General features: G+C 44.0%; 35 protein-coding genes, 2 tRNA genes, 1 other RNA gene, 1 pseudogene and 1 other annotated feature (1 of these 40 running past the window's edge). Of the genes and pseudogenes, 32 read left to right on the top strand and 7 right to left on the bottom strand.

Annotated features, from left to right (window positions below; all coding sequences use genetic code 11):
- The 7 genes from JOD02_RS02505 to JOD02_RS02475 all read left to right on the top strand — a co-directional run.
- The coding region (locus JOD02_RS02505) for a hypothetical protein (protein ID WP_204486576.1) at nt 1–182 on the top strand (182 nt) is incomplete at its 5' end.
- A 237-nt stretch (nt 183–419) separates the two neighbouring features.
- Nucleotides 420–875: a transposase gene (locus JOD02_RS02500; protein ID WP_204486573.1), complete on the top strand. Its 456-nt coding sequence runs from the start codon at nt 420–422 to the stop codon at nt 873–875.
- A gap of 106 nt (nt 876–981) precedes the next feature.
- Nucleotides 982–2,298 (top strand): xylose isomerase, encoded by a 1,317-nt coding sequence (xylA, locus tag JOD02_RS02495; protein ID WP_204486572.1) that lies wholly within the window; start codon nt 982–984, stop codon nt 2,296–2,298.
- Nucleotides 2,299–2,388: 90 nt separating this feature from the next.
- The gene (locus JOD02_RS02490; protein ID WP_204486570.1) at nt 2,389–4,743 is read left to right on the top strand and encodes a glycoside hydrolase family 3 N-terminal domain-containing protein; all 2,355 of its coding nucleotides are present in this window, start codon (nt 2,389–2,391) and stop codon (nt 4,741–4,743) included.
- A 113-nt stretch (nt 4,744–4,856) separates the two neighbouring features.
- Entirely contained in the window at nt 4,857–5,927 is a 1,071-nt protein-coding gene (locus JOD02_RS02485) for an NAD(P)-dependent alcohol dehydrogenase (protein ID WP_207754191.1), read from the top strand.
- A 220-nt stretch (nt 5,928–6,147) separates the two neighbouring features.
- A complete protein-coding gene (xylB, locus tag JOD02_RS02480) occupies nt 6,148–7,695 on the top strand; it encodes a xylulokinase (protein WP_204486569.1) in 1,548 nt (515 codons plus the stop codon).
- Between the two features lie 28 nt (nt 7,696–7,723).
- Nucleotides 7,724–8,212, top strand: a complete 489-nt coding sequence (locus JOD02_RS02475) for a hypothetical protein (RefSeq protein ID WP_204486567.1) — start codon at nt 7,724–7,726, stop codon at nt 8,210–8,212.
- A 22-nt stretch (nt 8,213–8,234) separates the two neighbouring features.
- Here the strand turns inward: JOD02_RS02475 and JOD02_RS02470 are convergent, their stop codons facing one another.
- Nucleotides 8,235–10,337, bottom strand: a complete 2,103-nt coding sequence (locus JOD02_RS02470; protein WP_204486565.1) for a methyl-accepting chemotaxis protein — start codon at nt 10,335–10,337, stop codon at nt 8,235–8,237.
- A 244-nt stretch (nt 10,338–10,581) separates the two neighbouring features.
- On the opposite strand from JOD02_RS02470, the gene JOD02_RS02465 reads away from it, so the two are divergent.
- The 3 genes from JOD02_RS02465 to JOD02_RS02455 all read left to right on the top strand — a co-directional run bounded on the left by JOD02_RS02465 (nt 10,582) and on the right by JOD02_RS02455 (nt 14,042).
- Nucleotides 10,582–11,268, top strand: coding sequence for a response regulator transcription factor (locus JOD02_RS02465; RefSeq protein ID WP_204486564.1), 687 nt, complete (start codon nt 10,582–10,584; stop codon nt 11,266–11,268).
- A complete protein-coding gene (locus tag JOD02_RS02460) occupies nt 11,269–12,711 on the top strand; it encodes a sensor histidine kinase (protein ID WP_204486562.1) in 1,443 nt (480 codons plus the stop codon).
- Between the two features lie 101 nt (nt 12,712–12,812).
- Nucleotides 12,813–14,042 carry a S1C family serine protease gene (locus JOD02_RS02455; RefSeq protein ID WP_204486560.1) on the top strand — a complete coding sequence of 410 codons (1,230 nt, stop codon included), beginning with the start codon at nt 12,813–12,815 and terminating at the stop codon, nt 14,040–14,042.
- 58 nt (nt 14,043–14,100) lie between these two features.
- On the opposite strand, the gene JOD02_RS02450 is transcribed toward JOD02_RS02455, so the two are convergent.
- Nucleotides 14,101–15,618, bottom strand: coding sequence for a zinc ribbon domain-containing protein (locus JOD02_RS02450; protein WP_204486559.1), 1,518 nt, complete (start codon nt 15,616–15,618; stop codon nt 14,101–14,103).
- Between the two features lie 165 nt (nt 15,619–15,783).
- Between JOD02_RS02450 and JOD02_RS02445 the strand changes: the two genes are divergently transcribed.
- From JOD02_RS02445 to clpB, 6 genes are all read left to right on the top strand, one after another.
- A complete protein-coding gene (locus tag JOD02_RS02445) occupies nt 15,784–16,323 on the top strand; it encodes a DUF6106 family protein (RefSeq protein ID WP_204486557.1) in 540 nt (179 codons plus the stop codon).
- Between the two features lie 117 nt (nt 16,324–16,440).
- Nucleotides 16,441–17,613 (top strand): cysteine desulfurase family protein, encoded by a 1,173-nt coding sequence (locus JOD02_RS02440; protein WP_204486642.1) that lies wholly within the window; start codon nt 16,441–16,443, stop codon nt 17,611–17,613.
- A gap of 5 nt (nt 17,614–17,618) precedes the next feature.
- Complete coding sequence (thiI, locus tag JOD02_RS02435; protein ID WP_204486556.1) at nt 17,619–18,800, top strand: tRNA uracil 4-sulfurtransferase ThiI; 1,182 nt, start codon at nt 17,619–17,621, stop codon at nt 18,798–18,800.
- Between the two features lie 7 nt (nt 18,801–18,807).
- Nucleotides 18,808–20,529: an ABC-ATPase domain-containing protein gene (locus JOD02_RS02430; RefSeq protein ID WP_204486554.1), complete on the top strand. Its 1,722-nt coding sequence runs from the start codon at nt 18,808–18,810 to the stop codon at nt 20,527–20,529.
- A 119-nt stretch (nt 20,530–20,648) separates the two neighbouring features.
- On the top strand, nt 20,649–21,602 hold the full coding sequence (locus JOD02_RS02425) for a J domain-containing protein (protein WP_204486552.1): 954 nt from the start codon (nt 20,649–20,651) through the stop codon (nt 21,600–21,602).
- Nucleotides 21,602–24,220: an ATP-dependent chaperone ClpB gene (gene clpB, locus JOD02_RS02420; protein WP_204486640.1), complete on the top strand. Its 2,619-nt coding sequence runs from the start codon at nt 21,602–21,604 to the stop codon at nt 24,218–24,220. The genes JOD02_RS02425 and clpB overlap by 1 nt, the downstream gene beginning before the upstream one ends.
- 66 nt (nt 24,221–24,286) lie before the next feature.
- Here clpB and JOD02_RS02415 read toward each other — a convergent pair whose 3' ends face one another.
- Together JOD02_RS02415 and JOD02_RS02410 are read right to left on the bottom strand one after the other, a co-directional pair.
- Nucleotides 24,287–24,811: a DUF4364 family protein gene (locus tag JOD02_RS02415; RefSeq protein ID WP_204486550.1), complete on the bottom strand. Its 525-nt coding sequence runs from the start codon at nt 24,809–24,811 to the stop codon at nt 24,287–24,289.
- A gap of 9 nt (nt 24,812–24,820) precedes the next feature.
- Nucleotides 24,821–25,048: an HPr family phosphocarrier protein gene (locus JOD02_RS02410; protein ID WP_204486549.1), complete on the bottom strand. Its 228-nt coding sequence runs from the start codon at nt 25,046–25,048 to the stop codon at nt 24,821–24,823.
- 271 nt (nt 25,049–25,319) lie between these two features.
- Between JOD02_RS02410 and JOD02_RS02405 the strand changes: the two genes are divergently transcribed.
- The 12 genes and pseudogenes from JOD02_RS02405 (at nt 25,320) to JOD02_RS02350 (ending at nt 34,539) form a co-directional block, all read left to right on the top strand.
- Nucleotides 25,320–26,318, top strand: a complete 999-nt coding sequence (locus JOD02_RS02405) for an acyl-CoA dehydratase activase-related protein (protein WP_204486547.1) — start codon at nt 25,320–25,322, stop codon at nt 26,316–26,318.
- The gene (locus tag JOD02_RS02400; protein WP_204486545.1) at nt 26,272–27,387 is read left to right on the top strand and encodes a CoA protein activase; all 1,116 of its coding nucleotides are present in this window, start codon (nt 26,272–26,274) and stop codon (nt 27,385–27,387) included. The genes JOD02_RS02405 and JOD02_RS02400 overlap by 47 nt, the downstream gene beginning before the upstream one ends.
- A complete protein-coding gene (locus JOD02_RS02395; RefSeq protein WP_204486544.1) occupies nt 27,356–28,366 on the top strand; it encodes an acyl-CoA dehydratase activase in 1,011 nt (336 codons plus the stop codon). The genes JOD02_RS02400 and JOD02_RS02395 overlap by 32 nt, the downstream gene beginning before the upstream one ends.
- Before the next feature lie 65 nt (nt 28,367–28,431).
- Nucleotides 28,432–28,632, top strand: coding sequence for a hypothetical protein (locus tag JOD02_RS02390; RefSeq protein WP_204486542.1), 201 nt, complete (start codon nt 28,432–28,434; stop codon nt 28,630–28,632).
- Nucleotides 28,619–28,897, top strand: coding sequence for a hypothetical protein (locus JOD02_RS02385; protein ID WP_204486540.1), 279 nt, complete (start codon nt 28,619–28,621; stop codon nt 28,895–28,897). Before JOD02_RS02390 ends, JOD02_RS02385 begins: the two co-directional genes overlap by 14 nt.
- 168 nt (nt 28,898–29,065) lie before the next feature.
- Nucleotides 29,066–29,246, top strand: a non-coding RNA gene (gene ssrS / locus JOD02_RS02380) — 6S RNA.
- 106 nt (nt 29,247–29,352) lie between these two features.
- Nucleotides 29,353–29,426: transfer RNA gene (locus JOD02_RS02375), tRNA-Gln, on the top strand.
- An 8-nt stretch (nt 29,427–29,434) separates the two neighbouring features.
- Nucleotides 29,435–29,510 (top strand) — tRNA-Glu (locus JOD02_RS02370).
- 70 nt (nt 29,511–29,580) lie between these two features.
- Nucleotides 29,581–29,829, top strand: a binding site (T-box leader).
- A gap of 74 nt (nt 29,830–29,903) precedes the next feature.
- Nucleotides 29,904–31,571, top strand: coding sequence for an AMP-binding protein (locus JOD02_RS02365; RefSeq protein ID WP_204486539.1), 1,668 nt, complete (start codon nt 29,904–29,906; stop codon nt 31,569–31,571).
- Between the two features lie 240 nt (nt 31,572–31,811).
- Nucleotides 31,812–32,375 carry a glycerol-3-phosphate responsive antiterminator gene (locus tag JOD02_RS02360; RefSeq protein ID WP_204486537.1) on the top strand — a complete coding sequence of 188 codons (564 nt, stop codon included), beginning with the start codon at nt 31,812–31,814 and terminating at the stop codon, nt 32,373–32,375.
- 27 nt (nt 32,376–32,402) lie between these two features.
- A pseudogene (gene glpK, locus JOD02_RS02355) lies at nt 32,403–33,903 on the top strand (glycerol kinase GlpK).
- Nucleotides 33,904–34,065: 162 nt separating this feature from the next.
- Nucleotides 34,066–34,539, top strand: coding sequence for a nitroreductase family protein (locus tag JOD02_RS02350; protein WP_204486535.1), 474 nt, complete (start codon nt 34,066–34,068; stop codon nt 34,537–34,539).
- A gap of 56 nt (nt 34,540–34,595) precedes the next feature.
- Here the strand turns inward: JOD02_RS02350 and JOD02_RS02345 are convergent, their stop codons facing one another.
- From JOD02_RS02345 to JOD02_RS02335, 3 genes are all read right to left on the bottom strand, one after another.
- The gene (locus JOD02_RS02345; RefSeq protein ID WP_341534511.1) at nt 34,596–35,678 is read right to left on the bottom strand and encodes a glycoside hydrolase family 172 protein; all 1,083 of its coding nucleotides are present in this window, start codon (nt 35,676–35,678) and stop codon (nt 34,596–34,598) included.
- A gap of 123 nt (nt 35,679–35,801) precedes the next feature.
- The gene (locus JOD02_RS02340; protein ID WP_204486533.1) at nt 35,802–36,506 is read right to left on the bottom strand and encodes a hypothetical protein; all 705 of its coding nucleotides are present in this window, start codon (nt 36,504–36,506) and stop codon (nt 35,802–35,804) included.
- Between the two features lie 538 nt (nt 36,507–37,044).
- Entirely contained in the window at nt 37,045–37,671 is a 627-nt protein-coding gene (locus JOD02_RS02335) for a hypothetical protein (protein ID WP_204486531.1), read from the bottom strand.
- 240 nt (nt 37,672–37,911) lie between these two features.
- On the opposite strand from JOD02_RS02335, the gene JOD02_RS02330 reads away from it, so the two are divergent.
- The 4 genes from JOD02_RS02330 to JOD02_RS02315 all read left to right on the top strand — a co-directional run.
- Nucleotides 37,912–40,329 carry a Lon protease family protein gene (locus JOD02_RS02330; RefSeq protein ID WP_204486530.1) on the top strand — a complete coding sequence of 806 codons (2,418 nt, stop codon included), beginning with the start codon at nt 37,912–37,914 and terminating at the stop codon, nt 40,327–40,329.
- A 179-nt stretch (nt 40,330–40,508) separates the two neighbouring features.
- Nucleotides 40,509–41,984 carry a VanW family protein gene (locus tag JOD02_RS02325; protein ID WP_204486528.1) on the top strand — a complete coding sequence of 492 codons (1,476 nt, stop codon included), beginning with the start codon at nt 40,509–40,511 and terminating at the stop codon, nt 41,982–41,984.
- 40 nt (nt 41,985–42,024) lie between these two features.
- Entirely contained in the window at nt 42,025–43,686 is a 1,662-nt protein-coding gene (locus tag JOD02_RS02320; RefSeq protein ID WP_204486527.1) for a nucleoside kinase, read from the top strand.
- A 43-nt stretch (nt 43,687–43,729) separates the two neighbouring features.
- A protein-coding gene (locus tag JOD02_RS02315) for a CapA family protein (RefSeq protein WP_204486525.1) crosses the window boundary here: on the top strand, nt 43,730–43,848 show its start. It continues 1,171 nt past the right edge of the window; 119 of the gene's 1,290 nt are visible here — the first part of the coding sequence; the start codon lies at nt 43,730–43,732; its stop codon lies off the right edge, out of view.

Raw genomic sequence — 43,848 nt, 5'->3', positions numbered from 1 at the left:
ACAACATAAGGTTTTACATTTTAAACAGTAAAAATTTGGATATCTATATCATACTTTCCTTTAAAAAAGTGTTGCATTTAATATTGCAATTTTCAATTTTATCAAATCTTGACATGGGCTTTGCTAAAACGGTACTTTACCAACAATATCAAAAATGCTATAATGATACTGGAAACGAATAGAATTCTTTTTAAGGCGGATATAGTGCCTGTAGTTTTTAATTTCTGAAAACAAGGGGCATAATATTGAAAGGAATTTTACAAGAAAAAGGGGAGGATATAGTCAACAAATCTACTTACGAAAATTTTGTGCAAACAAGGGCACTAAAAATGTATAAAAATTCCAATAGTTGATCTACCAATAATTACATAAAGGGTAATAGCCACCTTTGTCGAAATAGTTATTTATTATACAAGAGGATGAGAGTTATACTGGTACGGTTTAGGAACAAAGATGGTAATTTAACATATACAATGCTTTATACCAACATAAGTAGGGAGAAGTTATCATGTGAGGAGGCTTTTCATTTTTACAATGGGAGACAAACGATAGAAGCATTTTTCAAGATGGCAAAGAACATATATGGCATAAAGAACTTAAGGACCAGTAAATTTTATGGCATTTATACTTTTTTGTTGATAATGGCAATGACACATAATCTTATTACATGGTTTAAGGAGATAAAGCTAGGAGGTAGCGAGCTTAGGGAGATGGGGGTAAAGACTTTAGTGAAGAAATGCTCTCGAGTTAAAGGTTTTGTGGAGAGGACAGCGGAAGGGATACATGTGACAATACCGCCGCTTACCAAGCTGGCTAGACTCTTAATAGAAGCGTTAACAAGGCCAAGGTATGTCCAGTTGAGTTTCCTTATTTAACCATTTGTTAAGTGATGTTTGCACAAAACTTAGGTATTTAGAAATTTTAAAAAAACGTTTGGCTGAATAATATTTTTAAAATTTTTTAGAAAGGAGAGTATACTATATGGCTTATTTTGACAACATCAAACCAATTGCATACGAAGGTCCAGAATCCAAAAATCCTCTAGCGTTTAAGCATTACAACCCCTCAGAGGTTATAATGGGCAAAACTATGGAACAGCATCTAAGATTTGCGGTAGCTTACTGGCACACATTTACAGGCGGTGGCTCTGATCCTTTTGGCGAAAAAACCATGATACGCCCATGGGATAAGTATACGGGCATGGACCTAGCAAAGGCCAGAGTAGAAGCAGCTTTTGAGTTTTTTGAAAAGCTCAATGTTCCCTTCTTCTGTTTCCATGATCGAGATATCGCACCAGAGGGAGAGACTTTAGCAGAAACTAATAAGAATCTTGATGTCATAGTGTCCATGATAAAGGAGTACATGAAGACCAGCAAGGCGAAGCTTTTATGGAATACTGCCAACTTGTTTAGCCATCCCAGGTATGTGCATGGGGCCGCTACATCCTGCAATGCCGACGTGTTTGCCTATGCTGCAGCACAGGTAAAGAAAAGCCTCGAGATAGCAGTGGAGCTTGGTGCAGAAAACTTCGTGTTCTGGGGTGGCAGGGAAGGTTACGAGACCCTGCTTAACACCGACATGAAGTTGGAGCTTGACAATCTAGCTAGATTTTTACATATGGCGGTGGAATATGCCAAGGAGATCGGCTTTAAGGGACAGTTTTTGATAGAGCCCAAGCCTAAGGAACCCACAAAGCATCAATATGATTTTGATGCTGCGACTACTATCGCATTTTTACAGCATTATGGGCTGAAAGACTACTTTAAGCTAAACATAGAGGCCAATCACGCTACCTTAGCAGGACACACATTTGAGCATGAGCTTAGGGTGGCCAGCCTGTACGGCATGCTGGGGTCCATTGATGCCAACCAGGGGGATTTGCTTTTGGGTTGGGATACAGATGAATTCCCAACTGACCTTTATGTCACCACTTTGGCAATGTATGAGATACTCAAGGCGGGTGGCTTTACCACTGGTGGTGTCAATTTTGATGCTAAGGTAAGGCGAGGCTCTTTTGAACCGGAGGACCTGTTCTATGCTCACATTGCAGGTATGGATACTTACGCCATAGGCCTCAAGGTGGCTGCAAAGCTGATTGAGGACAAGGTGATAGATAAGTTCATAGAGGAGCGGTACAGCAGTTACAGAAGTGGCATAGGGCTGGATATAGTAACCGGCAAAGCCAATTTCCATACCCTTGAGCAGTATGCGATGCAAAATCCGGTGATCAAAAACCGCTCTGGTAGGCAGGAAGTAATAAAGGCGTTGATAAATGAGTATCTGCTAAATGTTAAATGAGCGTTATCAATTAAAATACACTTACTCAAAAAGATAAGTTTATTGTGTACCAGGGACGTCATGGTCTTTTAAAACGAGGGAGGGGCATGTATGGCAGAAGCCTTATATAAAGATAAGAGTAAGCCGGTTGAAGATCGAGTAAAAGATTTGTTATCACGAATGACACTGGATGAAAAGATAGCTCAGCTGAGTGCTGTTTGGGTGTATGAAATACTTGATGATACAAAATTTTCCCCTGAGAAAGCAGCTTGTAAGATTGGGCATGGAATAGGGCAGATTACCAGGATAGCCGGCGCCAGCAACCTTGACCCCGAATCCTGTGCCAAAATAGCAAATGAGATACAGGACTATCTTGTAAACAACACTCGCCTGGGCATACCGGCTATTGTACATGAGGAGTCCTGCAGTGGTTTTATGGCCAAAGGGGCCACATGTTTTCCTCAGACCATCGGTGTGGCAAGTACATGGGATACCGAGGCTGCCAAGGCCATAGGAGAGGTAATTAGGATACAGATGAAGGCAGCGGGGGCACACCAAGCGTTGGCACCATTGTTGGACGTAACACGAGACCCAAGATGGGGGAGGACGGAGGAAACATTTGGAGAAGACCCTTATCTGGTAGCTCAAATGGGTATTGCGTATATTAAGGGTCTACAGGGTGAAGGCTTGCATGATGGAATCATGGCCACCGGGAAGCACTTTGTTGGATATGGAATGTCAGAAGGTGGCATGAACTGGGCGCCTGCGCATATCCCGGAAAGGGAGTTAAGAGAGGTTTATTTATTCCCATTTGAGGCGGCGGTCAAGGAAGCAAAATTAGCGTGTATTATGCCTGCTTATCATGAAATAGATGGCATACCCTGTCACGCCTCAAGCCGACTCTTGAAAAGTATATTGCGGGATGAATGGGGTTTTGAAGGCCTTACAGTGTCCGATTATTTTGCTATTAACATGTTGTATGAATATCATAAGCTCAACCCGGATAAGATACTGGCTGCCAAAAAAGCCATTGAAGCAGGAGTCGATATAGAGCTCCCAAGCACTGATTGCTACGGTTTGCCGTTAAAGGCAGCTGTGGAACAGGGCCTTGTTTCAGAAGATGTGATCGACAAAGTGGTGGCACGCATTTTGGAGCACAAATTTAGATTGGGATTGTTCGAAAATCCCTATGTTGAGCCTTCAAAGGCTAAATCGGTATTTGATATACCCGAGCAGCGTGAGCTTGCCCGTCGAGTGGCGCAGGAATCAATAGTATTGCTCAAAAACGAGAATAATCTATTACCGTTGAGCAAGGAGATACGCAAAGTAGCGGTTATAGGTCCCAATGCTCACAATATCCGGAATATGATAGGAGATTATGCTTATCCTTGCCATATTGAAACCCTGCAAAGGATGGCTGATACCTTTGACACCGCAAAGCCTACCTATGCAAGTTTGAATGATGAAGACCTGTTTGTACCCATGGTCAGCGTGCTTGATGGGATTAAGGAGAAAGTGTCTGCTGATACCGAGGTTTTGTATGCAAAAGGTTGTGACGTTTTAGGTGATGATGAAAGCGGCTTTGATGAAGCAGTTGAAATAGCTAAGAAAGCCGATGTAGCCATTGTAGTTGTTGGAGATAGGTCAGGGCTTATTCTTGGCTGCACGTCAGGAGAAGCCAGAGACAGGGCTGATTTGAATTTGACAGGGAAACAGGAGAAACTCATAAAAGCGGTGTATGCTACTGGTACTCCTGTTGTGGTTGTATTGGTTAACGCGAGGCCGCTTTCCATAACCTGGTTGCATGAAAATATTCCTGCGATAGTTGAGGCATGGCTTCCCGGTGAAGAAGGAGGAAGAGCTGTAGCAGACGTATTGTTTGGGGACTACAATCCAGGGGGTAAGCTCCCTATTAGCTTCCCGCGTACAGTAGGACAGGTACCGGTATATTATGGACATAAACCCTCAGGAGGACGCTCGCACTGGCTGGGCGACTATGTAGACTGCAGCACAAAGCCTTTGTATCCATTTGGTTACGGACTGAGCTATACAACTTTTGAGTACAGCAACCTCAGGATATCGCCTGAAAATGTGGATGTAAAGGGAGAGGTGCGAATACAGATTGATGTAACAAACACCGGTAAAATAAAGGGAGACGAAGTAGTGCAGCTGTACGTCCATGTTCCAGCTCAAAACGTAACTAGACCTGTGAAAGAGCTTAAAGGATTTAAACGCATTCATCTTGAGCCTGGCCAGACTAAGACAGTGATATTTGATATGCCTGTTTCTCTATTAGGGTTTTACGATGAAAATATGGACTTTGTGGTAGAGCCGGGTAAGGTTGATGTTTTCATTGGCAGTTCTTCGGAGGATATACGGGCTAAAGGTCAATTTGAGCTGGTGGGTAAGAAGATTATCATCGGTGGCAATGATAAGAAATTTACCACAAAGGTTACGGTAGTATAGTGGATTCAGTTTTATGCTTTCCTTCGAGGGAGGACATTGAATTTTAGATTATATAAAGTGGTATTTTGAGTTTAGGTAAATTTTATGAGGGGCAAGGAGGGGGGTGGTTTTTTATGTCGATAACAGCTGATTTGCCTGACAGAATGAAAGCGGCGGTTTTGAGAAAGCCTTTTGAGATCGTGCTTGAAGACAGGCCTGTTCCAGAGGTGGGGCCAGATGAAGTGCTCATAAAGGTTATGGCGGTGGGCGTGTGCGGTTCGGATGTACACTATTATGAAACCGGCAGAATCGGAAGGTATGTGGTAGAAAAGCCGATCATACTTGGGCATGAATGCGCCGGCATTGTCGCTGCGGTGGGAGATAACGTCACGCGTTTTAAAGTGGGTGACAGGGTAGCTGTTGAGCCCGGTGTTACCTGCGGTACCTGTGAGTATTGCAAGCAAGGACGGTATAACCTGTGCCCTGATGTGAAGTTCTTGGCCACTCCGCCGTATGATGGGGCGTTTGTTCAGTATTTTAAGCATAGGCAAGACTTTGTATTTCATATACCCGATCACCTGACATTTGAAGAAGCGGCCATGATTGAGCCATTTTCGGTAGGGATACATGCTGCCACCAGAGCGGGTATAAGACCTGGTAGTACGGTAGCCATATTTGGATTAGGGCCTGTGGGATTGATGGCAGTGGTTGCAGCCAAAGCCTTTGGTGCCAGCAGGATAATAGCGGTTGACCTTGAAGAAATTAGGTTGAAGGCTGCAAAGGAAGTGGGGGCGACTTTGGCGATTAATGCCAAGGAGGCTGATGCGCTCAAGGAGATTTTGGATTTTACAGATAAACGAGGAGTGGATGTGGCTATAGAAGCGGCAGGCCATCCCAAAACGCTTCAGGATGCATTGGCCAGTCTATGCCGTGGGGGAAAACTGGCTGTTGTAGGGCTGCCGGCCCAGGATAATATTCCTCTCAATGTTCCCGAAATCGCTGATAAAGAAGTAGATATATACGGGATATTTAGATATGCTAATACTTATCCCAAGGGGATTGATATATTATCTTCAGGTATAGCCGATGTAAGGTCACTTGTTACTGGAAGGTTTTCTTTGGCTCAAACTGCTCAAGCCCTTGAAGAAGCGCGTATTAACAAAGCAAAGCATATAAAGATCATGGTTTATCCTAATGAAATGTAAGATTAGGGCCATCCGACTGAGTTATATGGTCGGGTGGCCTGCCCATAATCAGGCTGTATTAGCAAGGCTGACTATTGGCGAAGGAATAAGAATGAATAGCGGATGAAGTTCGAAAATTTTGTTAAGGATATAAAGGGAAACAACTTTTTTTGTAGAATAAATCCATAGAAAGCTTCAAAGAGGAAAATTACTATAACAAAACGACAGGAGGGTTTTATCTATGGCTTATTTGCTTGGAATCGATATTGGAACTTCGGGGACCAAAACTGCGCTGTTTGACGAAAGAGGAAATACGGTGGCCAGCGCCACGGAAGAATATCCGCTTTATCAGCCGCAGATTGGCTGGGCCGAGCAGGAGCCGGAGGACTGGTGGAACGCAGCTGTTGAGACCATAAGGGAGGTATTGGCAAAGAGCGGAGTTAACCCCTCTGATGTTAAGGGTGTAGGCTTGACTGGTCAGATGCACGGGATGGTGCTTTTGGATAAAGAGGGTAAGGTATTAAGGCCTGCCATAATATGGTGCGACCAGCGCACTCAGGAGGAATGCGATCAAATAACCGAGATTATAGGGAAAGAGAGGCTAATTGAAATCACCGCTAATCCTGCATTGACAGGCTTTACCGCTTCCAAGGTGATGTGGGTAAAAAACCATCAGCCCGAGATATTTGAAAAGATAAACAAGATATTGCTTCCAAAAGACTACATAAGGTACAGGCTTACGGGCGAGTTTGCTACTGAGGTATCCGATGCCAGCGGGATGCAGTTCTTGGATGTGCCCAAAAGGACCTGGAGTCGGGAAGTAGTGGATAAGCTTGAAATTGATTTTAATTGGTTGCCGGCTGTGTATGAGTCGCCGGAGGTCAGCGGCAGGGTGAGCCAGCAGGCTGCACAACTGACGGGCTTACTTCCTGGTACGCCGGTTGTAGGCGGTGGCGGTGACCAGGCAGCCGGTGCCGTGGGCAATGGCATAGTCAAGCCAGGGGTTATATCTTCAACCATTGGCACATCCGGAGTGGTTTTTGCTTATATGGATCAGGTAAAGATAGACCCCAAAGGAAGGGTACATACCTTCTGCCACGCCGTGCCCAATACCTGGCACGTCATGGGCGTCACTCAAGGTGCCGGGCTATCGCTACAGTGGATGCGCAATAATTTTGGCGGTATGGAACGTGAGCTGGCTAAGTTTATGGGCATTGACCCCTATGTGCTTATGGACGCGGAGGCCGAAAAGGCTGTGCCAGGCTGCCAGGGACTTATATACCTCCCCTATCTCATGGGAGAGCGCACTCCTCATCTTGACCCCTATGCTAAGGGCGTATTTTTTGGTTTGTCCGCCAAGCACGGCAGAAATGAGATGATCCGTGCCGTCATGGAGGGAGTGGCGTATAGCCTCAGGGATTGTCTCGAAATAATTAAGGAGATGGGCGTAGAGGTATCCGAAGTACGAGCCTCCGGTGGTGGGGGAAAGAGCAAACTCTGGCGACAGATACAGGCTGATGTATTCAACAGCCCAATCACTACTATCAATTCCACTGAAGGTCCTGCCTTTGGGGCTGCACTACTTGCTGGTGTCGGAACCGGCGTCTACAGCAGCGTACCTGAGGCGTGCGAAGTGGCAATCAAACGGGTTGGAGTGCAGTATCCCATCGAGGATAATGTAAAGATATACAATAGATATTATGAGGTGTATAAACAGCTATATTATTCTTTAAAGGACAGCTATTTAAAGGTTGCTCAAATTGAACGCGAATTGAGTGGATTGGTGTAATTTGTAAGGCGTGCTGGGAGCTTTTAAGATGAGGTTAGTGGAAAGGTGGTTTCCTCGGACAGGACGTTGTGTTGTTGAGGGAATGCGGCTGGCCCTTTTGAATGCTATGTTGATGGGGCTGGGCGGTGTGGCCGTCTTTTTGCTATTCGAGGCAGCATTAATGCTAAGGAAGATAGGGGTTCCCATACCGTTGCCGGTATGGCTCGTGATGGTGATCTTGATTATCCCGTATTATGTACTGATGTTTCAGTATGGCAAGACTTTTGGTGCTTTAAGCACTTGTAAGAATGCCGTAGCCGGGTTTATAGTGGGATTGTTGGGCCAAGCGCCTTCTATTTTGTCGCTTGCCGTTACAATCAGCAGAGAATTATATAGGTATATTCATCCGGAGATATGGAGAGTCTTGTTTTTTATAATTACCATGGTAATGATTGTTGCACCCGTGATGGTGGGGCTTGGTTCACTGGATCGGCATGATAGAAGAGACACAACAAAAACAAACTATAAAAAAGATTAAAGGGAGCACTTGTTTGCTCCCTTTAATTTTGTTCTATTTTAAATTTGCTGATGGCTTGCATCAATTCCTGCGCAGCATAATTTAACTCTTCGGCATAAGAAGCCAATTGCTCTACTCCTGATAATTGCTCTTCCGTGGAGGCTGTTACCTCCTGAGATGAAGCTGCCGTTTCTTGGGATACAGCCGATATGTTCTGCATTGCTAATACTGCCTGATTCTTGTCATTTTCCATTTCGATGACTTCATGTATTATTTGCTCAACTCGGCCAGCTAACGTTTCAGCCGATGCCGCTATCTGTTTGAAAGCCGATATAGTAGCAACTACGGCTTCATTTTGTGATTTTACAATTTCTTCGGCATTTTTAGCTCGTTTGACGGTCTGGGCAGTCTGTTGTTGCGTGTTTTTGATAATAGTTGTGATCTCTCGTGTGGCAGCCATTGACTGCTCAGCAAGTTTCCTTATTTCATTGGCCACTACAGCGAACCCTCTGCCCATTTCTCCGGCCCGCGCAGCCTCTATTGCCGCATTCAAAGCGAGTAAGTTGGTCTGGTCAGCTATGTTGTCAATTACTTTAATTATTTTTCCTATGGCCTGCGAGTGCTGGTTGAGGTTGTCTATGTCTGCCAATATTTCATGGGTTATAGCGGTGGTTTGCTGGGCTTTTTGCTCTAGCTGTTCTACGGCATTAAGCCCTTGCTGAGTTAGATTTAGCGTTTCTTTCGATAGATGATTTATTTCCTTTGCATTCTCAGAGACGCTGTTGATTTTAGCGGCCAACATTTCCATTTTTTGTACGCCTTGTTCTGCATCTGATGCTTGTTCAGCTGCACCTTGAGCGATTTCTTGAACCGCTTTAGCAATCTCATGGGAAGATGCCGAAAGCTGTTGTGAGGTTGAGGCTACTGTATTTGAAGAATCTACCACTTTCTGTGCGAGAGCAGCAGTCTGCTGTATGAGCTGACGCATGTTAGATATCATGGAGTTAATGCTTCTTGTAAGGACGCCAAGTTCGTCCTTGCGCTTGGATACGGGATTTACCGTTAGGTCGCCCATGGCAACTTTTTCGGCAGCGTTAATGATTCTCACTATGGTACGGCCCATACTGTTGGACATATATAGGCCGACTATCAGTGCAAATATACAGGCAAACGCCATTAATAAAATAGTGGTTCTTGCAATTCCATAAGTAGCGGCCAGAAGCACCGAATTGGGTATAAGGCCAACCAAGGTATATCCCGTTTTTCCAATCCTGTTATAGATCATCAGCCATTTTTGGCCGTGATGGTCAACTTCTTTGTAGCCAGCAGGTTCTTCCGAAGAGATTATATCCTGATAAAAGTCGTGCTCTGTAATTTTGTGAGTGGTTACCGATTCTTCTTCATTTATCTGTTCACCGGTTTCTGAGCTTAAGGTATGGCCGTCGGGCCCAATTAAGTGAATTTCACCTCTTGAGCCCAGTTTTGCATTCTTCAATATGTCCATAATGGACACGTATTTCACGTCTATTACTAATACTCCAATGATGTTTCCGCTGGATAGGTGTTTTATAGCTCGAATGCCTGACATACAGTATTCGGTTTTGGTGGTAGCGCTGGTGTCCAATTCTGGATGACTGCCTCGCCATATGATTTTACCATTCTCTTCGATAGCGGCTTTATACCACTCTGCATTTTTTATGTCTTCAAAATTTAAACTGGAAAAAGAAACTTTTCCAGCAGTTATGCTGCGCCGTTCATCGATTAAAATGATTATGCTATCGATAAATTTATTGTTCATGGTATAGTTGCCCAATGTAGATTGAATTTTTTGTCTCATTTGAAGAAATTCATATGTATTTAATTGGTCATCTTTGATTAAAAAAAAGTCTTGGATATCCTTGTTGGTAAATATTTGCATGGATATTTCCTCAACGCTTGATAAAACAAGGCTGAAATACTGTGCCATCTGTTCCATGGTTTGAATGGTGGAATGGGCTGCTGTCTGCTGTATAGCCTTTTCCGCTTTGTCTTTAGAGTAATAACCCAGGATGGAGATGGGGATAATCATCATGAGAAACGCTGCTATCAGTTTATTGCTTATGCTGTTTAAACGAGAAAATTTTACAGTAGTCGATATGTTTGCCACAACCTTTGCAAGGGCTATTTATACCCTTGCGCTCCCTCCTTTCTGTACCCGTCAGTTTTTTTGCTTTTTGTCATATTTTGCTATAATCCTTATTAATATTTCTACATAAAGCACCAAAATCCTTCTTGGATTAAAAAAATATGAAAAAAGACCTATATTTAATTCGAAGATTCTTTTTACTGTTTTCGTTTTTGTGTATAATCTATTTTAAGAGTAGAAATTTTCTGAAAGGGTGTAGTTTTAAATGAATGCACAACAAAGGATTATGGTGGTGGATGATGACCCCAATATATGTCAGCTTATAAGGTTGTACCTTGAAAAAGAAGGATATCATGTAGAACAGTATCTTGACGGGATATCCAGCATTGAGGCGTTTAAAAATAACCCGCCCAATCTGGTAATATTGGACATAATGCTTCCGGGAATGGATGGCTGGGAGGTATGTAAGGAAATACGCAAGATAAGCGATATACCCATAATAATGCTTACAGCAAAGGGTGAGACTTTTGATAAAGTGTTGGGGTTGGAGCTAGGTGCTGATGACTATATAGTAAAACCGTTTGACCCCAAAGAATTGGTTGCTAGGGTAAAGGCTGTTTTACGTAGGTCAAGGGCATCGGGTATAAGAGAAAAGGTGGTGTCTTATCCAAATTTGACCATTGATATTGGTAACTACACTGTAGAGTACCACGGTAAAACTATGGAACTTCCTCCCAAGGAATTAGAACTCCTATATTTTCTGGCTTCGCACCCCAATAAGGTGTTTACAAGGGAACAGCTGCTGGATCGCGTATGGGGATATGATTTTTATGGCGATACCCGTACCGTAGACGTGCATATAAAGCGCCTTAGAGAAAAATTTGATAACCCTACCGATGTATGGCACATAAAGACGGTCTGGGGTGTAGGGTACAAGTTTGAGGTGAAATAGATGTTTCGTTCTATATTTACTCGCTTGATGGTCACATACTTTGTTATTATAGTTGTAACCATAATAATATTGAGTTTGCTTTTGTCGACTTTTTTTATGGATTATGCTTTTAACACCAAGGCTCGGGACCTCATAAGGGAAGCCCAGGAGCTTAACCCTTACATCGAAATGTACAGCATGGGCCTTATCGACCGGCGGTCATTGTATAGCTATTTTAAGGTCATAGATCGGTTTTTAAATACCACTATATGGGTAAGTGACGGGCTTGGATATATCTGGATTGTCTATAGCCCTTCCAAAGAGGACCAGGAAAGATGGCAGGAACAAAAACTCACAGAAGAAGAGTTTATCCAGATATTGAAGGGAAATATCATCACCAAGACTGGCCGTTTCGGAGGACGCTTTGATGTACCAGTTTTGACTGTAGGGGTACCTTTAAGGATCAATAACAGAATCAGGGGGGCAATATTCCTTCATTCTCCAGTAGAAGGAATAAAGCGTACTTTATATGATATTTACAAAAACATATGGTGGGCTGCCTTTATCTCGGCAGGTCTATCGGTAATATTGCTTTATTGGATGTCGCGCCGTATATCAAATCCGTTGATACAGATGAATGAAATTTCTCGGGAATTTGCTCAAGGGAATTTTAAACGGCGAGTCAAAGTGGTTACAAAGGATGAAATTGGTCAGTTGGCTGTAAATTTTAACGCTATGGCTGACTCATTGGAGAAGTTAGAGGATATGCGTAGGAGCTTTGTCGCCAATGTATCGCATGAGCTGCGCTCACCGCTTACTTCCATCATGGGCTATATTCAGGGGGTATTGGATAATACCATAAAGCCAGAGGACAGAGAAAAGTATTTGAGCATAAGCCTATCAGAGGCTCAAAGGCTCAGCAAGCTAATTGACGAGCTTTTGGACCTCACGCAAATTGAGTCTGGGCAATTTCCGCTTAATATATCGGTATTTGACATCAACGAGCAGATCAGACGCTCGCTTATTTCTCAGGAGGAGAGAATAAACCAGAAGGGTATAGAGGTGCAGGTGGAATTCCAGGATGAGCACTGCTGGGTGGAGGCCGATGCTGACAGGATTCAGCAGGTAGTCATAAATCTGCTGGACAATGCCATAAAATACAATCGCGAGAATGGCAAGCTTATCATAAAGACCTGGAAACACAGGGATAAAGTTTATGTAAAGATTCAAGACCAGGGGCCGGGTATTCCAAAGGAAGATATAGTGCACATATGGGAGCGGTTTTATCAGGTTGATAAGTCAAGAAGCGGTAAGGACAGGGGAAGAGGGCTAGGTCTCTCTATTGTAAAAAAGATTATAGAACAGCACGAGCAGAATATATGGGTCAACAGCCGGGTAGGTGAAGGGACGGCATTCATATTTTCACTGAAGGCGGCGAAAAAGCCCGATAGACTTCCGCGGTAAAAATAATTGTTTACAAGATGTTCATATTTTGTTAAAAAAGAGAGTTTATAATTAAATTGCAAAGTAAAGCATTAATCTTTAGTAACGAGGGGGTGTAAAACATGAGAGAATTCTACGAATTTGATGAGCAGCAATATCAAGGTAAGGGTAGAATATGGAAATATATCGCAGTAGCGATAGTCTTTGCATTGTTGGGCGCCATTGGCATGTATTATATGCTGCCCTACATCAGCGATAAGTATTCCGATAAGGCTGTTGTAACGCCAAAGGATCAAGAGCAAAAGGTTGCTGGCAATGAGCAGGCTAACCAGGATAAAGACAAACAGCAGCTCCCCGAATTGGGATATAAGGGGGATTTATTTATCACATCCGATAATCCGGTAGTGGAGATTGCTGAGAAGGTTGGTCCGGCCGTCGTCGGCATAACCAATAAAAGCATTATAACCTACAGGGACTGGTTCTTTGGCGATGTGTACATGCAGGAACAGGAAGGCTACGGTTCAGGTATAATAATTAGCGATGAAGGGTATATAGTCACTAATGCACATGTGGTAGAAGGTGCAAAGGAATTATATGTGGTGTTCCAGGGAGAAAAGCAGGTGCCAGCTCAGCTTGTTGGAATGGATACTACCAGCGATGTAGCTGTTGTAAAAGTCGATCCGCAGGTATTTAAAGAGGTTAAATACGCCGTAGCAAAGCTGGGAGATTCCGACAAGGTTCGTCCTGGTGAGCTGGCGGTAGCCATTGGTAATCCGCTGGGCCACGACCTTGCAGGTACCATAACAGTAGGAGTGATAAGTGCTGTAAACCGTACCCTGGTAGTTGACCAAAAACCCATGAAGCTTATACAGACCGATGCGGCTATAAATCGCGGAAACAGTGGCGGAGCTCTGGTCAATGCCAAGGGTGAAGTCATAGGAATGAACACCCTTAAAGGGAGTGGAGCAGAAGGTTTAGGCTTTGCCATACCAACCAACGAATTTTTGCCTATAGTAAAGGAACTAATACAGAAAGGCGTCGTGGTAAGGGAAGATGACAAGCCGGGTATTGGAATTTGGGGGCAGGAAATTACTGCTGCAGATGCTAAGAGGCTCAATTATCCTCAAGGGATACTAGTAAGAGCAGTGGTGCAAAACGGAGCTGCTGCAAAGGCTGGAATTCAGCCTGGCGATGTGATCATAGGTTTCAACGACAAGCCCATAAAGACCTTCCAGGAATTGAAGGATGCCATAAACCAACATAAAGTTGGAGACATAGTGAAGATAAAGATATGGCGTGATGGCAAGGAGTTTACACTTCCTGTAACTCTTGAGCCGTTACGAGAAGAATAAAGCGCCCTCTGCGGGCGCTCTTTTCATTTTCACCAAAGGTCACTTGTAAAACCTCCTTTTAATACCGATATACGTATTTGGCTAGTATACGGGGCATGTCTTCATAATTTCCCCATCTGTTTCCAAATATCCTTACTTTATTGCCGAGCCTGATGGATAAATTGCCCCAGTGTTCCACATACACCATCTGAGGAGAAGGACCATTGGCAGAGACATCAATGGTGAAGATGTTTTTGTCTCCCAGTGCAATTATATCCTTCACAACTCCTTCAAGTACAAATATCCTGCCATTGTGTAGATCCGGATTGGACTTTAGCTGAGCATAGTCAAATGCCCAAGCGCGCCTGGTGTATTCCCCTTCGCTTATCTGGCGATCAATTACTAGATTTATCTTTGCGTCATCTTTTCCCTCCACATGAGCCGTTATGGTGCATGGGGTGTATCCGGGGGCAGCAGCCCTCACATATAACGTAAAATTGCCGGTTTCCGGATCAACGCTGGGCTGTGACCTTGGCTCAAGGCTGACTTCCAGCTCGGCCTGTGGATGGGTGGTACCGGTAATTTTTGCCCATTCATCGGTGGTCTGTACGGGTATTGATTGATTTATGATTAAGGGGACTTCTGAAACCTCTCTTTTCAGAACTATGGTTCGTATGTGATCCGCATATCCTCGTTTGGATACCTTGATTTCGTATATGTTTTCAGGAGCGTTTGGCACTTCTATATCCTTTTCAAGCCTGCCTTCCTGGTCTACAAGGTCACTGTAGTTGTTACCGTTTATAAACACCTGGGAACCTGGTTCTACCTCAAGTATTATTCGGTATTTTTTCCCTTCGACTAAAGCCTCGCCGGAGGCTGGCTGAATCAATGTCAAAGGAGATAAAGGCGTCTTTAGCGTGAATTCCACCCTTTTCTTTGATTCAGGAAGCCCTTTCCCATAGATTGTGATGTCAAGCTGAACCTTGACCTCGTCCTCATCCTTACCCTGAGAGAAGTAAGAATAAAGAAAGGCGTCTTCATACACTATTTCCGCTTTGCCGTCTACTACGGGATATACTTTGTCCAGTGCCTCTACTTTTTCTCCATTGCTGGTATTTACCACAATCCTGTGGGCAGGCTTCCCATCAATGGTTGTAGCATCCACAAATGTAGAAGCGATGATCCTGGAGCGGTAGGTATCAGTTTTGCTGTGTGACCTCCAAATTTGGTCTACGATTATGTAGCTTATAAATAGGAGCGTAGCAAGAAAGATAATAGTCGTACAGATTTTAACTACGTTTTTAGCAAATGAAGAGCTTCTGTCTTTACGATGTCGCCTTAAGGGGAACTGCTGGGTGTAGTCGGGTTCTTCAAAAAGCCAACCTAAGTCCTCGTCCTCCCATACATTTTTATTATTGGCTTTAAAAAGGTCAAGGCTGAGGTCCTGTTCGGGCATTTTTTCATCCATTGATGATTGCTCGAGCTTTTCTTTATTATTAGATTTTATTTCTACTTCATCAACTATAAGCTTGTATCCGCAGTAATAACAGTAACGATGGTAATAATTATTTCTGGTGCCACAACTTGGACATATCATTTGTCAACCTCCTCTCCCCTCAATAAAAAATTCGCAGTTTTTAACAAAAATCCTTCCGTTTCGATAAAAATTTTAGAATGGATTTGAGGGCCGTGGGGGGTTTTAAAGTATACAAAATCATGTTAAAATTAATTAAAGATGATTTTACAAAGGGGGATTAGGCTGATGATGGATTACTTCCATGAGGAGTCGGTTACCAAGATTAATGCCGGTTTAAATTCACTGATTTATGTTATATGCTATATAGGTATGGTTATATTTGCGCTTTTTGCCGTACAAGGCCTTATGACTATATTGAACGGCGTTATAAGTATACCATCCATAGTAATTACGCTGATATGCGGAGCGCTGGCATACGGGTGTTTTGTCTTGAAGAATAATCAGAGAATCGAATATGATTACACATTTACCAATGGGATACTGGATATCGCTAAAATCATTAACAACAGCAGAAGAAAAAAGCTCCTTTCAGTAGATATAAGGGAATTCGAGGTGATTGCGCCTATAAGCGATGAAGGGTTTAAGCGAATGTTGAACCACAAGGGGATCCAGAACCGGTACAATTATTTCTTAAATCCAGGTCCTAGGCTTTACTATGGCGTATTTACCCATGATGGCGTAAAATCCATGCTGGTATTCGAACCCAGTGATAAGATGTTGGAGCTCTTCAAGATATTCAACCCACGAAATGTTAAAACTAAATAGCCCAATGTAGGTACTAAAAAATCCCCTTGTTTTGCAGGGGATTTTATTTTGTTTCTGGTATATTCCCTTGTAGTAATACCGTTGAAAGGGTAAAATAATGGTTGATTGAGCCAAGATATGAGGAGGCATGGTACTGTGGAGCATGAAATCTACTTAGACAATGCGGCTACTACACCTGTTTACCCGGATGTGGCTCGAGCGGTTATGAAATGCATGATTGAGGATTTTGGCAATCCGTCTTCACTACACAGGATGGGATTGCGGGCCGAGAGAAAGCTTAAAGAAGCTAGGGAAAGGATCGCTTCAGCGCTTGGCGTAGATGCTGACGGCATTTTTTTCACCTCGGGCGGAACTGAAGCTAATAACTTAGCCATCGTAGGGACAGCCCTGGCTAGAAAGCGTGAAGGCAGGCATTGCATTACCACCCAGATTGAGCATCCTTCGGTATTGAATACGTTTAAATACCTTGAAAAGGAAGGATGGGAGGTAACCTACCTTCCAGTCAATAAAGAAGGGGTAATTTCGCTTGATGACTTAAAAAAAGCCCTACGCCCTGATACTGTGCTGGTGAGCATAATGCACGTAAACAACGAAATCGGCTCTATACAGCCGGTTAATGAGATCAGTAACCTGTTGAAAACCCATGGCAATGCCCCTGTTTTTCATGTGGATGCTGTCCAGTCGTTCGGTAAGCTCACCTTAAAGCCGGCCCAATGGGGCATTGACCTGTTATCGATAAGCGGGCATAAAGTCCATGCACCTAAAGGGATAGGTGCGCTTTATATAAGAAAAGGGGTAAAGATACATCCTCTCCAATGGGGTGGGGGCCAGGAAAAAGGGGTAAGAAGTGGTACCGAAAACATGCCGGGAATTGTTGGGTTTGGCGAGGCGGTGCGCTGGCTTGAAGAAGTTGACAGGGATTATCTGTACAGGCTAAAGGGCATTCTGGTAGCTGAGCTAATTGAGAGGGTACCTTCGGCGGTAATCAATGGGCCCTCGCCTGAGAAGGGAGCGCCGCACATTTTGAGCGTGAGTTTCCCAGGCATAAGAGGGGAGGTCATGCTGCATGCCCTGGAAGAAAAGGGCGTGTATGTGGGGACCGGTTCGGCTTGCTCTTCAAAGAAAGGCCATGTGAGCCACGTGCTTGAAGCTATTGGCTCCCGAAAGGATATAGCCCAAGGGGCTATAAGGATCAGCTTGTCGTACCTCAATACCGAGGATGACGTACGCCGGGCTGCTGGGCTTATACAGGAGTGCGTAAAAGAACTGGAGGGGTTTGTGAGGAGGTAGATAGAGTGGAGAGGGTTGCTTTGTTGCGTTACGGCGAGATACACTTGAAGGGCCTAAACCGCCCTTATTTTGAAAGGGCGCTGTATAACAATATAGTTAGGGCTTTAGAACCCTATGAAGGGGTAACGGTAAGGAAGGCTGAGGGAAGGTACTATGTAGAAAACATAGGGGATAACCCCAGGGTTTTTGACAGCATAGCCAAGGTCTTCGGTATAATTTCTTTCAGTCCCGCATTGAAAGTCGAAAAGGATATTATATCCATCCAGAAAGCGGCTGAAATGCTGCTGCGACAAGCAATTGAAGGTAGAAGTGCTGCTCAAGAAGGGCCTTTTACTTTTAAAGTGGAATCCCGGAGGTCTGATAAGAGCTTTTATCTGAACTCTATGGAGCTAAGCCGTAAAGTGGGGGGCTATCTTCTAAAGCGCATTCCCAACTTGAAGGTGGATGTTCACAATCCCATGGTGATGGTCAACATTGAGGTCAGGGAATGGGCATATGTGTACTGCCAAACTATTCCCGGAGCTGGCGGTATGCCGGTAGGTACCAATGGGAAAGCGGTATTGCTGCTTTCAGGTGGTATTGACAGCCCGGTAGCAGGATGGATGATAGCTAAACGTGGCGTTGAGATTACCGCTGTGCACTACCACAGTTTCCCATATACCAGTGAGCGCTCAAAGGAGAAAGTGATTGAGTTGTGTAGGATTTTGAGCCAGTACTGCGGCGAAATAAAGCTGCACGTGGTGCCTTTCACCAAGATACAGCAGGAGCTGTATCAAAAATGCCCTCATAACATGCTTACCATACTCATGAGGCGCTTCATGATGAGGATAGCCGAGATGGTGGCCCATAGGGAAGGTGCCAAGGCATTGGTCACGGGGGAGAGCTTGGGCCAGGTTGCCAGCCAAACTCTGGAGAGCCTTTGTGCTACCAATGATGCGGTTTCTATGCCGGTATTTAGGCCACTTATAGGGATGGATAAGATAGAGATCATGGACCTTGCAAAAAGAATAGGAACATACGAGACTTCGATTTTGCCTTATGAGGATTGCTGTACTGTGTTTGTGCCAAAACATCCTGTTACGCGGCCTAAATTAGAAAAGGTGAGGGAAGCTGAAAAGCTGGTGGAAGGCGAAAAGCTCATCGAAGAAGCGTTGGCAAACATAGAAGTGCTGAATGTAAAGGGGTGATGAAGGAATGCAAAATCGGTCACAGCTTGAGAACATTCTGCGCAGGATTGATGGCAGGGGTTACAAGGCCTATAAGGATATAGAAGGCGTTTATGACTTTGGCAGTTTTATTTTACATATTGACCACGTACAGGGCGACCCATTTGCTTCGCCCTCCAGGATCAGGGTGGTAGTGCCTCAAAAGGTGGCGGGTTTTCCGCAAGGCCTGTATTCGTCAAAGCCCAGAAGAAAAGGCCTGGAAGATTTTCTTACCCGCCAGATCTCCAAGAACATTGCTAAAATTGTGAAGGGCAATAGGGGAACCGGGAAGAGCGGACAGATTTCAATCATTTCGGTTGGACAGGAGATTTTATATCGAACTTCTGTGTTGGTCAGTGACCAAAGCGTTGAGGCACGACTGACCATGGGACTCCCAGCTCGTGGTAGAACGGTGCTGGCAGGTCAGGCAATGGAGATGTTTTTCGACGAACTACCGCGATTGGTGGAACGATCGCTCATATACAAAAATTTGGATAGGGAAGCGCTGCTGAAGCATGTCAACCTTGCGGAGGACCAGTGGGTGCTGCGCAATAAGATAAAGGAGATGGGCTTGGTGGCTTTTATTGCCAACGGTTCCATCCTTCCACGGCGTAGCGGAGTTGACGACCGACCGATGGAAAATGGAGCGGTGCCTTTTAAATCTCCTCCCGAACTGGAAGTCATGGTGGAACTCCCCCATGCAGGAAAGGTGTGGGGAATGGGAATCCCTAAAGGTATAACGCTTATAGTAGGTGGTGGTTATCACGGAAAATCCACCCTTCTTCGCGCCATTGAACGCGGCGTGTATGACCACATACCCGGCGACGGAAGGGAGCTGGTGGTCACAGTTGAAGATGCCGTCAAGATCAGGGCAGAGGACGGCAGGAGAGTAGAAAAGGTGGACATAAGCCCCTTTATCAACAACCTTCCCAATGGGGAGTCTACCAAGGCTTTTTCAACGGAGAATGCCAGCGGCAGTACCTCACAGGCGGCTAATATCATGGAGGCCTTGGAAATTGGGACTTCACTGCTTTTAATTGACGAGGATACCAGCGCTACCAATTTTATGATCAGGGACGCGCGCATGCAAAAGCTGGTACATAAAGGCTCAGAGCCTATTACGCCTTTCATCGACAGGGTAGAGGACCTGTATGAGCAGCTTGGCGTGTCTACAATTATCGTGGTGGGTGGTTCGGGGGATTATTTTGATGTGGCACATAGGGTTATAATGATGGAGCAATATGTACCTAAGGATGTTACTGCCAAAGCCAAGGAGATTGCCCAGGAATACAGGACCGATAGGAAAAAAGAGGCTGGCGGGCAGCCAATTCGGGTGACCCACAGGATACCGCTTCCATATAGCCTTTCGCTCAAAGGCCGAAAGAAGATAAAATCCCGCGGATTGGACAATATACAATATGGGAACACCAACTTGATTTTGGACGATGTGGAACAGCTGGTAGACGTAAACCAAACAAGGGCCATTGGAGATATAATTCGCTATGCGATGGAAAATTACATGGATGGGAAGACCACTTTGAGGGAGGTCATTCAAAAGGTGCATAGGGATATAGAGGAGAAGGGGCTGGATGTAATATCGCCTTTTGAAGGGCTTCATCCGGGGGATTATGCGCAGCCCCGCCCCCAGGAGATTGGCGCCGCCATAAACAGGTTGAGGGTACTAAAGGTGAAACAGGAGGACACAAGGTAAAGGGACTGGTTTGAATAGTAAAAAAGGGGTATTGTAAAAGGAAAGTTTTAGTGCTACAATAAAGTCAAAGTAAGTCAAAGTATAGATTTGCCTTGATGGATTCAAGGAGGAATATCGCTATGGAATACAAGGACTACTACAAGATACTGGGTGTATCCAGGGACGCTACCCAGGAGGAGATAAAGAGAGCCTATCGCCGTTTAGCCAAGAAGTATCACCCTGATGCCAATCCTGGAGATAAAGAGGCCGAACAGAAATTCAAGGAAATAAATGAGGCTTACCAGGTGCTAGGGGATGAGGAAAAGCGCAAGAAATACGATACGTTTGGCCAGTATTACGACTTTCAAAACGGCATGAACTTTGACCCGGCCGATTTCGGATGGCAAAGGAGGACATATACCGCCGGAGGTAGCGGGTTTTCGGATTTCTTTGAGATGTTTTTTGGCGAGAACGGTTTGGACCTGGACAGCATTTTAGAAGGGTTTGCCAGACGAGGCGGTCCGTTTAGCTTTTCAGGGCGTTTTTATAATACCGCTACCGCTCAGAAGGGGCAGGACGTAGAAACCGAGGTTGAAGTGGATTTAGAGCAGGCATTCAATGGAGGTGATAGGATATTATCAATTCGTAGCCGTGACGGTTCGGTAAAAAGGATAAGGATGAAGATACCGGCTGGCGTTCTTGATGGTGATAAGATAAGGTTGAGGGGCCAGGGTATAGACGGCGGTGACCTTTTAGTGACCGTACGCCTTAATCCAGGAGAGGGCTATGAGCTTCAGGGCCTGGACCTTATAAAGGATTTGCCTATACTTCCTTGGGAGGCGGCGTTAGGTACGACGGTAACTGTAAAATCTATTGATGGGCAAAAGTTTTCTATAAAGGTCCCGGCTGGGTCATCAAGCGGTAAGAAGTTGAGGATTCCTGGGAAGGGATACAAAGATAGAAAAGGCAACAGGGGAGACCTGTATATCAGGCTTAAGATTGTTATACCTGAACACTTGACACCAGAAGAGGAGAGGCTCTATGAAAGGCTAAAAGAGGTTTCTCAGTGGAATCCAAGGGGGAATGAGGAATGATCAACCCGGAAAAGTTTACTCAGCGCGCTCAAGAGGCGTTGATGGAGGCGCAAAAGCTGGTTATTGACAATAATCAGCAAGAGCTGGATACGGTACATCTTCATTTGGCGCTGGTAGTACAGGAGGATGGCCTTATCCCCAGGATGTTGAAGGGCATGGATGTGGACGTCGATTCATATATCCGTGATTTGAGGGACGAGGTTGAAAGGCGTCCCAAGGTCATGGGCAATGTTTACCCCTATGCCAGCCTGCAGTTTAATCAAGTCTTGATAAGAGCTGAAAAACAGGCAAAGGAATTTAAGGATGAGTATATAAGCGTTGAGCACTTGTACCTTGCTATACTAGACGATACCAGCTATTCTACCAAGAGAATAATCAGCCGCTACGGTATTACCCGGGAAAAGTTTTTAAGAAAGCTGGCAGAGGTCAGAAAAAGCCAGAGGATAACCAGCCAGAATCCCGAAGAGACCTACGAGGCATTAAAGCGTTTTGGCCGTGAGCTGGCGGAGGAAGCGCGCAAAAATAAGCTGGACCCGGTCATAGGGCGAGATGAGGAGATCCGCCGGGTGATACGCATACTCAGCCGTAGGACGAAGAATAATCCCGTGTTGATTGGTGAACCAGGCGTAGGGAAAACCGCAGTGGTAGAAGGCCTTGCACAACGCATACTCAAAGGGGATGTGCCCGAGTCGTTAAAGAATAAAAAGATATTTGCCCTCGATATGGGTGCATTGATTGCTGGAGCAAAATACCGCGGGGAATTTGAGGAAAGGCTAAAAGCGGTACTCAAGGAAATAGAGGACTCTAACGGCGAGATAATACTCTTTATTGATGAGATCCATAACATAGTGGGGGCAGGAAAGGCAGAGGGAGCAATGGATGCTGGCAATCTGCTCAAGCCCAAGCTGGCCCGGGGCGAGCTCCATTGTATAGGTGCCACCACTATAGATGAATACAGGAAGTACATCGAAAAGGATGCTGCGCTTGAGCGAAGGTTTCAGCCGGTGCTTATAGAGGAGCCAAGCGTGGAGGATACCATATCCATATTGCGGGGTTTAAAGGAGAGGTTTGAAATCCATCACGGGGTTAGGATAAAGGACAACGCTTTGATTGCCGCTGCTGTGCTGTCTCACCGGTATATCACTGAGCGTTTCCTGCCTGATAAGGCCATTGACTTGGTGGATGAGGCTGCTGCCATGTTGCGTACCGAGATCGACAGCATGCCAGCAGAGCTGGATGTAATAACACGGAAGGTCATGCAGCTGGAAATTGAAAAGGAGGCCCTGAAAAAGGAGGCTGATGAGGCTTCAAAACAGCGACTTGAAAGCATAATGAAGCAAATAAGTGAACTTAAAGAGAAGTCAAGTGCTATGGTGGCTCAGTGGGAGATGGAAAAGGATATAATTCGCAGGATTAAGGAGATAAAGCAGGAGATTGAAAATGCTAGAGCGCAATTAGCGCAGGCAGAAAGGCAGTATGACCTCAACAAGATGGCCGAGCTGCAGTACGGTGTCCTGCCCAGGCTGGAGAAAGAACTTGAAGAACAGAGAATAAAGCTGGAGTCTTTAGACTATGATAAGCGACTGCTCAAAGAGGAGGTAACTGAAGAGGAGATTGCACAGGTGGTTTCTCGATGGACGGGGATACCAGTAGCACGGCTTATGGAAAGCGAGAGGGAAAAGCTTTTGCGCTTGGAAGATACGATGCACCAGAGGGTGATAGGGCAGGATGAAGCCATAAGGGCTGTGGTCAATGCGGTGATACGGGCCAGGGCGGGCCTTAAAGACCCCAAGCGTCCCATAGGCTCGTTCCTGTTTCTGGGCCCTACGGGGGTTGGTAAGACTGAAGTGGCCAAAACCTTGGCCAGCGTGTTGTTTGACACAGAAGACAATATGGTGCGGATCGATATGTCAGAGTACATGGAGAAATTTTCAGTCTCTAGATTGATTGGTGCACCGCCGGGCTATGTTGGATATGAAGAGGGCGGCCAGCTCACCGAAGCGGTGCGGCGTAAGCCATACTCGGTGGTGTTGTTTGATGAGATCGAGAAGGCTCATCCCGATGTGTTCAACGTTTTACTGCAGTTGCTTGATGATGGGAGGTTGACTGATAGCCAAGGACATACGGTGAACTTTAGGAATACTGTCGTTATAATGACCTCTAACATCGGAGGGCATATATTGATGGAGCGCCTTAAAGACAAAGGCGATATAGATAAGAATACAAGGAATATGGTGATGTCTGAGCTTAAAAAATACTTCCGTCCTGAGTTTTTAAACCGCATAGATGAAATTGTATTGTTCAAGCCTTTGAGAAAAGATGAGGTTAACAAGATTGTGGATTTAAGGTTCAAGGAAATACAAGAGAGGGTGAGAGAAAAGGGAATAGACCTTATGCTGACACAGGCTGCCAAAGAGTTCATTGTAGAGCGAAGCTTTGATCCGGTATATGGAGCCCGTCCGATAAAGCGCTTTATGGAGCATACCATAGAGACTGAGCTGGGATGGAAGATAGTTGCAGGAGAGCTCCATAGCGGTCATAGGGTAACCATAGATGCTCAAAATGGGCAGCTGATATTCAATGTGGAAGACAAGCTCAATGCAGTCATCACTGCGTAGGAAAGTAAATATAAATAAAAAAGCCCATAGCATGAAAAATTTCTTCAACGCTATGGGCTTTTTGTTTTAAACGCTTAAGTTTTGCATGATGAATTTGTATATCTCGGGAGCTTTGGTATCCCAATTATTGCAAATGACCCTTGCCTGTTTGCTGTCGGTTACGCTCAATTTCAGCTCAATGAGCGTGAGGTCGTTTTCCATTACTTTACATGTAACTTGATAGTCATCTGGAGAGATCCGCTTGTATTCGGCTACTATTTGGTTTTCTCTTTTGAATCGGTTTCGGTTTTGCACGGCAAAGGCCTCTATCGATTCACGAAGCCAGTCCGGAATGCGGTTTTCGAACAACTTTAAAGCCCTCACACCGACGGGGGTGAGGCTGTAAAAACTCTTATGACCGGTATCCAAGCAGCTCACATGTTGAGAAGATACCAGCTCTCCCAACAGTTGTTGCAAATCAAAATAGTTCATTACGTTATTTTCTAAAAAAAACTGGGTAATCTGGCTGTTAGTGAGAGGTATATCTAAAGATTTTAGATAATACAATATTGATAATTTATTTTCAGCCAGGTGGGCAGCTTGGTCCGGCATTTCTTCACCTCAGATTATGTATTCCTTTATCTCTTCCAGGAAATCATCACAATCATCGGAATATACTTCTACCGTCACGGGCTTGCTGAGGTCAAGGCTGAAAATGCCAAGGATGGATTTTGCATCAACGACATATCGACCTGAGCGGATGTCTATCTCATAAGGATATTTGCTGACGATGTTGACAAACTTCTTCACGCTTTCGGCCGTGGTCAACTTTATGTTTACAGTTTTCATAGCGTTCATCCCCCTTCATTGTATTCTAACCTTAGTATATAACATTTTTAGTATCAAGGCAATAGCCTATTTACATAAATTTTACAGCTGTTCTATAGCCGTGCAAATTTTGTTGTTATATTTTTTCAAGTGTTAAATTGCCTTGTCGTATATCATATTTTAACAAAAAGGGATATGAGTCCATATCATTATAAAAGCCAAAATGTTAGTCAATAATATATAAAATGATGGTGCATTAATTTTTAGGTTTAAGGAAGGAGAAGATGATCGGTTGAAAATAGGGCTCCCCAGAGCATTGCTGTATTACAATTACTATCCGTTATGGCATGCTTTTTTTGAAGAGCTAGGCTGTCAGGTGGTTACCTCTTCAACAACTTCAAAGTCTACATTGGACAGAGGAGTGATGAACTGCGTTGATGATGCCTGCCTACCCATAAAATTGTTTCATGGCCATGTTGTAGACCTTATAGGAAGGGCTGATGCTGTATTCATTCCTAGATTGGTCAGCATATGTCCGGGGGAATATATATGCCCAAAGTTTATCGGTTTGCCGGAGATGATAAAAAGCTCGATAAAAGGATTGCCAGAGTTATTGGTGCTTAATTATAATGCACATCGTAATCACAAAGATGTTCATAAACCTTATATAGAGCTAGGGAAAATTATAGGAGTCAAGCCTTCTAAAGTGATGTTGGCTTTGCAAAAAGCCACAGAAAAACAGCAGGCTTATGAAATGCTTTTGAGAAAAGGACAAACGCCTCTCGATATATTAAAGGGAAGGAAATACAGTAAAAAAGAGGAATGTAAAGGAATCATAGGCCTTATAGGACATCCTTATTTGCTGTACGATGAGTTTATCAGCATGGGCATCATATCCAAGCTCAGGAACAGGGGATATGATGTTTTGGTACCCGAAAACATTGAACAATCCCAGATTGAAATGGCGTGCTCTCAAATGCCCAAGAAGCTTTTTTGGAGTTATGGAAAAAAGCTGTTGGGTAGTGGTCTTACGATGTTAGAAGAAAAAAAGGTGGTTGGAATTGTATTTTTGTCCAGCTTTGGCTGTGGCATTGATGCTTTCATCGTAGAACTTCTTCAAAGGTATAACCACAGGCAGTATCGGATTCCAAGCGCATTGATTACCGTTGATGAACACAGTGGACAGGCAGGGTTTGATACTCGGCTGGAGGCTTTTATAGACATGGTAGAATGGAGGGATGAGCGTGAAGGTTACGTTCCCCCATATGGGACAAGTATATTTGGCTATTAAGGGATTGCTTGATGACCTTGGTATAGAGGTGGTGGTGCCACCACCCATTACTGAGAAGACGCTTGAGATTGGTACCAAACTTTCGCCAGAGATGGCCTGCTTGCCACTTAAAATTAATATAGGGAACTACGTTGAGAGCATACAAAAGGGTGCTGATACCATTATAATAGCTGGAAGCTGTGGCCCCTGCAGGTTCGGCTATTACGGTGTGGTACAAAAGGAAATCTTGAAAGACTTGGGTTATGACGTGAACATGATCATTTTCGATCCACCCAACTCCGACTATGGGGTATTTATAGATAAAATTAAAAAGCTTGCTGGCAAAAATTCTTGGATAAGCGTAGCACAGGCTTTTAAAAGAGCATCGGCTATTGTAAAAGAGGCTGATGAGATGTTGGATATAGCCTTGAAAAAAAGGGCTAGGGAAATCAATAAGGGAGATGTCGATAGCCGGCTTAATTGTTTTGAACAAGAAGTGCTGAGTAGGCATGGCAATGATGAGATACTGGAGACCATTAGAAAGTATAAGGAGATATTGAGCCAAGTTGAGGAAAAATCTGATGTCTTGCCTTTAAAAATAGGGCTGGTTGGTGAGATATATACCCTTATAGAGCCTTATGTTAACCTCAATGTTGAAAAAAAGCTTGGTTATCTGGGGGTAGAAGTGTATAGGAGCATCACACTTTATGAATGGGTAAAGCTCCACCTTTCTCTGGATGTCAAATATAGGATGAGGCATAAGAGGATATTACGAAAAGCAGCGCCATACCTAAGTTTATGTGTTGGGGGGCACGCGTGGCAGACCATAGCCAATACCATATATTATTCTGAATGTGGCGTGGATGGGGTAATCCAGATAATGCCCTTTGGCTGTATGCCTGAGATTGTAGCAGAAAGCATATTACCCAGGGTTTACCAGGACTACGGTACACCTGTAATGACCCTTGTGGTGGATGAGATGACAGGTGAAGCCGGGTATTTTACTCGGTTGGAGGCTTTTGTGGATCTTTTAGAGCAAAAGAGGAGGGGCAGGGTAGATGGATATAAAGAAGGCCTTTTTGGGAATTGATGTGGGATCAGTCAGTATAAACGTCGTTGCCATAGACCAGGAAAACAACGTGCTGGGCAAGATATACGTGCGTACTGAAGGAAAGCCCATACAGATTTTAAAAAAAGCGATGGGAGATATGGTTTCGATGTTGCCTGCCAATGTTGAAATAATGGGTGTTGGCACTACCGGAAGTGGAAGGGAGTTGGCAGCGGTGGTGGTGGGTGCCGATGTGGTAAAAAATGAGATAACCGCTCATGGTATCGCAGCACTGACGTTTGTTCCTGATGCACGAACCGTTCTGGAGATAGGGGGTCAGGATTCCAAGATAATAATACTCAGGGATGGGGTGGTTTCGGATTTCGCCATGAATACTGTATGTGCAGCTGGTACCGGTTCGTTTCTCGACCGGCAGGCAGCACGCTTGAACATACCAATTGAGAAATTCGGAGAGCTTGCGCTTAAGTCCAAATCACCGGTCAGGATTGCTGGGCGGTGCGCAGTATTTGCCGAGTCTGACATGATACACAAGCAACAGATGGGGTGCAGGTGTGAGGATATCATAAGGGGGTTGTGCGAGGCTTTAGTCAGAAACTATTTGAACAATGTAGGTAAGGGTAAAGAAATTCTACCAAGAGTGGTCTTTCAAGGGGGCGTTGCGGCAAATGTAGGGATAAAAAAAGCGTTTGAAGAAGCTCTGGGATATGAGATAACAGTACCAGAGCATTACGACGTCATGGGGGCTTTGGGAGCCGCTGTCCTTGCCAAGGAGTACGTTACTACTAAAAGGGGATGTAATACGAAATTCAGGGGTTTTGAAGAGATACTTAAAAAAGAATTTACATCCCGGACCTTTGAATGTACTGAATGTACCAATTTTTGCGAAATAGTAGAGCTTATAGCTGGAGAAGCTGTAGCAGCCCGATGGGGTGGTCGGTGTGGAAAGTGGGCGAGGATCAACCAGCCAGCTCAAGAGAGGTTTGTTGTCGGGCAAAATTGAATATTATACTTGGCAGGAGAGATAATAAGTTATGCATGAGGTTAAATAAGGGAGGAAGTGAAATTATGGAAAATCGGGAATCGCCCAGCATGGAACAGAAGAGGTACGTGGCGTCGGTATGCCCTGAATACCGTTCTCGCATGGTGGCTTTAAGTGATAGTGTCAATGTAGAGGACCCTGTCGTAAGCTGTGAAGGGTGTATACATTGGAACAACGGTAGATGCGCTATATTTGATAAAGTGCTAGCTGGTATTGATCAGACTTGAAGGGAAAGATATGGACCTCGTTTGCCCTTTGTGCAATGGATTGATAATTGTAAGTGAGCTATGCGACAGATGTGGAGGTCCCATGGCTGAACAAGGGAAGATGGAGGATTACAAGGGGCCTTACAGCCCTTATGTCGATCACGAGAGCTTTTCTTATGACATGAACAAAAGCACAGCAATAGGGGACCATCTGTGTGTGCATTTGTTTTACTGTGAAAAGTGCGGTGCTTGGAAGCACAGGGTTGTTCCACCTGTGTTTTTTTGATCAGGAAACAGGGTCTGTATCTTGCGGAGCGAGAGAAAGCTCAAAATATAAAGATTTTATTCAGCGTATTGGATTTTATCAGAATTTTTCTATGTTATTTGGTTAATATTGTGTATTGAAATTCAGCAGAATTTATATTACTATATAACTGCGACCGGATGATGTATACTCATCCTGGGGTGTGCGAGAGTCTCTACCGGTTTTAACCCACGGAGATAATATGGGAGTCCGGAGTTTGGCTGACCGATGTCAGGCCATCGTCGAATGGAAGACAGAGGCAGTCAACAGGACACCCACCTGCTGAGAAGCGGGTTGTAAAATCGTAGAGAGACGGCATCGTGGGATGAGTATAGGCCCTCAATCTTTGAGGGCTTATGTATTTATAAAAAAATCTCTTGACATCCAGTTGAAATGTGGTATAATTTAATCCGCAAGTTGGTAAGATGGTATGGCGCTGCGGAATGGTGTAACGGTAGCACGTGTGACTCTGGATCACAAAGTCTAGGTTCGAATCCTAGTTCCGCAGCCAGTATATATGGCTCCTTCGTCTAGTGGCCTAGGACGCCGCCCTCTCACGGCGGAAACAGGGGTTCGATTCCCCTAGGGGCTGCCAGTTTTGTTAATCAAAAGGTAGACTGTAGAGCCAAAAGGCTGGACAGCCTATTTTTTATATTATCTAATATCGGAAAGCGATGACAGGGACTAGTAGGCCTTCGTATTTTCAAGAGAGCTGCCGGCAGGTGCGAGGCAGTAAATATGAGGGTTGAACCTCCCCCTGGAGCGCCAACCGAAATCCGAAAAAGGAGAGTAGGCTTGGACGGATGCCCACCGTAACAAGGGATAGGGTATGATTGTACCTGAAAAGAGAGGGTGAGGGTAATCTCTCACCAATTAGAGTGGTACCGCGGGAGGTAAGGCCTTTCGTCTCTAAACGAGGCGAAAGGCTTTTTTAATTCTTGATTGTCATTACGGATAACCTATTATCCAAAATAAGGGGGGCAGAGAGATGTCTATGATGGAGATTACAATGGGGCAGCTTCTTGATATGCAGGCAGAACGCTATCCCGACCATGAAGCGGTGGTTTATCCTTTTGAGAAGGTTAGGTGGACGTATTCGGAGTTTCGTGAAAAGGTCAACCAAATTGCTAGGGGATTGATCAGGATAGGTATAAAAAAGGGTCAGCACGTTGCGGTCTGGGCAACCAACGTCCCTGAGTGGTTGCTTGCACAGTTTGCTCTTGCAAAGGTTGGTGCTGTGCTGGTTACTGTCAATACAAATTACAAGATATTTGAACTGGAATATTTGCTGAGACAATCCGATAGCACAACGCTGATAATGACTAAGGGATTTAAGGATTCAGATTATGTAAAAATTATAAATGATTTATGCCCTGAGCTTAAGGATTGCCAACCCGGCAAATTGAATAGTGCTAAGCTGCCCTATTTGAAAAATGTAATATATATCGGTGAGGAATCTTATCCGGGAATGTACAATTTCAATGACCTTTATCGCTTTGCTGATGATGTACCGGTCGAAATGCTGAAGCAGGTAGAGGAATCTCTAAGCCCGCATGATGTTGTCAATATGCAGTATACTTCTGGTACTACCGGTTTCCCTAAAGGGGTGATGCTCACCCATTACAACATTATCAACAACGGCTCAGCTGTGGCTGATTGCATGAAGCTAACATATAAAGATAGGTTGTGCATACCTGTGCCTTTTTTCCATTGCTTTGGGTGCGTGCTGGGGGTGATGGCTTGCGTCACCAAAGGAGCCACGATGGTGCCTCTGGACCATTTCAATCCCATTAAAGTGATGGAGGCGGTGCAGGTTGAAAAGTGTACTGCTTTGCACGGTGTCCCTACCATGTTTATTTCGATTTTGGAAAACAGCCGTTTTAAGGAGTTTGATTTTTCAAGCCTAAGGACAGGCATAATGGCCGGGGCTCCCTGTCCTATAAATGTCATGCGCCGAGTGATTGACGAGATGAACATGAAGGAGATCACCATCGCCTATGGCCTTACTGAGGCTTCGCCTGTCATAACTCAGACCAGGGTGGATGACCCCATTGAGCTCAGGGTATCCACTGTTGGAAGGCCGCTTCCTGGAGTGGAAGTAAGAATAGTGGACCCAGAAACCGGCAAGGATGTTCCGCCCGGCGTGCCAGGCGAACTTTTGGCCAGGGGCTATGGCATAATGAAGGGGTATTATAAGATGGAAGAGGCCACTGCTGCGGCTATAGACAGCGAAGGATGGCTGCATACAGGAGACCTTGCGGTAATGGACGAAAACGGCTACTGTAAGATTACTGGCAGGATCAAGGATATGATCATTCGTGGAGGGGAAAATATCTATCCGAGAGAAATCGAGGAGTTCTTGTATACTCACCCAGCTGTAAAGGATGTACAGGTGGTAGGGGTTCCTGATGAAAAATACGGTGAAGAAGTCATGGCTTATATAATCCTTAAGGATAATCTTGAAAGATATCCTACCGAAGAAGAAATCATAGAATATGTGCGAAATGGCCTATCCAGGTTTAAATGCCCAAAATACGTTCGCTTTGTAGATGGCTTTCCTATGACAGCCAATGGGAAGGTTCAGAAATACAAGCTACGAGAGATGGCTATTGAAGAGTTGAAATTGCACGATGTAGCCCGCATTGAAACTGCATAAGACGGCATAAGCATGCCGGTCCCATCTTTGAATATTGTAGATGGGGCTTTTTTTATGATATAATGTAACCGAATGGACAGAAATTGTTAATGATTTGCTCAGATTGAAAAAACATGGTATGTTTTTCCCTGTTAGCAATCATTTATATGTAATTGGGCAGGTAAATTTGACCGTGTTCGATGTGCAGGCGTCTGGTTAAAAAGCGCATTTGTTAAAAATTAAAAAGAGGGGAAAAAGGTTATGGAAAGCATTATTGAATGTCTGGAGACAAATCCCATCATAGCAGCATTACCTCATACAGAGATGCTGCAGCAAGCGCTGGATTCAAGCGTCAACGTGGTTTTTCTGCTGTCAGGCAGCATATTGACCCTTCAGGATATTGTCGGTGAACTAAAAGATAAGGGAAAAAAGGTTTTTGTGCATATCGATTTAATTGAAGGATTGGGCAAGGATTTGGCTGCGGTCGATTTTATACAATACAGGATACAAGCAGATGGAATACTATCCACCAAGAACAATTTGCTCAAATACGGGAAGGAAATAGGGCTTATTACCGTCCAGCGCTTGTTTCTTGTGGATTCTAGATCTTTTGAAAGTGGCATTAAAATGGTTCAGAGTTATGACCCGGATTTTGTAGAAGTAATGCCAGGCATTGTTCCTAAAGCCATTGCTGAGCTTAAGCAAAAGATTCCACAGCCCATCATAGCTGGGGGAATGATCACATGCAAACAGGACATTATACAGGCACTGGGAGCCGGCGCAGTGGCAGTGTCAACCAGCAAGGTGGAGCTGTGGGAGTTATAAATCATAAGTATTGTGAGGGAAGATGATATGGGGGAGAGATATGTTATAGCCCTGGATCAGGGTACAACCAGTTGCCGGGCTGTGATATTTGACGGCCATGGCAAAATCGTGGGAAAAGCAAGCCAAGAGTTTAGGCAGATTTATCCTAGGCCGGGATGGGTGGAACACGATGCTGAAGAGATATGGGAATGTCAGCTGAACGTGCTTCACAAGGTATTGAATGCGACTGGTGTTAAAGCGGATGATGTTGCATCTATAGGTATTACGAATCAACGGGAAACTGTCGTTGTATGGAACAGGCATACCGGCAAGCCTATATACAATGCAATTGTGTGGCAGTGCAGGCGTACCGCTCCACTGTGCGATGAGCTAAAACAAAGGGGTTTAGAGGATAACATTAAGAAAAAGACGGGTTTAGTCATAGATGCCTATTTTTCTGCCACCAAAATCTGCTGGATATTGGAGAATGTCGACGGTGCCAAACAGATGGCACAGGCTGGGGAGCTGTTGGCCGGCACAATGGATACATGGCTTATATGGAAGTTGACAGGAGGCAAGGTATTTGCCACCGATTACACAAATGCCTCCAGGACCATGCTGTATAACATAAATGAGATGCGCTGGGATGAGGAGTTGCTGAAAGAACTGGATATCCCCCCGGCAATGCTTCCTGAAGTCAAGGAATCCAGCGGATTTTTTGGTATGACCGACAGCAAATTTTTGGGAAGGGAAATTCCTATAACGGGAGTGGCGGGGAGACCAGCAGGCTGCTCTTTTTGGTCAGGCATGCTTTGAAAAAGGCATGGTAAAAAATACATATGGTACAGGGTGTTTTATATTGATGAATACCGGCAAAAGCCGGGTTACATCAAACAATAACCTGCTTACTACCATTGCATGGGGCATCGGAGGAGAGGTCGAATATGCTCTGGAAGGCAGCGTTTTTATCGCAGGGGCGGTCATCCAATGGCTCAGGGACGAGCTGAAACTGATTGAAAATGCCGCCGAGAGTGAAATATGTGCTGGTAGAGTGGAAGATACCAATGGCGTGTATGTGGTGCCTGCCTTCGTGGGGTTAGGAGCACCTTACTGGGACATGTATGCACGTGGGGCTATTTTGGGCATCACGCGTGGGGTAAACCGTGACCATATAGTAAGGGCTGCTCTGGAGTCTATAGCTTATCAAACTGCGGATGTTATAACTGCTATGCAACAGGATGCCGGTATTCCGCTAAAAGCATTAAAAGTAGACGGTGGAGCGTGTGCAAATAACTTTCTTATGCAATTTCAGGCAGACATCCTTGGTGTACCAGTTATTCGGCCGCAAAACATCGAAGTCACTGCTCAAGGGGCTGCTTTTCTGGCCGGGCTTGGAGTAGGTGTATGGAAGGATAAAGAAGCTCTTAAAGCCCTGTGTGAGGAAGACAGGATATTTTATCCCGACATGGCTGCCGAAGAGAGGACCAAGAAATATGCTGGATGGAAGAAAGCTGTACAGCGCAGCATGAATTGGACAGATGCAAACTGACTGTCTTGTCGTTATTCCTATTAAGGGCGCTTAGGTGATAAGGGGTGGTGATAAACAGTTGTGTAGTTCCGTTTAAGAATGCTTCTCTATATACTGAGTGGATGATATTACGATATATAAAGTAATCTATATCGTAAAAAGAGGATTGGGGGGTATAAAAATATGGAATTTATGGAGGTAATATCAAAGCGGAGGGCTATTAGGAAGTATAAAAAGGACCCTATTCCAGATGTCATACTTCAAAAGCTTTTTTATACGTTGAGCCTTGCGCCATCGGGGAACAACCGTCAACCTTATAAGTTTTTATTCATCAAAGATGAAAAACTTAGGCGGGAGATTGTACAGCGTGCATGCCATCAAGAGTTTCTGTATGATGCTCCGGTTATAATGGTAGCATGCTGTGAACCCGGCAGGTCATTTGATACTGCCATTGCAGTTGATCATCTGGTGTTAGCAGCCACAAATGAAGGATTGGGTACATGCTGGGTTGGTTGGTTTGAGAGGGATGTGGTCAAAGAAATTTTGGGCATAGAACCACATATGGAGGTTCCCATATTAATTCCAATAGGATATCCTGACGAAAGCCCATCGGCCCGGCCTAGGAAAAGCTTAGATGAGCTGATTGAGGTTATATAAACGAAATGGCGAATGTTCCTCGAGAACATTCGCCATTTTAATCGGGGTTTGTGGCATCAGATAACCTCCAGGTAATCCCTATCGGGAAGTTCTGGGAATTTGGCTGTGGGGAGGGTTTGATACCAGTATGCTACTGACGCAATGTCATCCTGTAGAGGTAGATACCTTCCGCCAGATCTCCAGCCCAGTGCTTGTATGGTAACTCTGATGTCGCTTTCAAATCTTATGGGGTCCATAATGTGCCATCTGTAAAGCCCAAATCTCATCTGTGAACGGTAGAGACCATCAGGGCGAATGATTTGTGGTAAGCCCGAATATGGTGTGGTGAATTCCTGATATTGGTGTGTTTTTGGGTTTTCAAAGTTGTATGAACCGCCGAAATAATCCTCTGTGCCGGTGCCGCAGATAGTAGGATATTCGTCATCTCCGTCTATGTAGAATTTTACCTCTCCTTCACCCCACCAGCCGTTGTTGTTGACGCCCCAAGCCAGATAAGTGCCTACATAATGTCCTTTGCCTTTTACACCGTCCAATATGGTATACACCTCTTTATACGGGAGAGGATTTTTTCTGCGGAACTGCGCATGAAAATACGCCGCATCTTCAGGCACTTCTGTTAGGGTGTAGTCGATCTGGTAGTATAAAACCATCTCCTGAAGTCCGATGTTTGTCATGGTCATCTTGCATCTCTTTCTGAAGGGCATTTCCCAATAACAGTTAAAACCGCTGCCAGGATTCACACAAACGGCTAAGGAGGAAACCTGGGCGTATTCGCCCCACCCGCATGCAAAGAAGTCGCCTACCGGGCATTCCACTGACGGTATATCCTGATCGTCCCAGTATATTCTAAAGATGCTGTGGCGCCAATGACCTGTGGGAGTCATCCAAATGTGTTGTATGGCACCAGGGCCTTCGATGTCTGCCATCACAAATGTTTCGCCCGGCTGTATCTTCACAGCGGGGGAAATTTTCCAACCCTTTCCTAATTCCCTAGCGGCATGGGCTCCTAAACCTTCTTCCGCCCTTGCTCCACCACCCTTTTCACCTGTGAAGTTTTCGGGGCTTATGGAGCGGGTTTTGGCATTGGAGAGGCGAGAAAGATTACCCAAATGCATCCCCAAACCGTTAAAATATTTCACGAGGATCACTCCCCCTTGTATTTTTTACAAGGAGATTATATCATGCTTTTCCACTTTTTTAAACTCTTTTGTTTGTTAAAGTTTGGCTCCTGTATGAGAATTAAACCATGGAGTGTGATGCTTTTATTTTACTTTTTCCATGTTTTTAAGGAGTATTTCGCCTTTGAGCTTTACAAGTTGAAGGTCTTTTTGCTTGACTACCTGTGAGAAGTCCTGTATTGCATAATCGATTCTCTCGTTGAGCTCTTTATCTGGCTTTTGCATGCGGGTTTTGGCGGTCTGCCATGCCTTTTCCATATTACCTAATAACGCAGCGGCGTTTTCCCATTTACCGGCTTCGGCGTTGATCACGATTTCCTGTAGGTAGTATTTAATCTCCTTGATCTCGGGGGGGGCCTTGTGCCTGTACAGATTGAAAAATTGAGGATAATACTGGTATAGTCCGTTGGCGGCAACCAGCGTTTTTTCTTCGTTGCGCGCCATAATGGTGCTGGTGAGCGTGTTGAGCTGGTTTTCAAACCGAGATATTAGCACATCGGGAGCACCGTCTTTTTTTGCTTGAGGCTCATAACTGTTCCACAGCTCATTCAAGGCTTTGATTCTTCTCTCAAAATCTTGCCAGTTTATGGTTAGCTGAGCTTGCTGTACACCCTGATTTTGGCTCTTTTGTTGTCCCTGTTTTTGTTGTTCTTGTTTTTGAGGCCCCTGGTTAGACTTTTGCTGTTCCTGCTGGGATTTATTTCCGCCATTTTGTTTTTGAGAAGTGCTCGTTTGCTGTCGTATCATTTGGGCTCGCTGGTCCCTTATTTTTTGGATTTGCTGGATCATATTATTGGTCTCCTTTTCCATTTCGGTGAGGGCCGAGGGCGGATCTTTTTTTTGCTGTTGTTGATCGTTTTGTCCTTGCTGCTTGTTATCGTTTTGGCCCAGCATTCGTGAGCATGATGTCGAAGATAGTATCAAACATATTGTTACTGCTATAATCAACCACCTTTGCAGATTCATTTTTGGCATTTCCATCACCTCGGTTATTAGTATTTCCTTTGAATTTAAGTACATTCTTGATTTTGTTTTAAAATAAGCGAAGCAATACGGCTGTAAAATTGAAAAAGATATGATAAAATAATTTTTGCTTGTATTTAAGTTTGATAGATATTGTATTGTGATTTGTAGTCAAAGAGAAGTAATTTAAAGAAATGAAGATATTTTAGCGCATTTTTTAAATTTGGAGGCGCTTGGTTATGATTAAAACGCGTATTATAAGCAAAGAATACCCATTAAAGGGTATTCCTTTTATTTTAGGATTGCTCAGATGGTGTGCAAGGTAGGAGGAATATACGATTGATCATTGTATGGCAGTCAGATTTCAACCTAATGTTGCAATCCTTAATTCCATCCAATCAAAAGCTATCCAATCATCAGGATTTGTGGTAGACATATTTATGATTTCCACTCGATTGTTTCGCCTGAGACTGGGAATATTTAGGACCAATTCCCTCCAGTTGTCAAATATGCCTCCTGCCGGCCTTCCATGAACGAAGGGTACCCTACCATTGAAGACTGTAATGTTGTTGATTGTGATTCTTGCTGCATATCTGGATTCTGCAATATTATAATGATCGTCCAGTACTCCCCGGATTACCAGTTGTGCTTCTCTCAATCCAAAAAGCAATAGAGACGCTGGTATTTGGAAAGTCCATACTCCTCGAGTACCAGTATACAATATATCAGCATTGCCACTTGGATTACCGTAGTTAGGGAATCCTGTTAGCTCCTTAAATAGCGTAAGTCTGGTAACTGGCCTATTATCCGACAATACGGGTGGAGGATTCTGCAGAGGGAAATATGGTGCTTGGACTGTTGTCATGTTGGCTGTCTGATTATGCATGGTACCGGAATTGTAAGGATAATAGGCTAAATAGTCATTATCGATACCTGTACAAGAGTTGGGCATGCGGCTGTATACAAATGGATATCTATGATAATCTAACATTTGTTATTGCCTCCTTTGAATAAGATGGATATTATATTATTATGCATTATTTGGGAGTTTTGCCACATGACAGCTTGATATGGGGTTTAGTGCGATAGGCTTACTCTGTTGTTTGAAAGAAAGTGATTTTTATACTTACATAATGTGGTATATACAAGTTAAAATTATTATTGTTCCCCTATTGTTTAATTAACGAATATACTGTTTAATAGAAGTATAAAAGCATTTAAGGAGGGTGCTATGAATAAGCCGAAGGAGCTGGAACCCAGACAGCTGAAAAAGCAATGGCCTTCATCATGCTTACCCTTTGAGACGACTGAAGAGCTGGAGCCGCTTCAAGGGATAATAGGCCAGGAGCGAGCGGTCCGCGCTATGGAGTTTGGCGTTCGCACAAAGGCACCAGGATACAACATATTTTTGACTGGTATAAGTGGTACGGGTAAAACCACCTATGCCAAGGAGTATATAACCCAAATCGCCAAGCAACAGCCTGTACCTGATGATTGGTGTTATGTGTACAATTTTGAAAACCCCAGCCAGCCCGTTGCCATCAGGCTTCCCAGCGGCAAGGGGAAAGAGTTTTTACACGATATGGAAGAGCTCATAGAAGACTTAAAGGCTGAGGTTTCCAAGGCGTTTGGCGGCGACGAGTATGAAAACGAAAAGGCGCTCATTTACAAAGAAATGCAGGAGAAGAGGAATGAGCTGTTTAACCAATTTAACGAATATGCTAAACAACAAGGATTTCAAGTAAATACTTCCAGTGCCGGCATATACTTTACTCCTATAATAGACGGTCAGCCGTTGGGTGAAGAAGAATACAACAAGCTGGACGAGGAGACAAAAAAGAGCATAAATGAAAGGTTGACACACATTCAACTTCAAGCCGTGGAAGTAATACGTAAGATAAAAGAACTGGAAAAAGAGGCAAAAAACAAGGTAAAAGAGCTGGAAAATCGTATAGGTACGTTTGCTGTGGGAATTCACATCGAAGACATGAAAAGAAAGTATGTGGCGTATCCTAAAATTTTGAAATATCTAGATGACCTTATGAATGATGTGCTGCAAAGCATAAGCAATTTTAAAGAAGGCGAATCATCAGAAGAAGATAATCCTGTTATTAATGCCTTAAGGCGTACAGCTGAAAGTGTACAGCATAAATATAAGGTAAACCTTTTGGTGGACAACAGTGACCAACATGGTGCTCCCGTTATTATGGAGTATAATCCTACTTATAGTACGCTTTTTGGTAGCATAGAATATGAAAACAAATTGGGTACCATGGTGACTGATTTTACGATGATCAAGCCCGGAGCTATACATCTTGCCAACGGTGGTTATCTCATACTGCAGGCCAAGGATGTCTTAAGCGTTCCTTTTATGTGGGAAGGACTGAAAAAGGTCCTCAAAACCAAATCTATTACTGTTGAAAGCTTGAGGGATCAATGGGGACTTTTGAATATGTCGGGGTTAAAGCCCGAGCCCATTCCGGTTGATATTAAAGTTGTGCTGGTGGGCAGCGATTTGTTATTCCAGCTTCTTCATCAGCTTGATGAAGATTTTGCCAAACTGTTTAAGGTTAAGGTAGATTTTGACGATGAAATGGAGGCTAATGAAGAAAATCTACTAGGTTTAGCTAAATTTATAAGCGGTTATTGCCGCAGAGAAAATTTGAGACATTTCACCAGGGATGCCGTACTCAGCGTGGCGGATTACGCTTCAAGGCTGGTGGAACATCAGGATAAGTTTACCACGCGGTTCAATGATATAGTGGAGATAATAGTTGAAGCCAATACCTGGGCAGAAGTTGCTGGAAAAAGCATTGTCACATCCCAAGAGGTTAAAAAAGCGATTGAGGAAAAGGAATACAGGTCAAGCAAATATGACGAGAAGCTCATGGAACTGCTGAAAAATGACGTTATAATGGTGGAGACGGAAGGTGAAGCTGTAGGCCAAATAAACGGCTTGGCAGTTATCCAGTTAGGAGATTACGTTTTTGGCAAACCCACCAAAATCACAGCAACCACTTTCATGGGTCGCAGCGGGATCGTCAACATTGAAAGGGAAGTGGATATGAGCGGCCGTATCCACAGCAAGGGGGTTATGATTTTGAGCGCCTATATAGGTGAGCAGTATGCTCAGGATATTCCACTGGCCCTTAGTGCAAATATAACGTTTGAGCAGCTTTACAGCGGTATAGAAGGGGATAGCGCATCCAGCGCCGAACTTTATGCCATACTGTCAAGCTTAGCCGAAGTGCCGATAAAACAGGGTATAGCTGTTACTGGGTCTGTCAACCAGAAGGGAGAGATACAGCCTGTAGGGGGCGTGACTCACAAGATAGAGGGATTTTTTGAGCTGTGTAAGGCCCGTGGATTAACAGGTGAGCAGGGGGTTATTATCCCTTATCAGAACATAAAGAATTTGGTGCTAAAGGATGAGGTTATTGAAGCGGTCAAAGAAGGAAAGTTTCACATATATCCTATCAAGACCATAGATGAAGGTGTTGAGATACTGATGGGAATACCTGCAGGCAAGAAGCTAGAAAATGGATTTTTTGAGAAGGGAACGCTGCATGAAAAAGTGTATAATAAGCTACGTCAATATGCTTTGACGATGATCAATTTCGGCAAAGAAGATAAAGAAAATAATGATTGACGAACATTCGCTTGTAATATTTTTGTTAACTTTTTTTAACACTCTTGTTTTATTTTTTTATGTCTTTATGTGATATATTGTTTTATGGGCATTTTATTAGGTTGTAGGGAGCTCTTTTCACGTCTGTTCGAGTCTAAAGCATTTTAAGTTAACTTTGAAGAAATTATGGGGGAGTACATATGGAAGAAGCAAATTTAAATGCTATGGAAGTTGCCAAGGCTGGTTCTAAAAAAGGTAATTTGCGCCGCCGATCAGTCATAATTTTAGTATTGTCTTTGTCTATTGTGGTTGTTGCCTTTTTTATTGGATATGGAGTTAAAAAAATTGAAGATTACAGAAAATGGATTCAGCACATGAAAGATGTCGTTGAAGTTCCTACTTTCTATCATGGAATCTGGGTGGATGACGTCAATTTAGGAGGGATGACGTTTGAAGAGGCCAGCGCTATTTTGTGGCAGAAGGCCAATGAAAAACTTGAGAAGATTCGTTTTGATCTGGTATATGGGGATAAGCGATGGACGTTTACATATAGGGACATAAACGCTCACACTGATTGGGATATAAAGATTGTTGAGGCATATGAAGCCGGTAGAAAAGGGACGCTAGAAGAACGCTATAACAGGGTAAAAGAGATAGAGGCTAGCGGTCTTAAGTTTCAAACCTCGCTTTACTATAATTTAGACAAAATTAAAGGCGATATAGAGGCCATTGCAAAGGAAATCAGCTATGACCCGGTGGATGCTGAAATAAGGTTTTATCCTGACAGGGAGAATAAGTTTGAAATAACGGAAGAAAAAGCGGGTCTTTTTTTGGATGCTGAAGAGGTTTTCAACACAATAAAACAGAGAATGGAAAAAGGGGAATATGGCGAAATAGTGTTGATTCCGACTGAAGTTGCACCTAAAGTTACCAAAGCTGAGTTGCAAAAGCTTACCTATCGCATTGTACAGTTTTCAACAAGTCTAGAAGGCAGCAGCGCTGATCGCAAGCATAACGTGCGTTTGGCTTTAAGCAAGTTAAATGGATACAGGCTGAACCCAGGGGAGGTATTGTCCTTCAACAAAATTGTGGGCCCTAGAACGGCCAAAGGGGGTTTCATGCCAGCACCGGTCATCATGCCGGATAAAAGCATGCAGGATGATTACGGTGGAGGGGTATGTCAAGCATCCAGCACCCTTTATAATGCGGCGCTCAGGGCAAACTTGGAAATAGTGGAGCGGCATCATCATTCATTTCCTGTGGCATATCTTCCGGCAGGCTTAGATGCTACGGTATCTTACGGAGGAGCGGATTTGAAAATAAAAAATAACAGAGAAACTCCGGTATTTATTCGGACATTTTCAAGCGGCGATAATGTATACGTAGAAATTTATGGCGAACCATTCCCTAATAACGGGTATATAGAGTGCACCTCTGTTGTTAAGGAAGTTATCCCGGCACCCCAGCCAAAGCAAATTTTAGATAAAGAGGGTAAATATGTAAAACAGCCTGGCGGCCAGTATGAATATGTAAAGTCGAGAAACGGTTATAAGGTGACCACCTATCAAACCTATTATGAAAACGGCAAAAAAGTTTGGACTAAAGTGATAGCAAATGATTATTACCGCCCGATACAGGGTATTATCTATTACAGGCCTAAAGCTGAGGAACAATAAATTTTAAAGTTTGAGTTTTGCATGAAGTAGAGGAGGATTAATGGTGTTCAATACAGTAAATGTAAAGGTAAAAGGTGAAATTAGAGCATTTTCTAAGGGCATAACTCTAGAAGAGGTGAGCAAACACTTTTCTGAAAAATATGCTGCGCAAATTGTCGCAGCTAAAGTTAACAACAGGATCAAGGAATTGACAGAAACTGTAGAAGAAGATTGTGAAATAGATTTTATCGACCTTTCCACCGATGATGGGGAGAGGATTTATCTGCGCAGCTTGATATTTGTATTTATCAGAGCATGCAAAGAGATATTTCCAGATAGCAGGGTTATAGTGGAGCATTCAATGAATAGAGGAATTTATTGCGAAGTACACGGAAGTTTTACCCTTTCTCCCAGGCAGGTGCACAGGATAGAAGAACGAATGAGAGAGATTGTAGCGCTTAATGAACCCTTTAAGAGATTTGAGGTTACAATAGATGAAGCCAAGCGCATATTCGAGGAGATGGGCTTTAGGGATAAGTTAAAGATTTTAGAGTATAGACCAGAAAAGACGGTACACCTTTATAGGTGCGGGTGGATGGTAGACTACCTATTCGGCTATATGGTTCCGAGAACAGGGTATCTCACAAAGTTTGAATTGAAATTTTATCTTCCGGGCGTGATCATTCGCTATCCTAGAAAAGAGAGTCCTCATGAGCTACCAGAGTTTATAGACAGTCCCAGGTTATCCAGGGTTTTCCGGGAGGCTGAGAAGTGGGGAACGCAGATCGGGGTAGAGAGTGTAGCCGATTTGAATGACGTAATCAAGCGTGGAAAGGCTGGCGAGCTTATCAGAGTATGTGAGGCTTTACACGAGAAGCAGATTGCTCAGATTGCAGACGAGATAGCAGCGCAGAGGGACAGGATACACCTTATCCTCATTGCAGGGCCTTCTTCTTCGGGTAAGACCACATTTGCACAGAGGCTGCGCATACAGCTGATGGTCAACGGGTTAAAACCCATACCTATTTCCATAGACAATTATTTTTTGGAAAAAGAATGTATTCCATTAGATGAAAACGGCGAAAGGGACGTGGAATCGATTAAGGCCATCGATATAGAATTGTTTAATGAGCATTTAACAAGGATAATCCAGGGGCAGGAGGTTGAAATACCGTATTTTAATTTCGAAAAGGGCAGGCGCGAATATCGTGGGCATAAGATAAGGATTGATGATAACCAACCGCTCATTGTGGAGGGAATTCATGGACTCAACGAAGAGCTGACTGTGATGGTGCCAAAGAGAAACAAGTACAAGATATATATAAGTGCGCTTACCCAGCTCAACATCGATGACCACAACCGCATTCCTACTACCGACAGCCGTCTTATTCGCAGGATTGTACGCGATTATAAGTTTCGCGGGGCGTCGGTGGAGGATACGCTTAGGATGTGGCCTGGAGTTCGACGTGGAGAGGAGAAGTATATATTTCCTTACCAGGAGCAGGCTGACGTCATGTTCAACTCGGCTTTGACTTATGAGCTTGCTGTTTTGAAGCCCTTTGTAGTGCCGCTGCTTGAAAAGATACCTCCTGAACATCCGTATTATCCAGAGGTAAACCGCCTTAAGAAGTTTATAAAGTACTTCCTTGAACTGGATGACAGCGAGGTGCCACGTACTTCTATCTTAAGAGAGTTTATTGGTGGTAGCTGTTTTAAGGTATAAAGTTTTAAAATTTATGATACTTCAATTTTAAGGAGAAGATTATATGCAGCCGTCCAAGATTGTTAACAAAATAATCATTAATTATGTATTAGTGTCGGCTATGGCATTTTTATTAGGCTGCAGCTTTATCCTTAAAAACAGTTTTGATAAAAGATTACAAAA

This window comes from Caldicoprobacter guelmensis, assembly GCF_016908415.1.
Lineage (GTDB): Bacteria > Bacillota > Clostridia > Caldicoprobacterales > Caldicoprobacteraceae > Caldicoprobacter > Caldicoprobacter guelmensis.
Note: the sequence above shows the minus strand (reverse complement) of the source record. Positions and strands in the feature narration are given on the sequence as shown.

Excerpts from the sequence above, each read along its gene's own strand:
- JOD02_RS02500 (WP_204486573.1), top strand. The coding sequence starts at position 420 with ATGAGAGTTATACTGGTACGGTTTAGGAACAAAGATGGTAATTTAACA.
- xylA (WP_204486572.1), top strand. The coding sequence starts at position 982 with ATGGCTTATTTTGACAACATCAAACCAATTGCATACGAAGGTCCAGAA.
- JOD02_RS02490 (WP_204486570.1), top strand. The coding sequence starts at position 2,389 with ATGGCAGAAGCCTTATATAAAGATAAGAGTAAGCCGGTTGAAGATCGA.
- JOD02_RS02485 (WP_207754191.1), top strand. The coding sequence starts at position 4,857 with ATGTCGATAACAGCTGATTTGCCTGACAGAATGAAAGCGGCGGTTTTG.
- xylB (WP_204486569.1), top strand. The coding sequence starts at position 6,148 with ATGGCTTATTTGCTTGGAATCGATATTGGAACTTCGGGGACCAAAACT.
- JOD02_RS02475 (WP_204486567.1), top strand. The coding sequence starts at position 7,724 with ATGAGGTTAGTGGAAAGGTGGTTTCCTCGGACAGGACGTTGTGTTGTT.
- JOD02_RS02465 (WP_204486564.1), top strand. The coding sequence starts at position 10,582 with ATGAATGCACAACAAAGGATTATGGTGGTGGATGATGACCCCAATATA.
- JOD02_RS02460 (WP_204486562.1), top strand. The coding sequence starts at position 11,269 with ATGTTTCGTTCTATATTTACTCGCTTGATGGTCACATACTTTGTTATT.
- JOD02_RS02455 (WP_204486560.1), top strand. The coding sequence starts at position 12,813 with ATGAGAGAATTCTACGAATTTGATGAGCAGCAATATCAAGGTAAGGGT.
- JOD02_RS02450 (WP_204486559.1), bottom strand. The coding sequence starts at position 15,618 with ATGATATGTCCAAGTTGTGGCACCAGAAATAATTATTACCATCGTTAC.
- JOD02_RS02445 (WP_204486557.1), top strand. The coding sequence starts at position 15,784 with ATGATGGATTACTTCCATGAGGAGTCGGTTACCAAGATTAATGCCGGT.
- JOD02_RS02440 (WP_204486642.1), top strand. The coding sequence starts at position 16,441 with ATGAGGAGGCATGGTACTGTGGAGCATGAAATCTACTTAGACAATGCG.
- JOD02_RS02430 (WP_204486554.1), top strand. The coding sequence starts at position 18,808 with ATGCAAAATCGGTCACAGCTTGAGAACATTCTGCGCAGGATTGATGGC.
- JOD02_RS02425 (WP_204486552.1), top strand. The coding sequence starts at position 20,649 with ATGGAATACAAGGACTACTACAAGATACTGGGTGTATCCAGGGACGCT.
- JOD02_RS02415 (WP_204486550.1), bottom strand. The coding sequence starts at position 24,811 with ATGCCGGACCAAGCTGCCCACCTGGCTGAAAATAAATTATCAATATTG.
- JOD02_RS02410 (WP_204486549.1), bottom strand. The coding sequence starts at position 25,048 with ATGAAAACTGTAAACATAAAGTTGACCACGGCCGAAAGCGTGAAGAAG.
- JOD02_RS02395 (WP_204486544.1), top strand. The coding sequence starts at position 27,356 with ATGGATATAAAGAAGGCCTTTTTGGGAATTGATGTGGGATCAGTCAGT.
- JOD02_RS02390 (WP_204486542.1), top strand. The coding sequence starts at position 28,432 with ATGGAAAATCGGGAATCGCCCAGCATGGAACAGAAGAGGTACGTGGCG.
- JOD02_RS02365 (WP_204486539.1), top strand. The coding sequence starts at position 29,904 with ATGTCTATGATGGAGATTACAATGGGGCAGCTTCTTGATATGCAGGCA.
- JOD02_RS02360 (WP_204486537.1), top strand. The coding sequence starts at position 31,812 with ATGGAAAGCATTATTGAATGTCTGGAGACAAATCCCATCATAGCAGCA.
- JOD02_RS02350 (WP_204486535.1), top strand. The coding sequence starts at position 34,066 with ATGGAATTTATGGAGGTAATATCAAAGCGGAGGGCTATTAGGAAGTAT.
- JOD02_RS02340 (WP_204486533.1), bottom strand. The coding sequence starts at position 36,506 with ATGATCCAGCAAATCCAAAAAATAAGGGACCAGCGAGCCCAAATGATA.
- JOD02_RS02335 (WP_204486531.1), bottom strand. The coding sequence starts at position 37,671 with ATGTTAGATTATCATAGATATCCATTTGTATACAGCCGCATGCCCAAC.
- JOD02_RS02330 (WP_204486530.1), top strand. The coding sequence starts at position 37,912 with ATGAATAAGCCGAAGGAGCTGGAACCCAGACAGCTGAAAAAGCAATGG.
- JOD02_RS02325 (WP_204486528.1), top strand. The coding sequence starts at position 40,509 with ATGGAAGAAGCAAATTTAAATGCTATGGAAGTTGCCAAGGCTGGTTCT.
- JOD02_RS02320 (WP_204486527.1), top strand. The coding sequence starts at position 42,025 with ATGGTGTTCAATACAGTAAATGTAAAGGTAAAAGGTGAAATTAGAGCA.